The organism is Thermopolyspora sp. NPDC052614 (genome assembly GCF_040678635.1).
Lineage (GTDB): Bacteria > Actinomycetota > Actinomycetes > Streptosporangiales > Streptosporangiaceae > Thermopolyspora.
The window spans coordinates 1,653-59,323 of sequence record NZ_JBFATZ010000007.1; the positions used below are offsets into that span (position 1 = coordinate 1,653).

Consider the following 57,671-nt stretch of genomic DNA (forward strand, 5'->3'; position numbering starts at 1 on the left):
AGGGCGGTTTCGGGTACCGGGATCGGGCTGCCGGGCGTGGTCCTGGGGGCGGGGATCGTCCCTGGCGTGATCGTGGTGATCGTCCGCAGCGGTCGTTTGGGGATCGTGAGGGCGGTCGCCGTGAGTTCGGGCGTGGTCGGGACGATCGCGGGTTCCGCTCGGAGGACCGTGGTTTCCGGGACCGTGAGGGGTTCCGGGGGCGGGATGACCGGCGTGATGATCGTGGTCGTCCGGGGTCGGGTGATCGGCAGGGCGGTTTCGGGTACCGGGATCGGGCTGCCGGGCGTGGTCCTGGGGGCGGGGATCGTCCCTGGCGTGATCGTGGTGATCGTCCGCAGCGGTCGTTCGGGGATCGTGAGGGCGGTCGCCGGGAGTTCGGGCCTGGCCGGGACGATCGCGGGTTCCGCTCGGAGGACCGTGGTCCCCGAGAGCGTGGTCGGCCCTTCAGCCGGGAGGGCTTCCAGGAGCGGGAGGAGGCGCGTGGCCTCCGTGCGCGGTTCGGTCGTGGTGAGCGTGAGGACTCCGCTGCGCCGTCCCCCCGGGAGCAGCTGCCGCCGGTTCCCCCGGACGTCACGCCCGACGAGCTCGACAAGGAGACCCGGGAAAACCTCCTGTCGATGCCGAGGGATCTCGCCGACCTGATCGCCGTGCACCTCGTCGCGGCCGAGCGGGCGTTGAGCGAGGACGATCCGGACCGTGCGTACGAGCACGCGAAGGTGGCGCGTCGCTTCGGCAGCAGGGTGGGGGTTGTCCGGGAGGCCGCGGGGATCGCCGCCTATCGAGCCGGGCACTTCGCCGAGGCGCTCAACGATCTGCGCGCGGCGCGGCGGCTGCTGGGGGCGGACGACCTGCTCCCCATGCTGGCGGACTGCGAGCGAGGGCTGGGGCGTCCGGAACGGGCACTCGATCTGGTGCGTTCCCCGGAGGCCGAACGGGCCGGGCGGGCCGTACAGATCGAGCTCGCGATCGTAGAGTCGGGGGCGCGCAGGGACCTCGGGCAGAAGGACGCGGCGATCGTCACCCTGCAGCGTCTGCCGGAGCTGCGGGACAGCCGTCCGCGTCCGTGGTCGGCGAGGCTGGCCTTCGCCTACGCGGACGCCCTCGCCGATGCCGGGCACGACGAGGCGGCGGCGGATTGGTTCTCGCGTGCGATGGCGTTCGACGAGGACGGCGAGACGGACGCGGCGGAGCGGTATGCCCAGCTCACCGGCATGGACATCGAGGACATCCAGGATATTGAGGAGGATGTCGAGCAGTTCGACGGTGACGTCGAGGACCGCGACGAATCCGGCTTCGAGGAGACCGACGAGGCGCGGGACGATGCGCTCGATGAGGAGGACGTGCCGGAGGAGACGGCGGAGGACGACTCTGAACGGGACGCGGACGTAGCGTCGGTTTCCGACGCGCGTGGCGGATCCGGCGACGAGCGGGCGGACAATGTGTCCGCGGCCGACGGTGGAGGGGCCGAGGACGCGTCGGGCGTCGGCTCCGACGACGAAGCCGCAGCGCCCGAGGCCGCCGCCGATGCCGCCGAGTCGGCTCCGGCCGACGTCTCCGCCGACCTCGATCTCGATGAGGAGGTACGGGCGAAGCTGGACGACGACGCCGATGACAGTGCCGAGACCGGCGACGCCGATGACGCCCACGACGACGCGGATGACGTGGACGACGTGGTGGACGACGTGGATGCCTCGGACGACGCGGGGGACGGGGAAGCGGTGAGTCCGGCGACCGGCCAGGATGAGGCTGGGCGGGGCGTATCGGCTGCACCGGCCGGGTCCGGCGCGGACGCGGCATCCAATGCCGCAGGCGGCATCGGGCTGGGCCCCGCGTTCATCGAACCGGACTTCGGTGACGATGACACGCGCGACTCTGCGGCGGTGGCGAAGCGCGAGGGGTGAGTTCCCCTGGTCGTGGTGGTGAGCGGCAGGCGCCGCCCCTTCGGGAGGCTGCGCCTGCCGCTCACCACGCTCGAAGGCCGCCGGGCGGGCTCAATCGCCGGTCGAAGGGCTGATCTTGTTGAGCCAGTGGAGGATGCCGGCGACGTTCGACGGGGCTCCGCTGAGCAGTTCGAAGCGTTCGGCGGTGTCGGCGTCGGCGGCGTCGTCGAGCGCCGCGTAGCGTTCCCGGGTGCGGGCGCTCACCATCGCCACCGCGTGGTCGAGGTCGAGCCCCTCGGAGTGGGCCTGTCTGGTGAGGTCCACCCAGACGCGTAGCTCCTCGGCGGATCTCCCCAGCGTCTCCTTCACGTCGCCGACCGGTCCGTAGTGGCTGAACAGCAGGCGCTGCGGGCCCAGCGCCTCGAACAGCGCGATCGAGTCGAGCGCGGTTCGCAGGTCGAAGTCCGGCGGGGGCGTGGCGGGGCGCAGGTCCCCGGTCTCGGGCAGGTAGACCCCGGCGGCGTCGCCGACGTACAGGTCTCCGGTGCCGGAGTCCAGCAGGCCCACGTGATGCTTCGCGTGACCGGGGGAGTAGTGGCTGTCGAGCCGCCTGCCGCCGCCGAGGTCCACCGAGCCGGTGTCGCCGAGCGATCGGATGCGGGCGGCGTCGGTCGGGGCGAGCGTGCCGAACAGCACGTCGAGCTTGTCGCCCCAGACCATGCGGGCGCTGGCCATCAGGCGGCTGGGGTCGGCGAGGTGCCGTGCGCCCTTCTCGTGTACGACGATCTCGGCGGAGGGATAGTGGGCGGCGAGGTCGCCCACTCCGCCGGCGTGGTCGAGGTGGATGTGGGTCACCACGATGGTGGCCAGGTCCTCGGGGCCGACGCCGAGCGACGCGAGCGCGTCGATGACGACCGGCGCGGAGGTTGAGGTTCCGGTCTCGACCAGGCATGGTCGCTCTCCGAGGATCAGGTATCCGGCGGTGATGCCGGAGAACCCGGCCATTCGCGTGTCGATCTCGTAGACGTCGCCGCCGAGCGGTGTGACGTTGTCCACAGCGCACCCCTGGGTGAGAACCGTCATCCACAGAATGACGTTCAGATCTTTGCGCCACCAGCCTACAGACGCAGACTGTCCCGACAGCGCGGCGGGAGAGACCGTGCGGGCCGGAGAAAGGGGCGGTCAGTGGTCAGGAGTTCCTCAGTCGGTGAAGAACGTGCGCAGGACGAGACCTGTGCGTGGCTTTGGCCCGAAGGAGGTGGATTTGCGGGGTACTTTCTCGCCCTGCGCGGCGACGGCCAGGACGTCCTCCGCGGGCAGCGGCCTGAGCAGGATGGCGGTGCCGGAGGTGTCGCGGGCCAGGCGCACGGCCTCCGCGGCGTCGTGGTGCACGATCAGCACCGACCGCTCGTCGTCCGTCACGCCCCAGACCTTCGGCAGCAGGAACTCGGTGAGCACCGAGGTGCCCAGGGACCTCCAGCGCGGGGAGCGCCCGGGGGGCATCGCGCGCTCGACCTGGACGGGGTCGGGGTCGGTGAGCAGGTGCGCGTGTCCCTCGCCGGCGAGCACGAACGCCGGCCCGGGCGCGGTGGCGAGCCCCGCGAGGGCGTCCTCGAGCTCGGTGAACTCCTGGACGCGGCAGGCGCCCTTGGCCCGGTTGACGGCCTCCGGCAGCGGGAGGCCGGGCACGACCCGGTGGATGGCCTTGACCTCCGGCGGGTAGGCGGTGGAGTCGACGAGCAGGGCGAGCCCGAAGTCCCAGGGCCCGTTCGACGCGCCGGCGGCGTGCCGTTCCTGCTGAAGGAGCCGGTAGGTCGCGTAGCGGTGGTGACCGTCGGCGATCAGCGCCTGCCGTTCGCGCATGTCGGCCGCCGCCGCCTCGATCTCGTCCGGGTCCGTGACGGCCCACAGGCGATGGCGGGCGCCGTCGGAGGTGCGCACGTCGATCAGCGGCATACGCGTGGTCGCCACGTCGTCGACGAGACGGGAGGTCGTCCCGCCGCCTTCGTACAGCAGAAAGATCGGCTCAAGGTTCGCCTCGGTGGTGCGCATCAGCCCGAGGCGGTCGGCGACGAGGCCGGGCACGGTCTCCTCATGGGGCAAAATGATCTTCTCTTCGGGGTCGGACAACCCGACGTTGCCGATCAGACCGCGCTGCAGGAAGCCGGGCCCGCTCTGCTCGTAGACGTACAGCGCAGGCAGGTCGTCGACGACCAGCACCCCCTCGGCCAGCCACGCGCGCAGCGTGTCCCGGGCCTCGCCGTAGCGGTGCCGGTCGAAGCCAGGAAGGATCAGGCGCACCACGTTGTTGGGATGGACGTCGAGAAGGTTCCGCACCTCATGCGGTGAGATCAGGTCATACGGAGGAGTGGTGGCCGCCGCCAGGTCGTCCACCGCGTAACGCACTCCCCGCAACGGACGTAGCAGCAGTCCGTCCGGTAACGGCAGTTCGGTACTCCGCATAACGGGCATGCTCCCATAAAGGCCTGGATCATTCTGGGACTGCCCCGACGATGTAGCGGTGCCCGGTTTGTCAGGGAATCGGGAAGATCTACCGTCTGAAGGAGGCCTCACGTAATGATGCAAGGACGAAACAACGCGTCTGATTCCCCCGGTCACGGCTCTGGGGCGCCCGGCGGCGACGTCTACGACTGGTTTCAGCGTGGCGTGAAGCTTCTGGAAGAGGGCAGTCCCGCGGCGGCGGCGGCCCTGCTGGAGCGGGCGGCCGACGCCGAGCCGGAGTCGCGCAGCATCCGCGAGGCGCTGGCGCGCGCCCAGTTCAACTCGCGGCGGTACGCCGACGCCGTGGACAGCTTCCGCTGGATCGTGTCTGCCAACCCCACTGAGGACTATGCCTACTTCGGCCTTGGGCTCTCCCTTTGGCGTACCGGCGACATGGAGGGCGCGCAGGAGCCGCTGGCGATCGCCGTCGCCATGCGCCCCGACATACGGCACTACGCCTCGGCCCTGAAACAGGTCCGCGCCACCCTAGAGGCAAGGCGCGCGTGACCCATGACCCGAACCTCCCGCCCCCTGCCCGCCCATCCGCCTCTACCCTGTCCCCCGTGACCGATTTGTCTCCTGGTTTCCCTCCGGGCGCCGCCGATAAGGCCCTGGTCGACTTCTACGACGCGTTACTGCTGGATCTTGACGGGGTCGTGTACCTGGGGCGGCGGGCCGTGGCGAAGGCGCCGGAGTCCTTGACGAAGGCGGCGGAGCTGGGCGTGCGCCTGGCCTACGTCACCAACAACGCCTCACGTACACCGGGGGCGATCGCCGAGCACCTGGCCTCCCTCGACGTGCCTGCCGCGCCGGAGGACGTCGTCACCTCGGCCCAGGCCGCCGCCCGCCTCATCGCCGAACGGGTGCCGCCGGGGTCGCCGGTGCTGGTGGTGGGCGGGATGGGACTGCGTCAGGCGCTCCGGGCACATGGCCTGCGTCCGGTCTCCACCGCCGCCGACGCCCCGGTGGCGGTGGTCCAGGGCATCGCCCCCGACCTCTCCTACGGCCTGCTGTCGGAGGGGGTGCTCGCCGTACGGCGGGGAGCCTGGTTCGTGGCGGCCAACGGCGACACCACCATGCCGACGGGGCGGGGCGAACTGCCGGGGAACGGGTCCATGAGCCGGGTCATCGCGACCGCCGCAGGCGTGGAACCCGTCGTGGCGGGAAAGCCGGAGCCTCCGCTGCACCGCGAATCGATCCTGCGCACCGGCGCGCGGCGTCCGTTGATCGTCGGGGACCGGCTCGACACCGACATCGCCGGCGCCAACCGGGCCGGTGCCGACAGCCTGCTCGTGCTCACCGGCGTGACCACCCCTCTCGACGTGCTCACCGCCATCCCGCCTCACCGTCCAACCCACCTCGCCGCCGATCTGGAGGCTCTGCATCGACCCCGCCCCGTGGTCGCCCCCGGGACCACAGGGTGGACATGCGGGGGCTGGACCGCCCGGTGGAACGACGGACGCTTGAGCCTCGACCGCCCCAACCCGGTCCGCGACCCGGCCGCCGACCCGGTGGACGGCCTCCGCGCCGCCTGCGCGGCGACCTGGGCGGCCGTCGGAGACGGACACGCCGAAGACGACGAGGTCAAGGCCGCCTTGGCGATCCTGGGCCTGTGACGCATGAGCATTCCGATCGGCGTCTCCGATCGGCGTCCTCCGGCGGACGGCGACGGATGGGGGCACCCCACATCGTCCCCCGCATGGCGCCGCACCCACATCCGCGCCCCGCCACGCTGCCGCCCCGCACACTGCCGGGCAGTGCGGAGTCGGCCCTTGGAAACGCCGTCGCGGCGGCGATCGCCGCGCCGATCTTGCCGCCGCTGGCGTCTCCTGCTCCGGTGTGCGTGCCTCACCGGAGCGGGCCCTCCGGGAGGGGGTGCTCAGCCCCGCGGGCGGGCCCGGCGATCGCCGCGCCGATCTTGCCGCCGCTGGCGTCTCCTGCTCCGGTGTGCGTGCCTCACCGGAGCGGGCCCTCCGGGAGGGGATGCTCAGCCCGGTGGGTGGCCGGTTTGACCGAGGTGCCGTTGGGCGCCTCCACCGGCCCTCGGTGCCGGTCCCGTTCGCCGGTGCCCGGGCGGCGTCTGGCGAGCCGGGGTGGGGGCGGGACGGTTGGGATCAGAGGAGTCGGCGTAGGCGGAGAAGGTCGCCGAGGCTGGCGTCGATCTTCACACGGCCGCCGAGTAGGGCGCGGGCCATGTCGAGTTCCCCGTTGATCAGCCGGATGAGATCATCGCTGGTGATCGTGAGTCGGATCTCGGCTTGGCGGCCGTCCGGGAACGGCGTTTCGGTGAAGGGGCCGAGGCCGTCGTGGTGGATCCGGCCGTAGAAGGTGACGTCGAGATCCGATAGACGGCAGCTTAGGGTGCGTTCTACGACATGTTTGGAACGGGTCTCCTCGTCCACCTCGTCGAACTGCTCGACGAGCTTGTCCAGCGCCGCCCGGCAGTCCTCGACGCTCGCCATCAGTGGTACCCCTCTTCCTGTGACCGGTCGAAACCGTATCTACCTACGGACCGTAGCGGTTCCCGGTGATGTCGCGCGCGACCTGATGGGCGGACATTCGAACATCAGCATCTCGACGTGGATCACAGTTTTCAACTATCCGCGTCGGCGAACCTGACACCCGCCCCAGGATCACGTGTTGGCGACGGCCGTGCACCGGGGTTTTTCGGTCCCGGCACTCTTTTCATAGCGGGTCGAGTGACGTGGGCGACGAGTGGGATGGAGGTCGCGGGGAGCAGGGGCAGGCGCCTGAACCAGATGATCGCTGCGCTCGTATTCGCGAAGAGATCGGGAGATGCGGAACGGACGCGTGGAGGGGGGCGCGGGAGAGGTGTGGAACCGGCGCCTTCGGCGCGCCCGCCGCGTCGGTTCGCATATGCGGCCTTCGCGGGCTCGATCACGATGCCCCCGGTCACCGCGCCACGTTATCCACAGGATGGCGATCGGCGGCGCCCGGCGGACCTGGGGACGGCTAGGGTCGGGGCAGGCACGATGGACGTGTCGCCGAGGTCCGCCGCGAACGCGCGGATCGGAACGACGGCGAGGGTGAGGAGAAGCATGATCGAGAGCGGCGGCGATGGCGCGGAGCGATCGCACGCCTCCGCGTTCCCGCTGGCCCCGGCCGTTGGGATCGAGCCGGCCGTTGGGATCGAGCCGGCCGTTGGGATCGAGCCGGCCGTTGGGATCGAGTCGGGCGATGCCGGAGGCGGCATGCGCGGCGTCGGCTCCGTCGGGGACCCGGGCGACGGGCTGGGTGACGGGCTGGGCGACAGGCTGGGCGACGGACCGGGGGACGGCGAGGAGGCACGAGTGCGCTCGTGTCTCGCACCGCTGGACCGACTGGCGGCCTTGCCGGTTCGCGAGCACGTCGCCGTGTTCGAGCAGGTGTTCAGCGGCCTGGAGTCCACGCTGGCCACGGTGGCCGGGGAGGGCCGGGCCGAGGCCGCCGCGGCGAGTGCCGTCCGTGCCGCGGGAGGATCGGTCGTCGATGGCGGCGAGGCGGGCACGATCGTCGGCCGCGGTGCGGTCGGCGTGGCCGGTGGATTCGTCGGGTCATCCGGTGGAGCCGTCAGATCGTGAAGCGCATTCGGCTCGACAGCGAGCTGGTTCGGCGAGGGCTCGCGCGTTCCCGCGAGCACGCGGCGCGTCTCATCGAGGACGGACGGGTCACGGTGGGCGGCCGGGCCGCCGCCAAGCCGGCCACCCAGGTCGATCCGGCGGCCGCCATCGTGGTCGCCGAGGCGGATGAGGGGCCGGACTACGTCTCGCGGGGCGCCCACAAGCTCGCCGGGGCGCTGGAGGCGTTCGGGCCGCTCGGGCTCACGGTGCGAGGGCGGCGCTGCCTCGACGCCGGGGCCTCCACCGGCGGCTTCACCGACGTCCTGCTCAGGAACGGGGCCGCGCACGTGGTCGCGGTGGACGTCGGGTACGGACAACTCGCCTGGTCGCTGCGGACGGACGAACGCGTCACCGTGATGGAGCGGGTCAACGTCCGGGATCTGACTCCGCAGCTCGTCGGCGAGCCCCCCGATCTCGTGGTGGGCGATCTGTCGTTCATCTCGTTGCGGCTGGTGTTGCCGCCGCTGTACGCGTGCGCGGCGCCTCGGGCGGACTTCGTGCTGCTCGTCAAACCCCAATTCGAGGTGGGCAAGGGGCGTGTGGGCCCGGGCGGCGTGGTCCGCGATCCGCGGTTGCGCGCCGAGGCGGTGCTCGACGTGGCCGGGGCCGCCGAGGGGATCGGCCTGTCCGTGCGAGGCGTGACGGCGAGTCCGCTGCCCGGTCCCTCGGGCAACGTGGAATATCTCCTCTGGCTGGGAAAGGGCCCTGGTGCCGACCCGGTCCACGACGTCCGGGCGGCGGTGGAGCGGGCGGTCGCGGAAGGGCCGCGATAGGCGATGGTGGAAGAGCCTCAGCAGTGGTTGGTCGGTTCGGGAGCCACCGGGTCGCCCCGGAGGCGAAAGCCCGCTGAACGGTTGGAGCCAACATGAATGCCAAACGGTCGGTCTTGCTGAACGTGCACACGGGACGCGAGGCTGCTGTCGAGAGCGCGCGCCTGGTCGTCGAACGGTTCGTCCAGGCGGGCATGACCGTGCGCGTGCTGAGCGACGAGGCCGACCAGATCGCCTGCGCCGGTGCGGAGATCGTGCCGCGCGGCCCGCAGGCGGTGGCCGACGCCGAGATGCTGATCGTGCTCGGCGGCGACGGCACGCTGCTGCGGGCGGCCGAGCTGGCCCGACCCTCGAAGACGCCGGTGCTCGGTGTGAACCTCGGGCACGTGGGCTTCCTGGCCGAAGCCGAGGTGGAGGACCTCACCTCGGTGGTGGACGCCGTCGTCAACGGCGACTACCAGGTGGAGGAGCGCATGGCCATCGACGTCACCGTGCGCAGCAACGGCAACGTCCTGGCCTCCACCTGGGCGCTCAACGAGGTCACCGTGGAGAAGAGCGAGCGCATGCTGGAGGTCGTCGCCGAGATCGACGGCCGGCCGCTGTCCCGCTGGGGCTGCGACGGCGTGATCTGCGCGACCCCGACCGGCTCCACGGCCTACGCGTTCTCGGCGGGCGGGCCGGTGGTGTGGCCGGAGGTGGAGGCGCTGCTGCTGGTGCCGATCAGCGCCCACGCCCTGTTCGCCCGCCCGATGGTCGTCTCGCCGCGATCCATCATCGCGATCGAGGTCCTCCCCGGCTGCCCGCCGGGCGTCCTGTGGGCCGACGGTCGCCGCAGGATCGACCTGCAGCCGGGTGTCCGGGTCGAGGTCTGCCGCTCCAACACCACGGTACGGCTCGCCCGCCTGCACGGTATCGAGCACAGCGGCGCCCTGTTCACCGACCGCCTGGTCGCCAAATTCGGCCTCCCCGTCCAGGGCTGGCGCGGGCGCGTGCGCCACTAGTGCGATGTCCGGGAACGTTCGGCGACGAGTGTCGCGGCGGACGGCGGCCGGGGTGCTCGCAGGCCCCGGTCGCCCGCCCGATCCGGAGATCGCCGCGTGTCCTCGGCCGACACGCGGTCATCGAAAATCTTGGCGATTAGCGCGTAGGATCGATCCCGCACGAGCTGAGATCGTGGCGGAACGGGAGGGGACCAGTGCGGCCCAGGGTCGAGGAGGTCCGAATCCAGGGACTCGGTGTCATCGACGAGGCCGTCCTGGAGCTGTCGCCGGGGTTCACCGTCGTGACGGGGGAGACCGGCGCGGGCAAGACCATGGTGGTCACCGGGCTTGGCCTGCTGTTCGGCGGTCGCGCCGACCCCGCGCGGGTGCGCCCCGGGGCGGACAAGGCCGTCGTCGAGGGCACGCTCGTCGTCACCCCCGGCGGGAGGGCGGCCCGGTATGTCGAGGACGCCGGCGGCGAGATCGAGGACGGCCGTCTCATCATCTCGCGCACGGTGTCGGCGGAGGGCCGCTCACGGGCCTGGCTCGGCGGCCGCACCGTCCCGGTGGGCACGCTGACCTACCTCGCCGACGAACTGGTCGCCGTGCACGGCCAGATGGACCAGCAGCGCCTGCTGCAGCCCGGCAGGCAGCGCGCCGCCCTAGACAGGTACGCGGGCGAGGAACTGACCAAGGCGCTCGCCGCGTACACCCAGGCGTATAAGAGGCACAAAGAGGTCACGGAGCTGCTCGACGAGCTCACCACCAAGGCGAAGGAGCGGTCGCAGGAGGCGGCCATGCTCCGCTTCGGCCTGGAGGAGATCGAAAAGGTCGACCCCAAACCGGGCGAGGACGTGGCGCTGCGCGAGGAGGAGGAGCGGCTCTCCCACGCCGACGCGCTCAGGAACGCCGCCGAGACGGCCCACATGGCCCTGCTCGGCGACCCGATGGCGACCGCACAGGCGGCGCAGGACGCCGCGACGCTGCTCGGGCAGGCCCGCTCGGCGATCGAGGGCGTGCTCGACTTCGACGCGACGCTGGGACCCATCGCCGACCGGCTCGCCGAGGCCGGCTACCTGATCTCCGATGTCGCCACCGACCTCGCCGCCTACTCCGAGTCGGTCGACGCCGACCCGGCGCGGCTCGCCATCGTGCAGGAGCGCAGGGCCATGCTCACCGGGCTCACCCGCAAGTACGGCGGGGACGTGGCGGCCGTGCTCGCCTGGGCGCGGGACGCGGCGGCCCGCCTCGGCGACCTGGAGGGCGACGACGAGCGCATCGAGGTACTGCTGCGCGAGCAGGACGACCTGACCGATCGGCTCACCGAGCTGGCGGGCGCGCTCACCGCCATCCGTCAGGCGGCGGCCGAGCGGTTCGGCGAGGCCGTCACCGCCGAGCTGTCCGCGCTGGCGATGCCGCATGCCCGGGTCGTGGTGGCGATCTCACGCAGCGAGGAGTTCGGCCCCTACGGGGTGGACGAGGTGGAGCTGCGGCTGTCCGCCCACCCCGGCGCCCCGGCGCTGCCGCTGGGCAAGGGTGCCTCCGGGGGCGAGCTGAGCAGGGTGATGCTGGCGATCGAGGTGGTGTTCGCCGGAGCCGACCCGGTGCCCACGTTCGTGTTCGACGAGGTGGACGCCGGGGTGGGCGGCAAGGCGGCGGTGGAGATCGGGCGGCGCCTGGCCCGCCTGGCGCGCACCGCCCAGGTGATCGTCGTGACCCACCTGCCGCAGGTCGCCGCGTTCGCCGACCAGCACCTGGTGGTGGAGAAGGCCGGTGACGGCAGCGTCGTCCGCAGCGGCGTGGTCGCGCTGGACAAGGAGGCGCGTGCCCGGGAGCTGTCCCGGATGCTCGCCGGCCTGGAGGACTCCGAACTGGGGCGCGCCCACGCCGAGGAACTCCTGGCGATAGCCGCCGCGGACAAGACCGCCGCCTCCGGGACCCCGGTGGGATAGCGTCCGTCGCCGTGAGACGCCCGCGCACCTTCTTCCCGGCGAGGCGAGGCCCGTCCACGCCCGGGGCGGTCCCGCTATACGACCCGCCAAATGCCCCGCCAATGACCGCTAATGACCCGCAAATGACTCGGCGGTGACACCTTCAGGGCCCGGCCGCCGCGCCGTACGTGGGGGCGGGACTCGGCGGGCGTCGGCGCGCGGGTGACATGGGCCGAGACGCGTGGCCTTACGGCCAGGAAACAGGATGAGAGATAGTCTTTTCCGCGACCTGGCCGGGGTGGTCCGGTAAAGCACTTGCCCGGTATGGGCAACTGTGGTGGTTTGGTGGGCGGGGACACGATTGATGGTTGATCACGGGGGTAGTCGCCAGGCATCGGCCCCAAGGCCGCAGTACGGGGAAATCGCCCGTTGACGGTGATGAACTGGCACGCTGACAGTGACAAACGTGACACGCCGCGTACGACGAGGTATCACGGCGTGTTCGCTCTGGCAGGATGGTCTTGATGAAGGTGCCGACCTTTAGGGTTCCGGGCCTCCGCCGCTGGAGGGGCGATGACCTTCCCGGGGTGACGGCAGTGGCGAGGATCGATCGACGGACCAAGAGACTGACCAAGCGTCTCAAAGCCGGGGAAATCGCGATCATCGACCATGTCGACATCGACCGGGTGAGCGCGGAGGCGCTGGTGGCATGCGGTGCGGCGGCCGTGGTCAACGTGGCCTCCAGCATCAGCGGCCGGTACCCGAACCTCGGCCCCAAGATCCTGCTGGAGGCGGGCATCCCGCTGATCGACAACGCCACCCCGGAGCTGTTCGACCGGGTGCGCGACGGCGACACGCTGCGCGTGCACGAGGGTCAGGTGTACGCCGGGGACGAGATCATCGGCAAGGGCGAGCCGCTCACCCCGGAGAGCGTCGAGTCCGCGATGACCGAGGCGCGCGCCGGGCTCTCACTGCAGATCGAGGCGTTCACCGCCAACACGATGGAGTTCATCCGCCGCGAGCGGGAACTGCTCATCGACGGCATCGGCGTACCCGAGATCCGCACCCCCATGGAGGGCAGGCACGTCCTGGTCGTGGTCCGCGGCTACCACTACAAGGAGGACCTGGCCACCCTCCGGCCGTACATCCGCGAGTATCGGCCCGTGCTCGTCGGAGTGGACGGCGGCGCCGACGCGCTGCTGGAGTCGGGCTATCAGCCCGACATCATCATCGGCGACTTCGACTCGGTCTCCGCGAAGGCGATCACCTGCGGCGCGGAACTGATCGTGCACGCCTACCGCGACGGCCGAGCCCCGGGGCTGGAGCAGGTGCGCCAGCTCGGGCAGGAGGCGGTGGTGTTCCCGGCGGCCGGCACGAGCGAGGACGTGGCCCTGCTCATGTGCGACGCCAAGGGCGCCAGTCTCATCGTGACCGTGGGCACCCACTGGACGCTTGAGGAGTTCCTCGACAAGGGCCGCTCGGGCATGTCGAGCACCTTCCTCACCCGGCTGCGGGTCGGCAGCAAGGTGATCGAGGCCAAGGGCGTCAGCAGGCTCTACCGCAGCCGCATCTCCACCGGGTCGCTGCTGCTGCTCGTCGCGACCGCCCTGATCACCATCGCCGTCGTGCTGTGGACCGCACCCGTCGGCAAGGTGTGGCTGAACGGGCTGCGTGACTCCTGGAATGGTTTCATCTTCTGGCTGGTCGGACTGTTCTCGTGATCGATTTCCGATATCACCTCGTCTCCATCGTCGCGATCTTTCTCGCGCTCACCGTCGGCATCGTGCTCGGCAGCACGGTGCTCCAGGAGCCGCTGATCAGGTCGACCGAGGAACTGACCGCGCAACTGCAGCAGAGCAATGACGATTTCCGGAAACAGAACACCGGCCTGTTACGGCGGGAGGCGGGGTACGACGCGTTCGTCACCGCCGTCGCCCCGCAACTGCTGCGCGGGCTCCTCACCGGCGAGCGCGTGGTGATCGTCGAGGCGCCGGGCTCCGACGCGGAGATGATCGAGCCGGTCACCGAGGCGCTCGTCGCCGCCGGGGCCTCGGTCACCGGGCGGGTGACGCTCACCGACAAATACCTCGCCCCCGACCAGTCGGGCCTGATCGACCAGCTGGCGGCCACCGTCAAGCCCGCCGAGGTCACCTTCCCCGAGCAGGCCACCCCGTACGACAAGGCGGCCACCGTGCTGGCGGGCGCCGTCGTCACCGGCTCATCGACCGAATCCGGCAAGAAGGACGCCTCCTCCTCCGCCGTGCTCGGCGCGTTCGAGGACGCCGGGCTGATCAGCATCGACGAGGACCCGGCCCAGCGCGCCGGCATGGCCGTCGTGATCGCCCCGACGGCCGTCTACGAGGGGCAGAACGCCGAGACCGAGACGGGCGCCATGGTGGCGTTGGCGTCGGCGCTCGACTCCGCCGGGAAGGGCACCGTGGTCGCCGGGACGACGGCGGCGGCCGGCTCCGGCGGCGTCCTGACCGCGATCCGCGACACCGGAGAGGTCGCCACGAACGTCTCCACCCTCGACACCCTCGACATGGCCGCCGGTCGCGCCGTGCTCGTCTACGCGCTGCGCGAGCAGCTCGACGGCGGATCCGGCCAGTACGGCCTCGGCCCCGCGGCCGGCTCCTTCCTCCCCACCGCCTCGCCGACGCCGTCGCCGACGGCCGGTTCCGGGGGCTGACGGGGCGGTTCCGGGGGCCGATGGGGGCGGGTCGTGCAACGTTTCGGCCGCGCCGTTCGCGCTGTCGCGTTCGCGGTGGCAGGGTGAGCATCGCGGTGCGTTGCCCGACCCGGTCTCCGGCAGGCCCGGTCCGGTCACCCGCCCGCGCGGGCCGCCTGCCGGCCCGAACCGCAAGAGCGTGAGAAGAACTGGAGAAGGGACCTTCCGTGGCGCGTTTACTCTCCCGCGCGTTCCTCGGCGCCGTGGCGGGCGCCGCCCTGGGCGCGGTCGCGGCCCGCGCGGCGTACTCGGCGTTCGGGCGCAGGCCGCCGATCGGCGACGAGAAGACCTGGACGCGGACCAACCACCGCGGCGAGCCCATCACCCTGCTGGAGGGTCCCGCCTTCGTCGCCGGGGCGGGCGCCGCGGCCGCCCTCGCGCCCGGTCTGTCGCTCCGGCAGAAGGCCGCCGCCGCGCTCGCCGGGCTGGGCGGGGGCGCGCTCGGGGCCTACGACGATCTGTACGGCACGACGTCGTCCAAGGGCTTCAAAGGACACCTGACCGCTCTGGCCAAGGGCGAGGTGACCAGCGGATCGGTGAAGATCCTCGGCATCGGCGCGACCGGTCTCGCCGCGGCCGCCCTGGTCTCCCGCGGCCCGGCCGACACGCTCGTCAACGGCGCCTTGATCGCCGGCAGCGCCAATCTGGCCAACCTGTTCGACCTGCGTCCCGGGCGCGCCATCAAGGTGGGGCTGCTCGCCGGAACGCCGCTGCTGGCCGCGTCGCTGGCGAAGGCGGCGCGCGGCGACGCGGGCGCGGCGTCCGCGGCGGCGCTGACCGCGATCCCGCTGGGCGCGGCCGTCGTGCTGCTGCCCGAGGACCTGGGCGAGCGCGCCATGCTCGGTGACGCGGGCGCCAACGCCCTCGGGGCGCTGCTGGGCCTGGCCGCCGCGGCACGGCTTGGCCGTACCGGCCGCTGGACGGCGCTCGGCACCGTCGTCGCGCTCACCGCCGCCTCGGAGAAGGTGAGCTTCACCAAGGTCATCGCGGGCAACCGGATCCTCAACAAAATCGACATGCTGGGCCGCCGGCCCGCACCCGCACCGCTCCCGTCCACGGCGGGGGCGCTCACCCCCTGAGCACCACCTTGATCGAGAACGGCCGCATGACGCCTCGGGCGGCGAGGAGGCTGGGGCAGGGGATCGCCGGGGCGGCGGTTCTGATCGCGGTCATCACGATCGCGGCACGGGTGACCGGGTTCGGCAAGCAACTCGTCCTCGCCCGCACGGTGGGGACGAACTGTCTGTCGAGCGCCTACTTCACCGCCAATCAGGTGCCCAACCTCGTCTTCGAACTGGTCGTCGGCGGGGCCTTGGCGGGCATGGTGGTGCCCGTCCTGGCCGGCGCGGCGGCGCGCGGCGCGGACGCCGAGGCGGGCGAGGAGGCGCGAGCCGCCGCGCGGGCCGACGTCGGGCGCATCACCTCGGCGTTGCTGACCTGGGTGCTCGTGGTGCTGGTCCCGCTGAGCGTGCTCACGGCCGTCGCGGCCGAGCCGGTGATCACACTGTTCACCGGCGATCATGTGAGCGGCTGCGACACGCAGGGGATGGTCGAGGTGGCCGCGCGCATGCTGGTGGTCTTCGCCCCGCAGATCCCGCTGTACGGCGTGGCCGTCGTGCTGTACGGCGTCCTGCAGGCCCACCGGCGTTTCGGCCCTCCCGCCCTGGCCCCGCTGGTGTCGAGCCTCGTCGTCATCGTCGCCTATCTGGCGTTCCCGCCGCTGAGCATGGGCGTCATCGAGCCCGGATCGCTGCCCCTCGCGGCCGAACTGGCGCTGTCGGTCGGCACCACGCTCGGCGTCGTCGCCCTCGTGGCCACCGTCATCGGCCCCGTCCGGCGACTCGGCCTCCCCCTGCGTCCCACGTTGCGCTTCCCCGGCGGCGTGGCCGTCCGCGTGCGTCGCCTCGCCGTGGCCGGTCTCAGCGCCCTGGTCGCCCAGCAGGTGGCGATGGCCTTGGTCATCCTCCTGGCCAACCGTGAGGTCGGCGGGGGCGCCCTGGCCGCGTACAACTTCGCGTGGGCCATCTACCAGGTCCCGTACGCCGTTCTGGCGGTCCCCATCGCCACCAGCGCCTTCCCCGCCTTGTCCGCGCAGGCGGAGGGCCCGGAACCGCAGGCCGCGGGGGAGACGGCGGGCGACGCCGCCGCCTCTGGCGACGCGGGGGCGTTGAGCGGCGTCCGGGTGGGCGAACCGAAGGGCGCAGATTCCCCGGCGGGGGGCGAAGCGGACGGGTTCGCGATCCTGGCGGCGCAGACCACCCGGGCGGTGGTGCTGGTGTCCGGGCTGGCGGCGGGAGTCCTGGCGGCGGTGGCGATGCCGCTGGCGGACGTCTTCATCGACGGTATGCGCGGCGCGGTTCCCGCCTCCTGGTTCGCCCGGTCCATCGCCCTGTTCGCACCGGGATTGATCGGTTACGGCCTGATCGCCCACTTGAGTCGGGTGCTGTATGCCTGTGGCAAGGGCAGGGCCGCCGCGACCGGGACGGTGGCGGGCTGGGCGGTCGTGATGGCCGCGCAGGCCGCGCTCGCCGTGGTCCTTCCGCAGGACTGGAAGCTCGGCGGCCTCGCCGCGGGCAGCGCGGCCGGAATGACCGCCGGGGCCGTCCTGCTGCTCATCTCGGTGATCCGTGCTCGGGGCGCCGGGGCGGTGGCCGGGCTTACGCGGGCGGCGCTCGCCGCCGTGCTCGGCGGCGTCGCCGGGTATCTCGCCGGTACGGCGGTCGTCACCATCGTCGGCGACACCGGCGTCTGGGGGAGCGTGATCGTCACCGCCCTGGCCGCCTGCGTGGCGGTCCTCGCCGGAGCGGGTGTCGCCGGGGTCGTGGACCTTCCTGATGTTCGTGCCGCTGTCACCCGCGTGTTGTCCCGCGGGTCCCGTACGGCGTCCGGGCGCGCCGCGGACAAGCCCGCGACCCATGCGGGCGGGGGCAAGCGGTGAAGCGCCGGCCTCGGCTTCGGGGCGGCGATGAGGGACGGGTTAGTGGGGTGGGGCGATGAGTGAGGGCGTTGCGGCGGGCGGGCGGCCGATGCGGATCGTGCTCGGGCTTGGTACGAGCGCGGGCGGCGTCGGGCGGCACGTGCGGATGCTGTGTGAAGGGTTGAGCGGGCGGGGGCACCAGGTGGTGGTGGCAGGGCCACGCGCCACCGAGGAGACCTTCGGGTTCGCCGGAGCCGGGGCGCGGTTCGTCGAGGTTCCCGTCAGCGACCGTCCGCATCCGGCGAGGGACGTGCGCGCCATCGCCCGGCTGCGGAGGGTGGCCGCGAAGGCCGACGTGGTCCACGCGCACGGCCTGCGGGCCGCGGCGCTGGCGGCGCTCGCGCTGGCGGCTAGCCGTACGCGGCTGGTCGTCACGCTGCACAACGCGCCGACCTCGGGCGGGATGATCGGAGGCGTCTTCGCGGGTCTGGAGTGGATCGTCGCGCGACGGGCGGACCGGGTTCTCGTGGTCTCGGCTGACCTGGGCGAGCGCATGCGCGATCGGGGCGCGGGCGACGTGGCGCCCGCGGTGGTGCCGGCCCCCGCCCTGCGTCCGGCGTCGCGGTCGCCGCAGGAGGTGAGGGGCGAGCTTGACGCGGGGCTGCGGCCGATCCTGCTGACCGTCGCCCGGCTGGCCCGGCAGAAGGGGCTGGAGACGCTGCTGGACGCGGCGGCGGGGCCGTACGACGAGGATCCGCTGTTCGTCATCGCGGGCGGGGGACCGCTGGAGCAGGACCTTCGGGCGAGGATCGACCGGGAGAAGCTCCCCGTTCGGCTGCTCGGCCACCGCGACGACGTGCCGGACCTGCTCCAGGCGGCGGACGCCCTGGTCGTGTCCAGTCGCTGGGAGGGGCAGCCGCTGATCGTTCAGGAGGCCCTCCGGGCGGGACGTCCCATCATCGCCGCCGCCGTCGGCGGGATCCCGGAGATGGTCGGCGACGCGGCCCTGCTGGTGCCCGCGGAGGACGCGGCGGCGCTGCGGGACGGCGTCCGCCGGCTGCTCGCCGATTCCGCCCTGGCCGCGCGTCTGGCGCAGGCGTCGGCCCGACGCGGCGGGGCCCTCCCGGGGGAGAACGAGGCCGTGGAGGCGGCCCTCCGCGCCTATGCCTTGCCCGGTTGAGTCGTTCATGTCCGGAATATGGGGACAGCCAGGGGTGTTGTACGGCGCGCACACCCACCGGGCGGTGCGCTGACCAGCCGATTAGGTGGGGTGGCACCCGGAATCTATACTGGCCGGGTTGGAGGGGAGTATCCCTTCGCGGCAGTTCCGTCATCACGGTTGCCTTTTGGGATGAGGCACCCGGGGCTGTCGGTCCGCGACGACGCGGGCGGGAGAGACCTTCGGTCGTTTCGCCATGCGTACCGGAGGTTCCCGTGGATGTTCCCGTATGGTTGTGGGCCGCCGTCATCGGCGGCCTTCTCGTTGTCCTCGCCTTCGACCTGTGGATCGTCGACCGAGGTGAGCCACGCGAGTTCTCGATGCGTCAGGCCGGCTTCTGGGTCGGTTTCTATGTGGCTCTTGCGCTCCTGTTCGGCATAGGGTTGGCCGTCTTCTATGGGGGCGACGCGGCGGGAGAGTTCGCCGCCGGATATCTCACCGAGTACAGCCTGAGCGTTGACAACCTGTTCGTCTTCTACATCATCATGGCGCGCTTCGCCGTACCCCGGATATACCAGCACAAGGTGCTGCTCGTCGGGATCGTGCTCGCGCTGGTGATGCGGGGCCTCTTCATCGCGGTCGGCGCCGCGGCGCTGCAGCGGTTCTCCTGGCTGTTCTACATCTTCGGCGCGTTCCTGCTCTACACCGCGATCAACATGCTGCGCGGGCACGACGACGAGGAGGAGTTCAAGGAGAACATCATGCTGCGCTGGGCGCGGCGCGTGTTCCCCACCACCCCGGCCTTCGTCGGCTCCAAGATCACCGTGCGCATCGACGGCAGGCGCATGGTCACCCCGATGCTCATCGTGATGATCGCCATCGGCACCACCGACCTGCTGTTCGCGGTGGACTCGATCCCGGCCATCTTCGGACTGACGCAGGAGGCGTTCATCGTGTTCACGGCGAACGCGTTCGCGCTGATGGGCCTGCGGCAGCTCTACTTCCTGCTGGGCGGCCTGATGCAGCGCCTGATCTACATCAGCTACGGCCTCGCCGTCATCCTCGCCTTCATCGGCGTGAAGCTGGTCCTAGAGGCCCTGCACGGAGACGGCGTGCACTGGGCCCCGGAGATTCCCATCTGGCTCTCGCTGGCGGTCATCGGCGTGACCATGGTCATCACGACCATCGCCAGCCTCATCAAAGCGGGAGTGGACAAGCGGCGCGGCGCCGCTCAGGCTGCGACGCAATCCGCTCTGGAGCCCGAGGCGTCCACGGACCCCCCTCAAGTGTCCCCCTCAGCGTCCCCCTCAGTGTCCCCCTCAGTGTCCCCCCAGGTGTCCCCGCAAGTGCCCCCGCAGGCTCCCCCGCAGGAGCCCGCGCAGGATTCCCCTCAGCGGTCTCCGCAGGGCTGAGGACCGCCTACCCTGAAGCGGTACGCCCCTGAATCCGTACGAGCCTGTGCGGTCTTCGCGTCCCGGGTGGCCGAGGCCGTACGGGCCGAACGGGTGGAGCCGGTCGCGGTTACGTGCGGGTGAGGTGCACGTCTCCTCCGGACAGTCAGATCTGACCCCTCGGGCAGATCGAGGGGTCAGGCCGCCCGTGGACGCCGTCGCAGGCAGGCGAAGAGGTCTGCGGGGAGGTCTGAGGGAAGGTCTGCGATGAGGTCTCCGCCCGGCGGCGAGATGATTCCACAGGGGTAGCGAATTGGGCGACGAGGTTGTTTGCTTGTCTCGTTGTGCCGTAAAAGGGGTGGAGGATCGGTAACATCCAGCGTTGGAGCTCAAACCGACCCTTCAGTAAAAATTAACTACAAAGGTTGCAAGTGTCCAACGATGCAGATAGTTGGGGGACGTCACGCCGCCTGCGTCTGGCGCGTGGTGTCTCCCCTTGGCTCATCCCGACCGCGGCCGCGGCGGCCGTCAGCGCCGCGCTCACCCGCCGCTCGTCGCGATGGGCCATCGCGGCGGCCCCGCTGACCGCCCTCACCGGCGCGATGCTGTGGTTCTTCCGCGACCCGGACCGCCGTCCCGGGACCGGTCGCGTCCTGGCGCCCGCCGACGGCGTGGTTCAAAGCGTCGACCCCTGGCCGGACGGCCGCACCCGCGTGGCCATCTTCATGAGCCCGTTGAACGTACACGTCAACCGGGCGCCCGTGGCCGGCACGGTCACCTCGGTCGAGCATGTGCCGGGCGGGTTCGTGCCCGCCTTCAACAAGGACAGCGACAAGAACGAGCGCGTGGTGTGGCATTTCGACACCGCGCTCGGCGACGTCGAGCTTGTGCAGATCGCGGGGGCGGTCGCACGCCGGATCGTGCCGTACGTCGCCGCCGGAGCCAAGGTGGCGCAGGCCGAGCGGATCGGCCTGATCAGGTTCGGCTCGCGGGTGGACGTCTACCTTCCCGAGAACGTCGCATCCGCCGTGACCGTCGGGCAGAAGACCAAGGCAGGGGTGACACGCATTGACCGCGGCTGAAGCAAGCTGGCCCGCCGAGGGCCTGGACGAAGAACCTCAAGGACCGGTCGGAAAGGCCTTCCGGCTGTCGGCGGCCGACTCGCTGTCCCTGGGCAACGCCGCCTGCGGCTTCCTGAGCGTGTGCGTGCTCGCCTGGTCGGCGGTCACCCAACTGCAGAGCGACCTGCCGTTCCGCCCCGACCAGCGGTTCTTCGCCACCGCCGTGGTGCTCCTGCTGCTCGGCGCCACCTGTGACCTGTTCGACGGGCTCGTCGCCCGCAGGTTCCGGGCCTCGGCGATGGGCGCCGAACTCGACAACCTCGCCGATGTGATCAGCTTCGGCTTCGCCCCCGCCTTCATGGTGGTGGCCTGGGCCGGTTTCTCCCACCGCATCCCCTTGCCGTTGGTGCTGCTCGCGGCCGGCTCGGTCCTCATCGCCGGAGTCGTACGGCTCGCCCGGTTCGCCTGCGTCAAGACCAAGAGCGGCGACTTCATGGGCCTGCCCATCCCGATGGGCGCGATGACCGTGGTGTCGATCGTGCTGCTCTTCGAGCCCTCGTACCTGGCGATCGCCGGCATCTTCGTGGTGGCCTGGCTCATGGTCAGCCGCATCGAGTACCCCAAGCCCAAGGGCAACCTGGCCGCGGTCGTGTTCGCCTGGATCATGATCAACGTCGCGTGCCTCACCATCTGGGCGGCCGAGCTGCCCGGCGGCGACGAGCTGATCAAGGTGGGCGCCAGCATGCAGATCGCCCTGGTCGCCGCGATCCCGCTGCGCGTCCTGATGTTCAAGCACGAGCAGCGCAAGGAACGCCGCGAGGCCGAGCGCCTCGGCTGAGACCTTCGCTCCCCGTCGGCGTGTCCCCAAGCCATGCCGACGGGGAATCGCGCGGCACGGACGAGCCCCGGCTGGATCCCCCGGGCGGGTGATGCCCCCAGAATGGGTGTCATGGCTGCTACGTCACGCGAGCACACCCGGACCTACTTCCTGGGGAAGCTGGCCAGGGAGCTGGAGGCGAGAGGGCTTGAGGCGATTCTCCGCACGGATCCGCCGTCGCTGAGGATCATCGACCCGGACACCGCGATGTTCAGCGAGACGATCGACTGCGTCGCCCTCTCCGATGGCTGGTTCTACCGCTGGTCCTGGGGGGACGTGGTCGAGAGCACCGACAACCCGTCCGCCGCCGCCGATCGCATCCGGCACGTCCTCGCCACGGACTCACCTCGCCGCGATGCCTGAGCCACGGGCCGCGTCACCGCGTCCCTCCACACGGCAGGCGCCGGGACACCGGCCTACGCCGTACCCCACCCGCCCCTGACCTGGACGTGCCCTCAGGACAGAGGCCGGAACCCGCACGGCGTGGGACTCCCGGGAAACGCCCCGGGAGCCCCGCCCGATTTCACCAGCCGCGGGCCTTCCATTCGGGCAGCGCGGGACGTTCCGCGCCGAGCGTGGTGTCCTTGCCGTGCCCCGGGTAGACCCAGGTCTCGTCGGGGAAGCGGTCGAACAGGCGCTCCACGACGTCGGTGTAGAGCTGCTCGAACCGCGCCGGGTCCTTCTGGGTGTTGCCGACGCCGCCGGGGAACAGCGAGTCGCCGGTGAACAGGTGCTTGTTCGGCCCGCCCCCGTCGTAGAGCAGCGTGATCGAGCCCGGAGTGTGCCCGCGCAGGTGGATGACCTCAAGGCTGACCACGCCCAGCGCGATGCGGTCCCCGTGCTCGACCGTTTGGGTGACCGGAACCGGCAGGTGCGGCGCGTCGAGCGGGTGGGCGATGGTCTGGGCGCCGGTGGCCTTCGCGACCTCCTCCAGCGCCATCCAGTGATCCTGATGCCGATGGGTGGTGACGATCTTGCTGATCGGCGTGTCCCCGATCAGCTCGATCAGCCGGTCCGCCTCGGCGGCGGCGTCGATGAGCAGCCCGTCGCCGGTCTCGCGGCACCGCAGCAGGTAGGCGTTGTTGCCGAAGTCCCCCACCTCGATCTTCGTGATCGTCACGTCCGTGAGTTCACGCACATCCGGCGGCCCGCCCTGGGTGACGTTCCCGGTATAGCTCACTGGTCTCTCCCTTCCACGTTCCACAGTCCATCATGGAGGGCCATCCCGGAGGGCCATCATGGACGCCATCCTGGAGGCCATCATGGGGGTCACAGTCGGGACCCATCATGTCCGGAGACGCGGACAGAAGCCGCGATTTCGTACGCGTGTTCGCTCGGGATTGGCGTAAGCGACCCTGAACAGGGGCCGGAGCGCATACCCTAGGTGGACGGGGCCCGGGTTCGGGCGCCGGCCGGGCTCGGCCTCCGCCCGGTCACCCCCCGAAAAATGTCAGACCCTCTGGCTACCATGCGCGGGCAACGCCTATTGCCTACACAACCGCCTCTACAGACCTCACCGGATCCGACTTCGATAACGGGACGACCGTGGCTGACCGCCTTATCGTGCGTGGCGCACGTGAACACAACCTCAAGGACGTCTCGCTGGACCTGCCGCGAGACGCTCTGATCGTATTCACCGGCCTGTCCGGCTCGGGCAAGTCCAGCCTGGCCTTCGACACCATCTTCGCCGAGGGCCAGCGGCGGTACGTCGAGTCCTTGTCGGCCTATGCCCGGCAGTTCCTCGGCCAGATGGACAAACCCGACGTCGACTTCATCGAGGGCCTGTCCCCGGCGGTCTCCATCGACCAGAAGTCGACCAGCCGCAACCCGCGCTCCACCGTCGGCACCATCACCGAGGTGTACGACTACCTCCGCCTGCTGTGGGCGCGCATCGGCAAGCCGCACTGCCCGAAGTGCCGCCGCCCGATCGCGCGGCAGACCCCGCAGCAGATCGTCGACCGCGTGCTTGAGCTGGAGGAGGGCACCCGCTTCCAGGTGCTCGCCCCGGTCATCCGCGGCCGCAAGGGCGAGTACGCCGAGCTCTTCCGCGAGCTGCAGACCAAGGGCTTCGCGCGGGCCCGCGTCGACGGCGCCATGGTCCGTCTGGAGGAGCCGCCGACGCTGAAGAAGTACGAGAAGCACGACATCGAGGTGATCGTCGACCGGCTGGCGGTGAAGGAGTCCGCGCGCCGCCGGCTCACCGACTCGGTGGAGACCGCGCTGCACCTGTCCGGCGGCACGATCACCCTGGAGTTCGTCGACCTCCCCGAGGGCGACCCGGGCCGCGAGCGCTTCTACTCCGAGCACCTGTACTGCCCCTACGACGACCTGTCGTTCGAGGAGCTGGAGCCGCGCTCGTTCTCCTTCAACTCGCCGTACGGCGCCTGCCCGGACTGCACCGGCCTCGGCACCCGCATGGAGGTCGACCCCGAGCTGGTCGTGCCCGACCCCGAGCGCACCCTGGGCGACGGCGCGATCTCGCCCTGGTCCAACGGCCACACCAGCGACTACTTCACCCGCCTGATCGAGGCCCTCGGCCACGCGCTCGGCTTCGACCTCGACACCCCGTGGGAGCGCCTCACCAAGCAGCAGCGCAAGGCCCTGCTGTACGGCCACGACGAGCAGGTGCACGTCCGCTACCACAACCGGTACGGCAGGCAGCGCTCGTACTACACCGACTTCGAGGGCGTGGTGCCCTGGGTGCAGCGGCGGCACGCCGAGGCCGAGAGCGACGCCGGCCGGGAGCGCTTCGAGGGCTTCATGCGGGAGATCCCCTGCCCGTCCTGCCGGGGCGCGCGGCTCAAGCCGGTGTCGCTGGCCGTCACCGTGGCGGGCAAGTCGATCGCCGAGGTGTCGTCGATGTCGATCGGCGACTGCGCCAGGTTCCTGGCGGAGCTGTCGCTGTCCGACCGCGACCGGCAGATCGCCGAGCGCGTGGTCAAGGAGATCAACGCCCGGCTCGGCTTCCTGCTCGACGTCGGCCTCGACTACCTGACCATGGACCGCGCGGCCGGGACGCTCGCCGGCGGCGAGGCGCAGCGCATCCGGCTGGCCACCCAGATCGGCTCCGGCCTGGTCGGCGTGCTGTACGTGCTGGACGAGCCGTCCATCGGCCTGCACCAGCGGGACAACCAGCGGCTGCTGGAGACCCTGCTGCGGCTGCGCGACATGGGCAACACGCTGATCGTCGTCGAGCACGACGAGGACACGATCGCCGCCGCCGACTGGGTGGTGGACATCGGCCCCGGCGCCGGCGAGCACGGCGGCCAGGTCGTCGTCTCCGGCACCGTTCAGGAGCTGCTGGCGAGCGAGCACTCGATCACCGGCGCGTACCTGTCCGGCCGCCGCAGCATCGAGGTCCCGGCCATCCGCCGCCCCCGGGACAAGAAGCGGCAGCTCGTGGTGAAGGGCGCCCGCGAGCACAACCTCAAGGGCGTGGACGTCGAGTTCCCGCTCGGCGTGTTCACCGCGATCACCGGCGTGTCCGGGTCGGGCAAGTCCACCCTGGTCAACGACATCCTCTACAACGCCCTCGCCAAGGAGCTGAACGGGGCCAAGACGGTGCCCGGGCGGCACTCCCGGGTGACCGGCACCGACCTGGTGGACAAGGTCGTGCACGTCGACCAGAGCCCCATCGGGCGCACCCCGCGCTCCAACCCGGCGACCTACACCGGCGTGTTCGACCACGTGCGCAAGCTGTTCGCGCAGACCACCGAGGCGAAGATCCGCGGCTACCAGCCGGGGCGGTTCAGCTTCAACGTCAAGGGCGGGCGCTGCGAGGCGTGCGCGGGCGACGGCACCATCAAGATCGAGATGAACTTCCTGCCGGACGTCTACGTGCCCTGCGAGGTCTGCCACGGCGCCCGCTACAACCGGGAGACGCTGGAGGTCCACTACAAGGGCAAGACGATCGCCGAGGTCCTCGACATGCCGATCGAGGAGGCCCTGGAGTTCTTCGACGCGATTCCGGCGATCAAGCGGCATCTGCAGACGCTGAACGACGTCGGCCTCGGCTACGTCCGGCTCGGGCAGCCCGCCACCACGCTGTCGGGCGGCGAGGCCCAGCGCGTCAAGCTCGCCTCCGAGCTGCAGCGCCGCTCCACCGGCCGTACCGTCTACGTCCTGGACGAGCCCACCACCGGCCTGCACTTCGAGGACATCCGCCGTCTCCTCGGCGTGCTCGGCCGCCTCGTCGACGGCGGCAACACCGTCATCGTCATCGAGCACAACCTGGACGTGATCAAGACCGCCGACTGGATCATCGACATGGGTCCCGAGGGCGGCTCCCGCGGCGGGACCGTGATCGCGACCGGCACCCCCGAGGAGATCGCCGAGGTCGAGGCCAGCCACACCGGCCGCTTCCTCCGCAAGATCCTCGGCTCCTGACCGGTCCGAGCCTCGGGGTTCCCCCATCCCCGGTGTCTCCCCGGCGTCGTTCCGCGACGCCGGGGCTCCGCCGTGCCGTCGGCCGTACCCGCCGAACGTGTAATTCTCCCTACTCCGCCGGTGGGAGGCGCGCCATGCTGAACCGCGTGAGCCGGGTGCTCCGTACCTCAGCACGAGAAACGGCTGAGGCCAGTCCCACGAGAAGGGCGAACATGACGGAGACAACGCGCCGGGCGATGGTGGTCGGGGCCGGGGGTGCGGGGCTCGCCGCCGCGCTCGCCGCCTGCAGCGGATACAGCATCGGAACCCCCGAGGCCGTACCGGAGGCCAAACCGGCCGAAGAACTCGTCGGCGGAGTCGGCGACTCCGGTTCCGGCGGGGGTTCCGGTGGAGGCTCGGGTGGAGGTTCCGGCGGCGGGAGCGGCAACGCGGGCTCGGGTGCGTTCGCCAAGACGGCGTCCATACCCGAGGGCGGCGGGCGCATCTACAAGTCGCAGAAGGTCGTCGTGACCCAGCCCACGGCCGGGCAGTTCAAGGCGTTCTCGGTCACCTGCCCGCATCAGGGATGCGCCGTCACCACCGTGTCCAACGGCACCATCAACTGCCCCTGCCACGGCAGCAAGTTCGACGTCAAGGACGGCTCCGTGGTCCAAGGCCCCGCGGCCGAAGGGCTCAAGGAGCGGAACATCACCGTGGCCAACGGCAAGATCTCCTTCGCCTGACGGACGCCCGGGGCCCGCTCGCGAGTTCGCGACGCCGGGGCGCCCGGCGTGATCGTACGGGCGGCGGAGCGGCGCGAACGGGTGAACGGCCCTGGGCGGACATGCACCACGCCGGACCGGGCGAAGGGCTCGCCACGGCCCCCTCACGTGGGCCCTCAGGTGGGCCCTCACATGGGCCCTCACGTAGGCTCTGACCTGCGACGAGCGGGATTCTTAAGCTTTTCTAAGGAAATGTCGCGCAGCTGAAGCCCAGCCGTAGGGTTCACTGGGGCCATGAGCGAGAGCACGAGCGCGACACGGCGCAAGGTGATAGTCGGAGCCGGCATGACCGGCCTGGCGGCGGTGGTCGCGGCCTGCGGCGGGGGGTCGGAGACGACGGCGAGCGCCCCGCAGGAGGCCGGTGGCGCGGGCGGCGGCTCGGGTAGTGGGAGCGGTTCGGGCGGCGGCAGCGGCTCCGGGGGCGGTTCCGGAGCGCTGGCGAAGACCGCCGACATTCCGGTCGGCGGGGGCAAGGTGTTCAAGGACCAGAAGGTCGTGGTGACCCAGCCCACCGAGGGGACCTTCAAGGCGTTCGACGCGATGTGCACCCACCAGGGCTGCCCGGTGGGGAGCGTGGCCGACGGCACGATCGTCTGCCCGTGCCACGGCAGCAGGTTCAGCGCCGCCGACGGCTCGGTGCAGCAGGGGCCGGCGCCGAAGCCGCTGGCCGAGAAGCAGATCACCGTGACCGGCGACGAGATCACACTATCTTGATATTTGCCCATTCCCGTGCGGTGTTTGGTCTTGTGGGGACTCCGTACCGGCAAATCCCTTTTCAGGGGTGTGGTGCCAACACGCACGGGGGGACGTCGTGGCGACAGCGCCGTACGGGTCGATTTTCGGTGAGGAACCCTTCCGCGATTTCGACCTGCTGACCGGCAGGTTGCTCGGCGGTCAGGACATCTGGCCGCCGAGCCGTCCCGGCGTCCATCGGGTGGACATCGGACGTCTGTTCAGCGAGGCGGCGCGGGAGATGCTGCACCGCGCCGCCGAGTTCGCCACCGAGCGCGGCGCGCCCGACCTGGACGTGCTGGACCTACTCGTGGCCGCGATCGAGGGCGAGCCCACCCGCGCGTTCCTGCGTGAGGCCGGAATCGACCGCGAGGAGCTGGCCGAGCGCATCGCCGCGGCCCTGCCCGCCGGAGACGGGGAGCGCAGGGCGCCGGCGACGCTCAGCCCCGCCGCCAAACGGGTGTTCCTGGACGCCCAGCGCATCGCGCGCACGCTGCGCGCCTCCTACATCGGCCCGGAGCACCTGCTGCTGGCCCTGGCCGCCAACCCCGGCTCGGCGGCGGCCCGGGTGCTGACCGCCGCCGGCGTCGGTCCCGACCGGCTGAGGGAGACGGTGCTCGCCGGCGGGCTGGAGCCCGGCCCGGCCTTCCGCCCGGAGACCGGCACGCCGACGCTGGACGAGTACGGCCGCGACCTGACCGAGGAGGCCAGGGAGGGCAGGCTCGACCCGGTGGTGGGCCGCGAGGACGAGATCGAGCAGGTCATCGAGGTGCTCTCGCGCCGCAGGAGGAATCACCCGGTGCTCGTCGGCGAGCCCGGCGTGGGCAAGCGGGCGATCGTGGAGGGCATCGCGCAGCGCATCGTCAACGGCGGCGTGCCCGAACCGCTGCGCGGCGGCCGGATCGTCGCCCTCGACGTGCCTGCCATGCTCGGCGAGACCTCCTTCCGGGGCGAGGCCGAGGAACGCGTCAAGAAGATGATCGACGAGATCCGGATGTGCGGAGACCGTCTGGTGATCTTCATCGACGATCTGCACACGGTGCTCGGGCCGGGCGCGGACGGCCCGCTGAAGAACGCCCTGACCTGCGTCGACCTGAACCTGATCGCCGCCGCCACCGTCGACGGCCACCGCGACCTGCTCGCCGGGGATCCCGCCGCCGAGCGGCGCTTCCAGCCGATCGCCGTCCGGGAGCCGAGCGTCGTGGACACCGTCCACATCCTGTCCTGCCTGCGCGACCGGTATGAGGCCCACCACCAGGTGCGCGTCACCGAGGACGCGCTCGACGCCGCCGCGCTGCTCGCCGACCGCCACATCTGCGACCGGTTCCTGCCGGACAAGGCGATCGACCTGATGGACCAGGCCTGCGCGCGGGTGCGCCTGCGCTCGCTCACGCCCACCGGCGAGATCCTCCGGCTGGAGGACCTGCTCGACGCGCTGCGCCGGGAGCGGGACCAGGCCGTGGTCGGCGAGGACTACGAGCGCGCCCAGGAGCTGCGCCAGCGCATCGACCGGCTGTGGGCGGAACTGCAGGAGGCCCGGCACGGCCTCGGGCCGGTGCCCCAGGTGACCGCGCGGGACGTGGCTCAGATCGTCGCCCGCCAGACCGGTATCCCGCTCGCGCGACTGGTGGAGGGGGAGCGGGAGCGCCTGCTGCGCATGGAGGAGTGCCTGCACGAGCGCGTGATCGGTCAGGACGAGGCGGTCCGGGCGGTCGCCGAGTCGCTGCGGCGGGCCCGCGCGGGCCTGGGCGACCCGGATCGGCCGATCGGCGCGTTCCTGTTCCTCGGGCCCGCGGGGGTGGGCAAGGCCGAGCTGGCGCGGGCGCTCGCCGTGGGACTGTTCGGAGGGGAGGACCACCTAATCCACGTCGACATGGGCGAATATCAGGAAAAATCCAGCGTCGCCCGGCTTTTCGGTACGCGGTACGGCGCTCCGGCGGGCGACGACACCGGCCGCCTCATCGACGCCGTACGGCGCCGCCCCCACGCGGTGCTGCTCCTCGACGAGATCGAGAAGGCCCACCCCGACGTGCTCGGCGTGCTGCTCGACATCCTGCGCCACGGACGCCTCGGCGTGGACTTCACCCACACGATCGTCATCATGACCACCGCCGTCGGCGCCCGCATGATCGGCGACCACGCGGGCGACGTCGCCGAGCTGCGCCGGCCGCTCACCGACCTGCTCCGCCGTACGCTCCGGCCCGACCTGGTCGACCGGATGGACGTCATCGACGACATCGTGATCTTCCGCCGCCTGGAGCGCGACCAGGTCCTGCGGATCACCGCGCTGCTGCTTGAGCGCACCCGTCGCCGCCTGCGCGCGCAGAACATCATGCTGGAGACGTCCGACTCCGTCGCGGAATGGCTCGCCGACCGCGGCCACACGCCCGAGCACGGGGCCAGGCCGCTGCGCCGCGTCGTACGGCGGGAACTGGAGGACCGGATCGCCGGGCTGCTGCTGGCCGGGCAGATCGGCCCCGGCGACACCGTGGTCGTGGGCACCGAGGACGGCGAACTGGACATCCAGGTCCGCATGCCGCTGCCCCGGCGCGACGGCGGCGCCCTTCCGCCGCGCGGCCAGGAACGACGAGGAGGGGAGCAGGAGCCCCTCGTGGCGGGGCCCTGACCACCCGGCCCTGACCATCCGGCCTTGACCGGACCCGCCACCCCGCGCAGGATGATCTTGCTGCTCGCCGGGCGACCGGCCGGTAGGCTTGGTCACGTGGCGAACGCGGGAGTTTCCAGGGCATCCGGCACTACAAAGGGCCCGGCGTCGTACCGGCCCGCCCCCGGCTCGATCCCCGAGTCACCCGGCGTCTACCGCTTCCGCGACGAGCACGGCCGGGTCATCTACGTCGGCAAGGCCAAGAGCCTGCGCCAGCGGCTCAACTCCTACTTCGCCGACTTCGCCGGGCTGCACCCGCGTACCCAGACCATGCTCACCACCGCCACGGCCGTCGACTGGACGGTCGTCAACACCGAGGTCGAGGCGCTGCAGCTGGAGTACTCCTGGATCAAGGAGTTCGACCCCCGCTTCAACGTCAAGTACCGCGACGACAAGTCCTACCCCTACCTCGCCGTCACCATGGGCGAGGAGTTCCCCCGGGTGCAGGTGCTGCGCGGCGCCAAGCAGAAGGGCACCCGCTACTTCGGCCCGTACTCGCACGCCTGGGCGATCCGCGAGACCGTGGACCTGCTGCTGCGCGTCTTCCCGGTGCGCACCTGCTCGGCCGGGGTGTTCCGGCGCGCCGCCCGCATCGGGCGGCCCTGCCTGCTCGGCGACATCGGCAAGTGCTCGGCCCCCTGCGTGAACCGGGTCACCCCCGACGAGCACCGCGCGATCGCCGAGGACTTCTGCGACTTCATGTCCGGCGCCACCGCCCGCTTCATCAAACGGCTGGAGCGCGAGATGCGCGAGGCCGCCGCGGTGGAGGAGTACGAGCGCGCCGCCCGGCTCCGCGACGACATCCAGGCGCTGCAGCGCGCGCTGGAGAAACAGGCCGTCGTGCTCGGCGACGCCACCGACTGCGACGTCATCGCCCTCGCCGAGGACGCGCTCGAAGCCGCCGCGCAGGTCTTCTACGTGCGCGGCGGCCGCATCCGGGGCCAGCGCGGCTGGGTGGTGGAGAAGGTCGAGGAGGCCGGCACCGGCGAGCTCGTGGCGCGCTTCCTGCTGCAGATGTACGGCGAGGCCGCCGCCGACGCCGTGCCCCGCGAGGTGCTCGTGCCCGCCGAGCCGCCCGACGCCGAGGCGCTGGCCGAGCTGCTCACCGAGCGGCGCGGGAGCAGGGTCGAGATCCGCGTGCCCCGGCGCGGCGACAAGAAGACCCTGCTGGAGACCGTCGAGCGCAACGCCAAGGAGGCGCTCACCCAGCACAAGCTGCGCCGCGCGAGCGACCTCACCGCGCGCAGCCGCGCCCTGGAGGAGATCGCCGAGGCCCTCGACCTCGACCAGGCGCCGCTGCGCATCGAGTGCTACGACGTCTCCCACATCCAGGGCGACGACGTGGTCGCCTCGATGGTCGTCTTCGAGGACGGCCTGGCCCGCAAGTCCGAGTACCGCCGCTTCGCGATCCGCGGCCTGGCGGGGCAGGGCGACGTCGCCTCCATCTACGAGGTGATCACCCGGCGCTTCCGCCGCTACCTGGAGGAACGCTCGGCCACCGGGGAACTGGACGGCAACCCGCTGAACGCCCCCGTCGGCGAGCCCATCGACCCCGAGACCGGCAAACCGCGCAAGTTCGCCTACGCGCCCAACCTGGTCGTCGTGGACGGCGGGCCCGCCCAGGCCGCCGCCGCCCAGCGCGCCCTCGACGAGCTCGGCGTGGACGACGTCTCGGTGTGCGGCCTCGCCAAGCGGCTGGAGGAGGTCTGGCTGCCCGGCGACGACCAGCCGGTGATCCTCCCCCGCTCGAGCGAGGGCCTTTACCTGCTGCAACGGGTACGCGACGAGGCCCACCGCTTCGCCATCACCTACCATCGGGCCAAGCGGTCGAAAAGTATGACCGAGAGCGCGCTGGACGGGGTCGCCGGCCTCGGACCCGCGCGCAAGCGGGCGCTTCTGCAGCATTTCGGCTCGGTCAAGCGGCTCAAGGCCGCCACCGCCGAGCAGATCCGCGAGGTGCCCGGGATCGGACCGGCAGTGGCCGAGGCCATCGTGGCGGCGCTCGGAAAGAGCACGAAGGGGGACGACACGTGACTTCGCCGAGGCAAGGCAGGGAAGAGACGGGCCGCGAGGAACCGGGCAACCAAGCCGACGCCAGGGACACCGGCCCGCCCGCGGAGCAGGGGGCGGAGAGCGGCGCGCACCAGGGCGCCGGCCACTCGCTGGTCGTGGTCACCGGCATGTCCGGCGCCGGGCGCAGCACCGCGGCCAAGGCGCTGGAGGACCTCGGCTGGTTCGTGATCGACAACCTGCCGCCGGGGCTGCTGTTCGCCATGGCCGAGGAGGCCGGCCGGGTCGACCTCGCCGCCGACCGGGTCGCGGCCGTCGTCGACGTGCGCAGCCTCGCCTTCACCACCGACCTGCACACCGCCATCGGCGAGCTGCAGCAGCGCGGCGTGGACGTGCAGGTGGTGTTCCTGGAGGCCAGCGACGACGAACTGGTGCGCCGCTTCGAGGCCGTGCGCCGACCGCACCCGCTGCAGGGGGAGGGCCGCCTGGTGGACGGCATCGCCAGGGAGCGCGGCATCCTGCGCGAGGTCCGCGCCAACGCCGACCTGGTCATCGACACCTCCTCGCTCAACGTGCACGAGCTGCGCGCCAAGATCGTCTCGTTCTTCGGCGGCGAGAGCCGTCCCGGGCTGCGGGTCAACGTCGTCTCCTTCGGCTTCAAGTACGGCCTGCCGGTCGACGCCGACCTGATGGTGGACTGCCGCTTCCTGCCCAATCCGCACTGGGTGCCCGAGCTGCGCCCGATGACCGGCCTGGACGCGCCGGTCCGCGACTACGTGCTCGGCCAGCCGGGCGCCAAGGAGTTCCTCGACGCGTACGAGGAGGTGCTCGGCGTGGTGGCCGCCGGATACGTGCGCGAGGGCAAGAGCTACGCCATGCTCGCCGTCGGCTGCACCGGCGGCAAGCACCGCAGCGTCGCGATGGCCGAGCAACTCGCCGCCCGGCTGCGCGACCGCGGGATGGAGGTGCAGGTGAGCCACCGGGACGTGGGCCGCGAGTAGCCCCGGTTCCGGCCCCGGGCCGGGGCGATGCCAGGAGTGTGAGCATGCCGAAAGGCGGGGCCGGTCGCGACGGGGCGATCGGTCTGGGGGCGTGGGCGAGGGCCGGCGATGGCGCGCGGGACGGCGTCGGCGGCGGCCCGGGCGAGAGAGGTGCCGAGGTCGTGAGCAAGCCTGCGGTGGACGGGCCTGAAGAAGGCGGCGGAGCCGGTGCGAGCGGGTCAACGGTGAGCCGGTCGCGAGCGGACGGGCCGGTGCCGCACGGGTCCGAGAGACCCGCGTCGGACACGGGCGGGTCCACGGCGGACGGTCCGCGAGCGGACGGCTCGAAACCGTGCGACTTACCGAACGACCCACCGAGCGGCACGGCCGGGCCTCAGGACGGCGGGCCCGAAACGGCCCCCGAAACAGGCCCCGAAACAGGCCCCGAAACGGAACCCGAAACGGACACGGCCCACGCGGACGGGTTCACGCCGCGGGATCCGCGATCGCGCGAATCGGCGGCGGGCACGTCCGGCGGCGTACGGGACCGGGGCGACGGTCCCCGCGTCGTCGTGCTGGGCGGCGGGCACGGCCTGTTCGCCGCCCTGTCGGCGCTGCGCCGGGTGACGTCGGACCTGACGGCCGTGGTGACCGTCGCCGACGACGGCGGCTCCAGCGGCAGGCTGCGCCGCGAGCTCGGGGTGCTCCCGCCGGGCGACCTGCGCATGGCGCTCGCCGCGCTCTGCGGCGACGACGAATGGGGGCAGACCTGGAGCAAGGTGGTGCAGCACCGGTTCCGCAGCGAAGGCGAGCTGCACGGGCACGCGGTGGGCAACCTGCTCATCGTCGCGCTGTGGGAGCTGCTCGGCGACCCGGTCGCCGGGCTCGACTGGGTGGGCCGCCTGCTCGGCGCGCACGGCCGGGTGCTGCCGATGGCGTCGGTGCCGCTGGACATCGAGGCCGTGGTCGAGCTCGGCGGCGAGATCACGACCGTGCGCGGCCAGGTCGCCTGCGCGCTCACCCCCGGCCGCGTCCAGGCGATCTCGCTGGTCCCGGCCGACCCCCCGGCCTGCCCGGAGGCGGTGCGGGCCGTACAGGCGGCGGACTGGGTGGTGTTCGGCCCCGGATCGTGGTTCACCAGCGTGCTGCCGCACCTGATGGTGCCCGAGCTCGCCGAGGCCCTGCACACCACCCCGGCCCGGCGGCTGGTCAATCTCAACCTCGCCCCGCAGCCGGGCGAGACCGACGGCTTCTCCCCGCAAAAGCACCTGGAGGTGCTTCAGCAGCACGCCCCCGACCTGCGCGTGGACGTGGTGCTCGCCGACCGGTCGGTGGTGGAGGAGCAGGCGCTGCTGGAGAAGGCCGCGGCGGCCCTCGGCGGACGGCTGATCCTGGCCGACGTCGCCGACGCGGGCGGGGCCCCGAGGCACGACGCACGACGTCTTGCCCCGGTGCTGGCCGAGATTTTCCATGAGAACCGTTGAACCTGGTCAGCGCGGCGGCGGCGTGCGAGACACTGAACAGAGCCCATTGGGGCCTATTGGGGGAGGTCGAAGAGCGAGATGGCCATGACGGGCGTGGTGAAGGACGAGCTGAGCCGCCTGCCGGTGCTCAAGCCGTGCTGCCGTAAGGCTGAGGTGTCGACGTTGCTGAGGTTCGCCAGCGGGCTGCACCTGGTGGGCGGGCGCATCGTGATCGAGGCCGAGCTGGACACCAACGCCACGGCCCGGCGCCTGATCAAGGACATCGGCGAGGTGTTCGGGCACCGCGCCGAGGTGCTGGTGCTCCAGCCGGCCGGGCTGCGCAAGGGCGCCCGGTACGTGGTGCGCGTGCACCGCGACGGCGAGGCGCTGGCCCGGCAGACGGGCCTGATCGACAACCACGGCAGGCCCGTGCGCGGCCTGCCCCGCCAGGTCGTCTCCGGCGCGACCTGCGACGCCGAGGCCGCCTGGCGCGGCGCGTTCCTGGCGCACGGCTCGCTCACCGAGCCGGGCCGGTCGATGTCCCTGGAGGTCACCTGCCCCGGCCCGGAGGCCGCCCTGGCCCTGGTCGGGTCGGCGCGCCGGTTGAAGATCCACGCCAAGGCGCGCGAGGTGCGCGGCGTCGACCGGGTGGTGGTCCGCGACGGCGACGCCATCGGCGCGCTGCTCACCCGCCTGGGCGCGCACGACAGCGTGCTCGCCTGGGAGGAGCGGCGGATGCGCCGCGAGGTCCGCGCCACCGCCAACCGCCTGGCCAACTTCGACGACGCCAACCTGCGCCGCTCGGCCCGCGCCGCGGTCGCCGCGGGGGCGCGGGTGCAGCGCGCCCTGGAGATCCTCGGCGACGACGCGCCCGAGCACCTGGTGATCGCCGGAAGACTGCGCGTGGAGCACAAGCAGGCGTCCCTGGAGGAACTGGGTCAGATCGCCGACCCGCCGCTCACCAAGGACGCGATCGCGGGCCGGATCCGGCGTCTGCTCGCCATGGCGGACAAGCGCGCCGCGGACCTCGGAATCGCCAGCACCGAGGCGAGTCTCACCGCCGACATGCTGGCGCAGTAAGCCCTGTTCCCGCGGTCCTCCGGGACCTTCCGGAGGACTCCGGGGAGCCTTCGGGGGGTCGGTGGTCTACACCAATAGGGACCGGATAGGGTTCGTAACTGAGAAGCAATCAAGGAATCTCCGGACCCAACCGGTCCACTTACGCATGAGGAGATCGTGCCGTGAGCATCCGCGTAGGCGTCAACGGCTTTGGCCGCATCGGCCGCAACTTCTGGCGTGCCGTAGCGGCGAGCGGCAAGGACATCGAGGTCGTCGCGGTCAACGACCTGACCGACAACGCGACCCTGGCCCACCTGCTCAAGTACGACAGCATCCTGGGCCGCCTGCCGTACGAGGTGAAGGCCACCGCCGACGAGATCACCGTGGACGGCAAGTCCATCAAGGTGTTCGCCGAGCGGGACCCGGGCAAGCTGCCCTGGGGCGAGCTGGGCGTGGACGTCGTGATCGAGTCCACCGGCCTGTTCACCGACGCGGCCAAGGCGAAGGTGCACGCCGAGAACGGCGCCAAGAAGGTGATCATCTCCGCGCCGGCCAAGAACGAGGACGTCACGCTCGTCATGGGCGTCAACGACGACATCTACGACCCGGCCAAGCACACGATCATCTCCAACGCGTCCTGCACCACCAACTGCCTGGCGCCGCTGGCCAAGGTCCTCAACGACTCCTTCGGGATCGAGAAGGGCCTGATGACCACGATCCACGCCTACACGCAGGACCAGAACCTGCAGGACGGCCCGCACAAGGACCTGCGCCGCGCCCGCGCCGCCGCGCTGAACATCGTGCCGACCTCCACCGGCGCGGCCAAGGCGATCGGCCTGGTGCTGCCCGAGCTGAAGGGCAAGCTCGACGGGTACGCGCTGCGCGTGCCGATCCCGACCGGCTCGGCCACCGACCTGACCGTCACGGTCAGCCGCGAGGTCACCGTCGAGGAGGTCGACGCCGCCTACAAGGCCGCCGCCGAGGGCCCGCTCGCCGGCATCCTCACCTACGCCGACGACCCGATCGTCTCCGCCGACATCGTCACCGACCCGGCCTCGTGCATCTACGACTCCGGCCTCACCAAGGTGATCGGCAACCAGGTCAAGGTCGTCGGCTGGTACGACAACGAGTGGGGCTACTCCAACCGCCTGGCCGACCTTGTCGTGAAGGTGGGTTCCAGCCTCTGATGAAGACCATCGACTCGCTCGACGTCAAGGGCCGGCGCGTCCTGCTGCGCGCCGACCTCAACGTGCCGCTCGACGGTGAGACGATCACCGACGACCGGCGCATCACGGCGTCGCTGCCGACGATCCGGGCGCTGGCCGAGCGCGGCGCCCGCGTCGTCGTCTGCGCCCACCTGGGGCGTCCCAAGGGCAAGGTCGCGCCCGAGTTCTCGCTCGCCCCGGTCGCCAAGCGGCTGGGCGAGCTGCTCGGCGCCGAGGTGCGGTTCGCCTCCGACGTCGTCGGCGACTCGGCCCGCGCCACGGCCGAGTCCCTCGGCGACGGCGAGGTCGCCCTGCTGGAGAACCTGCGCTTCGAGCCGGGCGAGACCAGCAAGGACGACGCCGAGCGCGGCGCGTTCGCCGACAAGCTCGCCGCCCTCGCCGAGCTGTACGTCGGCGACGGCTTCGGCGCCGTGCACCGCAAGCACGCCAGCGTCTACGACGTGCCGAAGCGGCTGCCGCACGCCGCCGGCTCGCTGATCGCGGCCGAGGTCGAGGTGCTGCGCAGGCTCACCGACGAGCTCGCGCGGCCGTACGTGGTGGTGCTGGGCGGCGCGAAGGTCTCCGACAAGCTCGGCGTGATCGCGAACCTGCTCACCAAGGTGGACCGGCTGCTCATCGGCGGCGGCATGGCCTACACGTTCCTCGCCGCGCAGGGCCACGAGGTGGGCAGGTCCCTGCTGCAGGCCGACCAGATCGACCAGGTGCGCGGGTTCCTCGACGAGGCCGCCCGGCGCGACGTCGAGCTGGTGCTGCCGGTGGACGTGGTCGCCGCCACCCACTTCGCCGCGGACGCGCCGCACGAGGTGGTCGAGGCGACCGCGATCCCGGCCGACCGGGAGGGCCTCGACATCGGCCCGAAGACCCGCGAGCTGTTCGCCGCGAAGCTGGCCGACGCCGCCACCGTCTTCTGGAACGGCCCGATGGGCGTGTTCGAGTTCGACGCGTTCGCCGGCGGCACCCGCGCGGTCGCCGAGGCGCTCGTCGCGTCCAAGGCGTTCACCGTGGTCGGCGGCGGCGACTCCGCGGCGGCGGTGCGTCGGCTCGGGCTGCCCGAGGACGGCTTCTCGCACATCTCCACCGGCGGCGGGGCGAGCCTGGAATACCTCGAGGGCAAGACCCTGCCCGGACTCTCGGCGTTGGAGGACTGACCGGTGAGCGCTCCCGCCCGCAAACCGCTCGTCGCGGGCAACTGGAAGATGAACCTCAACCACCTTGAGGCGATCGCGCACGTGCAGAAACTGGCGTTCGCGCTCACCGACAAGGACCACGACAAGGTCGAGGTCGCGGTGCTGCCGCCGTTCACCGACCTGCGCGGCGTGCAGACCCTGGTCGTCGCCGACAAGCTGCGCATCGTGTACGGCGCGCAGGACCTGTCGACGAAGGACTCGGGCGCGTACACCGGGGAGATCTCCGGCGCCATGCTCGCCAAGCTCGGCTGCACCTACGTGCTCGCCGGCCACTCCGAGCGGCGCCAGTACCACGCCGAGGACGACGCGCTGGTCAACGGCAAGATCCAGGCCGCGTTCCGGCACTCGCTGACGCCGATCCTGTGCGTGGGCGAGGGCCTGCCGGTCCGCCGCGAGGGCAACCACGTCGCGTACACGCTCGCCCAGGTCGACGGGGCGCTGAAGGGCGTCACCGCCGAGCAGGCCGCCACGCTCGTCGTCGCGTACGAGCCGGTGTGGGCCATCGGCACCGGCGAGGTCGCCACGCCCAAGGACGCGCAGGAGGTCTGCGGGGCGATCCGGGAACGACTCGCCGAGCTCTACGACGCCGAGGTGGCGGAGAAAGTACGTATCCTTTATGGAGGATCGGTCAAGGCGGACAACATGGCCGGGATCATCGCTCAGCCCGACGTCGACGGCGCTCTCGTCGGCGGGGCGAGCCTCGATCCGGCGGAGTTCGTCAAGATCTGTCGCTTGGGCGAGACCGCCGACTAGAAAACACGGTTCTAGCTGGGCGGTTTTGGGGGTGTGGCTTGACAGTAAGTCGTACCCTCATAGAACAGGTTTGAATCGTCACGCCGACGATGACGCAGACGGACGGACGCGCTTCGGCGCATGAATTGGGAACAGGTCAACGGTGACACTCGGAATCTCCATCGCCCTCATCCTGTCGAGCCTCTTGATGGTCTTGCTCGTCTTGCTCCACAAGGGCAAGGGTGGGGGTCTTTCCGACATGTTCGGCGGCGGCTTCAGCTCGTCGTTCGGGAGTTCCTCCGTGGTGGAGCGCAACCTTGACCGGCTCACCATCATCACCGGGACCGTCTGGTTCGTCTGCATCATCGCTCTCGGCCTGCTTCTGCGGCCGTAGGGGGCGGCGTCCAGCCGGGCCCGGCCCGCGAGGCCCCGCCCGGCCGGGCTTGGCCGGACAACGCGTGACAAAGATTCTTCTCCCCGTGTCCGCGGGGCGACCAAGCGAGGAGTACATCCGTGGGTAGTGGCAACGCGATCCGTGGCAGCCGTGTCGGTGCCGGTCCAATGGGGGAGGCCGAGCGAGGCGAGGCGGCGCCACGAGTACGGGTCTCGTTCTGGTGCGCCAACCTGCACGAGACGCGCCCGAGTTTCGCCAGCGACGCGGCCATCCCCGAGCTGTGGGATTGCCCCCGTTGCGGCCTTCCCGCCGGCCAGGACCGTGCGAATCCGCCCGCGCCGCCACGCAACGAGCCGTACAAGACTCACCTGGCCTATGTGAAGGAACGGCGTAGCGACAAGGACGGCGCCGCCATCCTCGCCGAGGCCCTGGACCGCCTGCGGGCCTCCCGCTCCCCCTGGCAGTAGACCGACTACTCACCCAGGGGGCCGTCCTGCCGCGCCCGCGCGAAACCGGCCACGTGCGAAGATCCCCCGGTCATCCTTTCTAGGAATGGCCGGGGGATTTCGTTGCTCTACCGGGCCGCCTTCGAGGGCTGCGCCATCCCGGCCGGTCGGCTGCCCGGCCTGGACCGGTCTGGAACGGTACGGTCGGCGGCGCTCTGCGGCGGTCGACGAGAAGGCGCGCCGGCGGACGGGCGGGGCCGTCGTGACGCCGTACCCCGCGTGCTAGAGATAATCGCCATGCGAGAGCGTGGAAGAAGGGAGGGCAAGGGACGTGCCGCCCAAAGCGGAACTTCACGTGCACATCGAGGGCACGCTCGAACCGGAACTCGTGGTCGAACTCGCCCAGAGGAACGGGATCGCGCTGCCCGTGCCCGACGTCGAAGGGCTGCGTGCCCGCTACCGGTTCAGCGGCCTGCAGAGTTTCCTCGACATCCTCAACGAGAACATGGCCGTGCTCCGCACCGAGCGCGACTTCTACGACCTGGCCCTCGCCTACCTGCGCCGCGCCAGGGACAACGGGGTGCGCCGGGCCGAGATCTTCTTCGACCTGCAGTCGCATCTGGCCCGGGGCGTTCCGATGGAGGCGGTCTTCGACGGGCTCACGGCGGCGATCGCCGTCGGCGAGCAAAGCCTTGGCGTGTCGGCGGCGCTGCTGCTGTGCATCGTGCGCGACAGGGGGCCCGAGGAGGCCGAGCAGGTGCTCCGCGCGGCCGTGCGGCGGCACCGCGAGCGTTTCATCGGCATCGGCCTCGCCTCCGCCGAGGTCGGCCACTCGCCGTCGCTGTTCCGCCGGGTGTACGACATCGCCGCCGCCGAGGGGCTGCGCCGTACCGTCCACGCCGGAGAGGAGGGGCCGCCCGCCTACATCCGGGAAGCCCTCGACCTCCTCGGCGCCGAGCGAATCGACCACGGCATCCGCGCGGTGGAGGATACGGCCCTGGTCGCCCGCCTACGCGACGAGCGCATCCCTTTGACCGTCTGCCCGCTGTCCAACGTACGGCTCGGCATCGTCCCCTCGCTGCGGGATCACCCCCTGCCGACGATGCTCCGCGAGAACCTCATGGTGACAATCAACTCCGACAACCCGGCCTACGTGGGCGGGTACGCCGACGACAACTACCGCGCCCTCCACGACGAACTCGGCCTCGACGCCACCGCTCTGACGACCCTCGCCGCCAACTCCTTCGACGCGGCCTTCATCGACGCCGCGACCCGCGACCGTTATCGCAGCGGCTTGGACGCTTCGGAAGGCGTCTGACCTCGGCATGGTGATGCCCTCGATCGACCCGGTGAGTAGCGCCCGGAGGTGGCGGCGGTCGCGAAGGATGACGTCGCGAAGCACGAGCAACGACCACCGTTCTCCGAGCATCTCGACGTCGGCGTTGATCGGACAGCCGGACCGCGGTTCCCCGATCCCTCTCGGACGCGCAGCGGGCCCTACCGGACCGGGGCGCTTCGCCGAGTTCGGCGGTCCCGAGCGGCGAGAGCAGGCGGAACGCCCGCTCGACCTCATGCCGGACGGCCTGCAGGTCGGCACGATCACCACCCCTCGGTGACCTTCGGCTGGCTCTTCGGGCGTCGGCCGGGTCAGGCTGAGGCCGGGATGCCGATGCCCAGGGAGCGGAGTTCCTCATCGAGGTCGCGCACGTGTTTGTTCCCCGACCAGGGGTTGAGGAGACTACGCACCTTGCGTACCGAATCGGGAATCCTGGCCGAGGTGTGCTGAGCGGTGAGGTGCGCCGCATCTTTGATCATCGAAGTGGCGGCTGGAATCTCGCGCTTCTGGATCAGGGCATTGGCGCAGAGCAGCAGCGTCTGGCCATGCAGGAGCGTACGGTCTATGGACTTGGCGAGTGTCTGCTGGGCGGCGTCGATCGCCGAGTCCGGGCGGCCCCAACGCAGCATGCAGTCGGTCGCGACGGTGTGTATCTCGTAGGGCAGCCACCAGTAGACGTAGCCGGGGTCGGCTTCGGATCTCGGGTGTTCGGCCTGCTGGAAGGAGGCGGCGACGGCCCGCTCGCTGTCCGGCACTCGCCCGTTCGCCGCCAGTGCGTGGGCGAGGTTCATTGAGTGGAGTGAGCGCATGAGCGTGCTCGCGCTTCGACGCGCCCACCCGTCCCCGGCGAAGGCGTGATCAAGCGCTTCGCCATACCGCTTCTGGTAGACGCACATGCTGCTCATGCTGGTGTGAAGGTACGTGAGAAAAGTGGCGTCACCGATCTCGTGGGCTGCTTCGAGCGCCTGCCCGTAACGCTGCCGGGCCGTCGTGTGATCCACGGAATCGTAGTGCAGGTAGCCGGCGAACTGGGTGAGGTGAGCGTAGGACACCAGGAGTCGCTGCCGCAGGTTGGGGAGCAGACTCCGCTGATGGAGAAGATCGGCGACGAGGACCCGTTGCCGCTCCACAACGGGAAGCACCTTGCCAGGACCGTGAACGTCGTCCAGGCGCCGGCATCTCTCGGTGATCTTCTCGATCGCGGCCACGGCCTCCTCGTCCACACGCCCTGCGGAGTGAAGCACGCCCCCCAGGCGCTCCAACTCGGCGGGAGACAGGTGACGGAGCAGGGTGAGGGCGGGGGTACCGCCAAGGGCAAGGGCGAGTTCGAACAGCAGTTGACGACGCTTCACGTCCGCCTCCTCGGCGTCCAGGACGCGAAGCAGCACGGCGCAGTCCCGGGGCGTGAGCGTCCTCGATGCCGTGCCATCCGCGCTGGTTGCATCTGCGTCCATGCTGACACCTTCCGGCCGTGCTGGTGTACGACACGGGCGGAGGGGATGTTCCCCGCCTGCCCCGGCCCGGGGAGCCGGTCCTGTTCGGCGAGGGCGGCCGTGGGCTGTTCATGGTCGCGGCTGTGGCCGACGAGGTGGGCCGCGAGGGCGGTCCGGCCGTCGGGCACGTGGTGTGGGCGTCCCTGTCCCTGGACGAACCGGGGAGGGGCGTCGAGTGATCGGCGCGTGCGTCGCCCGCCCGCCGAGTTCGCGATCCGTCCGTACCGCAGACCGGCGACGGCACCGATGGGGGACGGCGGGTGGGCGGGCGACGCCGAGTGAGGGCGTTGGTGCGTTACCCGGCGGGACGGAGCCCCGGCCTTCGCGGAGGCCAGGACGATTCGCTAGGCCGGCTCCTCCTCTTCCAGCACGCGTACCGAGACGCGGACGGCCCCCGCGTTGTCGCCCAGGCAGTTGTCGGCGTCGTTGATGCGCAGGCGGATGACGCCGCTGCGGGTGGCGAAGAAGCGCTTGCCCTTGCCCACGACGAAGATGTTGCCGTGCCTGCCGATGGTGCCGAGCAGGGTGCCGTACGTGCGGTCGTCGCGGACCTTGCAGCCCTGGAAGATCTTCTCGTCGGTGCGCCAGGAGTAACCCCACGGGCCGACCCAGGGGAAGCTGCGGCTGTCCACCGTCCACCTGCCGCTGCGGTACCGGATGGAGAATCGTTCGCCTCGCTCGACGTAGACGCCGGTGCTCACCCAGCCGCTGCGCGCGCCGACCAGTACGGGCCTGGAGCTCGCTGCCCCGGTCCGGGACGTGGCGTCGGCGGCCTGTGGCGCTGCGTTGGCGGCGGTGGGGACGAGTGTGAGCGTGGTGGCGGTCGCCGTGCCCAGCACGGCGAGCCCGAGCCGTACGCGCATGAGAGGACCTCGTTTCGAGTCTGCCAGCTCGATTCAGAGTCTAGATCGCGAAAAGCGTCGGTCAACGAGCGCAAGTGGTAGGGCTGATTTCCCGATACGGGCAGGCGGCCGTGATCGTGATTGATCCCGCCGCCGTCTCGGCACTCGGCGGAACGCCGCGCCTGTCGGCCGCGGGCGCCGGTCACTGGTACACGCGTTCGCCGTTGACGAAGGTCATCACGGTCGGGCGGAGGGGCGTTTGCCGCCGTCGGGGAAGCTCTCGTATTCGTACAGGCGGGCCTCGCGTAGGCCGGCCGTCCCGCCGGCCACGACGCGGGCTGCCCGCATCGTGGCCGGTCGGTCCTGCCGCCGGTCTGACCCGCTGCGTCGGGGACCTCGTATCGTCCTGCTGAGCGGGAGGCTTGAGGGTGAATTCGGCACTCGGAATTCCCGGGTAATTCGCTCTGTTCTACCTCTACTATTGGCCCGTGACCGGCCGACGCGGCTGGGTGTCCGTGCAGTGCGAATACCGTTTCGGGACGGCTGTGCGGGAGCACTGGTCATTGGGATTCCCCTCGTTGTCCTCCGGTCGGTGATGGTGGCGGCGGTGCATCGGCGTACTTGGTGGTGATAAACCGGCGGCCCATCCCGTGGTTCAGGCCAACCGGTCGGGCAGGGTTGAAAGTTGTGGTGAATGAAATACGAGGGGATGGGGAAGGGCGTGCATCGCATCGTTGTCGGCATTGGGGTTGTGGTCACCGCGCTGATGCTCCACGCGTGCGGCTCCGCGGAACCGTCCACCACGGCAGGAACCACGGCGGGAACCTCCCGGAATACGGCACGGACTCCCCAGGAGATGCTGCGGCTGATTGCACAGCGTGTGGAAACGGCCGGGAGTTACGTCGTGGTGGCGGATTTGGTCGTCGAACGGGGGCGCGAGCGGCGCCGGGTTACCGGGCGTGTGGTTTATCAGGACGGTCCGCCGCGCGCCGCGAATGTCGCGGTCAAGACGGAGAACTGGCCGGGGCTTAGTGGCGACCGGGTGATTATGATCGGCGACACCGTCTATGTGCACTCCAGTTCACTGCAAGGGCCGGTCAAGTCGCGCAAGCCATGGATCAGGGCGGGCATTCTCGATCTCGACACTTGCGCCAATACCCAGCCGATCGAGGTGGAGGGCTGGGCGAAGCAGTTCGATCTGGTGACGACGGTGCGCGCGATCAGCCGGTCGAAGGACGCGCGGGCCGTCGGCGGCGACCGCGTCGACGGAGTGGCGACTACCCGGTACACCGGCACGTTCGCCTTTGACCGGGACACCGACGGGTTGGAGGAGACCAAGGTCGACCTGTCCGGAATGGAGATGACCTTCGACCTGTGGGCCGACGTCGACCAGATCATTCGCAAGATCGTGGCGACAGCCGTGGCCGACGGCGTCACGGTCACGTACACCGTGCGCGTCACCGATGTCGGGACGGCACGGGTCGCCGCTCCACCGGCGGACCAGGTGGGTGAGCTGGCCGAGGGCGAAACCCTTTACGGGCCCCGCGAGTCGTCCGTCAGCACGATGCGGGTACGGCCGGCGGGTTGGAACGCGAATGGCCGGGCGGGCATGGGCTGCGGCGCCCCGGGGCGCCGGTCGTTCTCCGGCTCGCCGTGAAGGGTGATCTCGATGCGTGTCGGCGGCCCCCTGGATCGGTCGGCTTGCGGGCGGAGAGGGTTTACTCGTGCACGCATTCGCCTCCTACGAAGGTCATCATCGTCTTCGTGGTCCAGATGTCGGCCGGGTCGAGGCGGAACGGGTCGCGGTCGAGGACGGCCAGGTCGGCGGGGCGGCCTTCGGCGATGACTCCTGCGGGGGAGCGGTTGAGCCAGGCCGAGCCCGCCGTGTACGCCGTCAGGATCGTGGCCAGGTCGAGGGCCTGGCCGGGCAGGAACGGGGTCATGGCGGTGGGGTAGGCGGCGTCGACCGGGTCGTCGGGGGGTGTGGTGCGGTTGACGGCCACGTGCATGCCCTGGAAGGGGTCGGGGGAGGAGACCGGCCAGTCGCTTCCGGCGGCCAGGCGGGTGCCGTGCCGTACGAGGTCGGCGAAGGGGTACTGCCACCGTGAGCGTTCCTCGCCGAGGAAGGGGATGCACAGCTCGTCCATCTGGGGGCCGTGGCAGGCCCACAGGGGCTGCAGGTTGGCGGTGACGCCGAGGGCGGCGAAGCGGGGTACGTCGGAGGGCTCGATGATCTGCAGGTGGGCGATGTGGTGGCGGTTGGCCGAGGTGGTGTTCTCGAAGGAGTCGAGGGCCTCGCGTACGGCGCGTTCGCCGATGGCGTGGAAGTGCACCTGGAAGCCTTCTCGGTCGAGTTCGGCGACGTGGCCCTTGAGCAGGGCGGGGTCCACGTAGGAGATGCCGCGTTCGCCGCCGCAACCGCAGTACGGCTCGATGACGGCGGCGGTGAAGTTCTCCGGGATGCCGTCCTGCATGATCTTCACGCTTCCTGCGGCGAACGTGGGCAGGCCCTCGGCCCGGGCGCGGCGGTCCTTCAGCTCCTCGATCTGCTCGGCGCCGCGCGTCCTGTCCCACCACAGGGCGCCGGCCACCCGCGCCTTCAGCGCGCCCGAGGACGCGGCGGTGAGGTAGGTGGGCAGTTGGTCGTCCGAGCCCGCGTACGAGCCGACGATCGCGTCCTGCCAGCCGGTGATGCCGAGGGAGAACAGGTGGCGCTGCGCGTCGAGCAGGGCGTCGAGCAGGTCCTGGGCGGTGGGGCGCGGGGTGAGCAGGCCGACCAGGTCCATCGCCCCCTCGTGGAGGACGCCGCTCGGGGTGCCGTCGGGATCGCGTTCGATGCGGCCGTCGGGCGGGTCGGGGGTGTTCCTGTCGATTCCCGCGATCTCCAGGGCCCGCGTGTTCACCCAGGCCGCGTGGTGGTCGCGCTGTACGAGGTAGACGGGGCGATCTACAAAGTCAAGGTGGCGGCGATGCGGCAACCCGTTGGGAAACGCCGACATATGCCAGCCGCCGCCGTCGATCCACTCCCTGCCGGGGTTGGCCGCGGCATAGGCCTTCACCCGCTCGACGTAGGCGGGCAGGCCGTACACCTCGGACAGCTCACACCTGGCGCGCTCCAACCCGGCCTGCACCGGATGCACGTGCGCGTCCACGAACCCGGGCACCAGCAGCCCACCCTTGAGATCCACGGTCTCGGTACGGCCCGCGCCCGCCTCCCTGGCCCGCCGCACGACATCATCCTCGGCTCCGACGGCGACGATCCGCCCGTCCCGCACCAGCGCCGCACCGTCGAACGGCCCGGACGCGGCGGCGTCCGGCCCGGACGCGGTGAACACGCGGCCGCCGCGAAAGAGCACATCCGACATGTCTGCCTCCATCTTCTCCACGAGGTCAGCCACATCATCTCGAAGGCGTACGCGGGGTGCGACGACCGGGCCCGGCGCCCTATCGCCCGGTGGGCGCCCTCCTCAGGCATTCGCCGATGTGCTCACCCGCCTGGCGTAGGGGCAACGATCTGGCGGCATAGGTCAGTGAGGCGGGCGCGTCCTCCTGGCCGAGCACCTCGGAGTTCGGCCGGACCCTCTCGCCTATGCGCACCAGCGTGAGGCAGGAAGCGTCATGGTCGACGATGCTCTCGTGGAAGCGGTTCGCCGCGATGCGATACCACGTGCCGGCCCGCCAGTCCTGGGCGCCAAGATCGTCGAGGGCGACTCTCCGGTCGGTTCGCCGCAGGATCGACAGTCGGGCATCGGCGGACTCGGCGATGTAGAGCGGCCCATCGGCCTCCGATCCGACGTCCTCCGCCGCGCTGTACTGCCGGTCTCGCAGTTCCCCGGCAAGGATCATGCTCTCCAGGTCCCACAGATGGCGGTGGATGAGCCACGCCGGATCCTGCGTCGATCTCTCATGCTCCGGCCAGCAATGGATGGAGTAGCGCCGTCCTTCCCTGTCCTTGGCGAGATGGACGACGAAGAACCCGAGCGGATGCCATCGAGGGGAAAGGGACCGCCCGCCGCTCTCGTGCAGGATTTCGGTCACTGCCTTCCTGGCCGCTTTGTCATCGCGGGCCGTGAACGAGTCGACGAGTCGGCTCACATATGGATTATCAGAATTCAACATCATGCCGGACATCTCGATGTAAGACATTAACCTGCAGGGTGTCCGATGGGAAGGTCCATGAGGGAAGGTCCTCTTTGGGGTGGCCGTATTTATCGATTGTGTCGATGGAATTGGACGGAGAGGGGTGGGGGCGTGAGGATTCGCGGCCCGCCTCGCCCGCGAGCGGGGTGTCGGAGGCGCCGGTTGCCGGACCCGGCGGCCGGTGAACCTCCGCGACGCGCGGGCGGAGCCGGGGAAACATCCGTGGGGCGGACCATTATGCCGGGCCGAATCGCGGCGCCGCCGAATCGGGGCATTGAGCTGCGGTGCCGGGCGTGCTATATGTGCGGGTGCGGTAAACCCTTGTCAACCTCAAGCTTGCCGGTAAGGACAGGTATGTGCGGCCTTGGCCATCGCATCCCAGGCCGGCCCACAGTGCGGGGTGGCCGTGTTCCGGCCAACGTCAGGCGGGCCCAGTCCGACCTTTCTGGCCAGGTTGAGAAGGGTTCAGTCTTCGATGATTCTCGCTGAATAGCCATCCGAGGTGTTCGCCCTGGCCGGAGACCGCCATTCCGACTACGCGCACGCGGCGGGCCTGGTCGCGCTCGGCCAATTGACCGCGACCAAGCGGCGGGCCGCGGAGACGATTGCCGAGATGGCCGGTACGAGCCGCCTGGACACCGTGATCGATGTCGGATCCGGGGACGGGGAGCTGGCGTACCGGCTCTGCCGTCGGCTGCCTGACATCGAGCGTTGGGTCCTGGTCGACCTCGATCGCGGACTGCTGACCCGCTCGCGACGGCGGCTGCGGCGGGTGTGCGGCGACGTGACCGCCATCGCCGCCGACATGGATGAGCACCCGTTCGGATCCTTGCCGTCCGGCACGGCGGTCGTGCTGGCGCACGTCCTGTACTACAGCGCGGATTGGCGAGTGCTTCTGGGAAGGTGGTTGGCCAGTCGAGCGGCTTTCCTGGCGATAGTGGTGAGATCCGCCGGTTCGTGTTCCTTTCTTCTCCGCAGTGCCGTTCGCCGGACGCCGGAAGGGGTGCGAACCGGACTGGTCGCAGAAAAGGTAGAAAGTGCTCTTTCTGAAAACGGAGCGAAGTTCACGATCGCCAGGCTGGTGTCCACCTATCGGCCAGGCCTCGATCGTGACGACTTGGAGTGCCGACCCGATCGTCTGCGGTCTCTTCTTGTGAGCAGAGCGGACTGTGCGCGACTATTGTCTTTGTGGTGTCATTCGCATCCTGCGGATCTTGACGACGGCCAGTTGCTCGCCCTTCGGGCGTGCATGCTTAAGATGATCCAGAGTGGCGAGGTGGTTTTCACGGTAGAAGACATGGTCATCGGTTGCCACTCTGATCACGAAAGGATTTACGACCTTGCCCCATCTTGATGTGAAATATCGGACAGACAGGTTCGCCGAGGAGGACCTCGCGGGTGCGGTGGACAGCCTGATCGAGATCATCGCCAAGCATTACTCCGAAAACCCTGATTATGTTTCCTTGGAGATCGTTCCGCAGAACGCGGTCACCCGGAACAGGAAGGACGTCGATCTCGAACTGGACTCGGCTCCTGACTCCGAGGGGCATCGGGCCCGGGTCGCCCCGCGGATCGCCGCGGATCTGGCGGCGGCCGTCATCGAGCATCTGGAGCGCCGGGGCCACCACGACTTCGAGGTCAGCGCGTGGATCAGAATCTTCGCGGACGCCCCCTACCACTATCAGAGGACGTAAGGACCGGGTGGACCTCCCGGCCGTCTGGGAATGGGTGATCGACGAGGCATGGGCATCGTACGCCGCGGGGGGATGGGGCGTCGGCGCGGTCGCCATGCGCACGGATGGAACGGTGCTGGCGGCGGCGGGCAATCGCTCCCGCGGGCTTCCCGATGACGTGTTCGCTCATGCGGAACTGCTCACCTTGGCGAAGCTGCCCGTGATCGCCCGATCAGGGTGTGTGATCGTCACATCGCTCGAACCCTGTGTCCTCTGCCTGGGGGCGTTGGCCTATCTCCGCGTGCCCTCGGTGCGTTTCGGCGCACGAGATCTTTCCTTCAGCGCCGCGCGCCAGGCGCTCGCCAAGGCTCCCATCCTCCGCTCCAGGGTGCCGGCGTACGCCGGACCCCGGTTGGACGCGATCGGCCTGCTGTGCCGTCTCATCCCCCTGGTGGCACAACTGGAGACCGGTCTTGGCAGCGGACCCCTTGGCTTGGAGAGATACGTCACGCCACGTCTGCTCGCCTACGCACAAGAAGCCGTCCAAACCGGGCTGCTCCACACGCATCGTGACAAGCCTCGCGGCTGGGCGGTTCCGCTACGGGATATCGAGGAGAACGGCCGGCGGTTGACGGATGAGATCATCGCGGCCGAGGCACGGCTCCATCGACTCGGCCTGAGCTGAGTCAGGTGTGGCGAAGCCCTCCGTCGGCGACCAGTTCGGTTCCGTTGAGGAAGGCCGCGCCGCACAGGAAGAGCACCGCCTCGGCGATCTCCCGGGGGGTTCCCAGGCGCTTGACGGGCGTCCTCTGCTCGATTTGCGAGACGTAATCGCTTCCGGCCCGCCGGGTCATCTCGGTGTCGACGTTCCCCGGTGCCACGGAGTTCACCGTCACTCCGCAAGCGCCGCAATCCACGGCCAGCGCCCTCGTGATCGCGTCCATCCCCGCCTTGGACAGCGAGTACGAGAGCACATACGGCGAGGACTTTTCGCCATAAATGCTGGATATGTTGATGATGCGGCCCCAGCGCGCGTCCATCATGCCCTCGATCACGGCCTGGGAACAGAACAGAGAACCCATGACGTTCGTGGTGTACGCCGCGAGCAGAGTGTCCGCCGTCTCGGTGCGCCAACCGGTATTGTTCGGAATGACTCCCGCGTTGTTGACGAGGATCTGCACTGGTTTGCCGAAGGCCGCCCGGATGGTCTCCACCATCTCGCTCACCTCCCTCGCCGAGCCGACATCGGCACGTACCGCGATGGCGCGGCCACCCTCGCGCTCTATGCCGGTAACGGTGCTTTCGGCACCGGCACGGTCCACCAGATAGTTGACCACCGTCAGCGCCCCCTCGGCGGCGAGACGGGAAGCGATCGCCCGTCCGATCCCCCGGCTCGCCCCGGTCACCAACGCGACCTTCCCCTTCACGTCCTGCGTCATGTGGACCTCCACTCGGTGAATTCCCTGGTCGCCATCGGGGGGCCGAGCCGCGGATCCCCCTCCGCACGGCGTCGTCGTCGGTCCGCGTCGAGTATCTCGGGGTGGGAAAAAAGCGTTTCTTTGAGTTCGGCGGCGGTCGTCCTGCGCCGATCCTCCGGATACGGCGACATCGCCGCCTGATATCGCGCGAACATGTCGTCGGCGAGATACGGGCTGAACCGGCACGCCGCGAGAATGCTCCGGGCCATCTCCGCCCCGACCAGGGCGGCGGGGTCCCAGCGGAGCGCTTCGAGGGCCCATTGCATCCGGGCCACCGACTCGAGATCGTGGAATCCGGATTCATGAGCCAGCGCGCCGCACCGGTGAAATGTCTCCCGCGCGTCGACGGTGGGATCGAGGTCCCGTCCGAGCATCGCGGACCAGAGCATGCCCACCAGCTGTCCGTGGGCGTTGTGGCAGGCGCCGAGGTTGGCGGAGGCCCGTTCCAGCGTGGGCGCGGAACGCGGGTCGGATACGGCGATGTACGCCTCGGCCAGGTTCAGCAGGCAGAGTCCCAGCGAGTACGCTTCACCAACGGACTCCTCCAGCTCCAGCGCGCTTTCCAGCAGGGGGACGGCCAGGTCGGGACGGCCACGGTCGAGTTGGGCCCGGCCCAGCCGGTAGGTGGCGATCGCCTGGTAGAGGCGGCTCTCGCCGCCGGAAAGGTGCTTGATGGCCTCTTGACTCCATGAAATCGATTCATCCAGATCTTTCTTGTGCCGATGAAGTTCAGCCAGATTGAGAGCGGCGAGGCCGCGATGATGGTCGTCCCCGGTCTCCACGAAATAGTCATATGCCAGCGTGGAATATTCAATGCCCTGCGCGATTCGCCCCACCAGCCAGCCATGCCAGCCCAGGCTGCTGTGGGCGAGCGCGACGCCGAACTCGTGTCCCGCCGCGGTCCAGTTGGCCAGGCAGTTCTCCAGATCCCCGCGTCCCTGGGCGAAGTCGCCGAGAAAGAGCATCGTGTGGGCCAGCAGAAGCGACACGTGTCCCGCCATCAGCGGCTCGGAGACCCGAGACAGATGCGTCCGGGCGATCGACGAGTACGCCAGTACCTTCGGGCGGCTGCCGGCCACGCCGTACATCTCCGCGGCCTTGGCGGCGAAGAGCGCGGCGTAGTCCTCGAAGCCTTCGCGGACCGCGAGATCGAGCGCGCTGAGGGCGTTCTCGATGGCCGCCTGGACGCTTCCCCGCCGGTGATCCAGATCTATGATCCCGCTGTACGCGCTGAGGCGCAGGCCCGGTGAGCCGCCCCGCGCCCGGATGACGGCGCTCAACGTGCGATGGGCGGTGGCGAGGTCGTTGGCGGCGTACGCGAGCTGGCCGCGATACAGCTTCACGCGGGGATCGTCGGCCGTCCGCGGGGCCGCCTCGATCACCTCGAAGGTCGCGCCGCAGTGCGCGGCCCACACCCGGACGGGGAACGGCCGTACCGTCTCCTCGAAGAGGTCCAACGCCCGCGGCGGATCCACCGCTGCGGTGTGCACGAGCCACTCGTGGAAGGGCCGCCGCCATTCCAGGCTCATCGGCTCCAGGTCCATGCACCGTCGCCGGTAGTACTCCGCCGCCCTGGCCCGGGCCTCGGCCCAGCGCCGGCCGCTCCTGCGGCGGAACTCTTCCTCGATCACCTCCCGGACCATGTCCTTCAGCGCCGGCTTCTGGTCGTCGTGGAAGGCGAGGAAGCTGTACCGAGACAATTCCTCCAGATGGCCGCGGACATCCGAGCCGACGAGGTGCCGGAGGATGTCCTCGTCAAAGGACGAGAGCAGGGACGCGACCTCAACGATCTCCCGCAACAAGGCGTCCTTGTCGTCGAGCTCACGGAGGAAACGCTGTGCGACCCGGCTTCGGACGTACGCGAGCCCGCCGATGTCCTTGATGGGGGCGTGCTCCCCGGCTTGCAGGGCGGCGGCCTCCACCGTGAGTTCGAGAGCCCAGGGATGCCCTCCCGTGAAGGTCGCCAGCGCGTGCCGTACCTGCCGGTCAAGAACGCCGACCCGGTCGAGGTAGTGTCCGATCTCTCGCGGGGACAGCGGCTGCAGTTCCCACTGGCCGATGACGCGAGCGTAATCCGACCACAGCGCGTCGACGGCGTGCAACGGCTCGCGCCCTGCGGTGATCAGCACGGTGGTGGTGGGCATGCGCTCCACCAGTGCTTCGCGTATCCACCGATCGCTCTCGGACGTGATCACCTCGTAGAAGTCGATGAACAGGAATATCCGCTGGATTCTTCCGGCTCGGGCCAGCCCGTCCAAGAACTCGTCGGTGATGACGCGGGGCCCGTGGAGGAACGCGGTCGCCTCCTTGCCGCTGAGAACCTGGGACAGGAAATTGCGCAGGCGCTCCTCACCGATGGCGCCGCTGACGAAGGCGCCCAGCGGTCCGGTCGCCGCCTCCGCGGCTTTGAGGGTGCCTCGGAGCAGCGGGGCCGCGACGGGCCGAACCCGCGCGGCGATCTCGTCGTAGCTGCGGAGATGCGCGTCAAGCCTGCGGAAGGGCTTGGCGGGAAGGTGCGCGCGCCACGCGCGGATGAGGTCGATGGGCGAGGTGACCCGATCCGCGACCGCCATGCCGACCACCCCCTGGCGGGCCCGCGCGATCGCGGCGAGTTCGTCCAGCAAGGAGGACTTTCCGATGCCGCCGACCCCGTAGTAGTGGAGTACGTGGCGACGGGGTTCCGCGGCGAGTACCGCCTCGTTCAGGAAGGCGGATTTTTCGGCGTCTCGGCCTACAAACGTACTTTGGCGTGCACGGCGAAGCCGGTCCCCGACCGTCTCCTCGTGCCCGTCTTGCCGATCGGTCACGTTCGCCCCTTATGCGTGGCGATGAGGCCATGATCTATGAGAACGCAGAGAAGTGTCGCTTGATGTCGATAATACTAAATAGCATGATTTGGCGGTGGCAGTCATCTTCTCTGATCATTCATTATAGCGCTCGGGGTCGGCACGATCGTGCCTCGCCGTAACCATGGCAATTCTGTGGAAGACCGAAGTCGATTGCCCGCATGTCGCCGCAACCCGGCTATTTCCCGTTAAGCGCGGGGCGATGTAGGCCGCAATTGAGGTTTTGGGGAGGCCGATGTGTTTTCGGGTGTCGGCGGTACGGAGGAGGCGAGACTTGTGCACCTCTGCCTCTACGGCTCTAGGTTCGGGCCCGGCGGTTCGCAGGTGGCAGTCGCAGTACGGTTCATCTCCCGGTGAGTCTGTCGGCGAGGCGGGCCAGGGCCGAGGTGCGGGACAGGCCGGCGCGCTCGCGGGCGTCGGCGACCCGGTAGAGGCGGTACATGGCGTGGACGCCGAGCCAGCGCAGCGGCTCGGGTTCCCAGGGGCGGACCCGGCGGTTGACCCAGGGCAGGACGGTCAGGTCGGTGTCGTGGCCGAGGATGAGGTCGCGGAGGGTACGGCCCGCGAGGTTGGCGGTGGCGACGCCGTGGCCGGTGTAGCCGCCGGCCCAGCCGAGGCCGGTGGCCGGGTCGAGGCCGACGGTGGCGCACCAGTCGCGGGGGACGGCCAGGACGCCTGACCAGGCGTGGGCGACCCTGGCGCCGGAGGCGGCGGGGAACATGGCGATCAGCAGGTTCCACAGGGCCTCGACGGTCCAGGCGTGGGTGTGGCCGCGGCGGTCGATGCGCGAGCCGTACAGGTAGGGCTTGCCGCGGCCGCCGAAGGCGATGCGGCCGTCGGCGGTGCGCTGGGCGTACATGTAGTAGTGGGCCATGTCGCCGAGGAGCTCGTTGCCGGACCAGCCGATGGCGTCCCAGACGTCCGGCGGGAGGGGCTCGGTGACGATGAGGGAGCTGTTCATCGGAAGCCACTGGCGGTGGGTGGCGGGGAAGGTCGCGGTGAAGCCCTCGGTGGCGCGGACGACGTGGGCGGCGCGCACGATGCCCCGGGGGGTGCGGGCCTCGCCGGGGGCGATCTCGGTGACGGGGGTGCGCTCGTAGAGGTCGACGCCGAGGCGGCGGACGGCGGCGGCGAGGCCGCGGGCGAGCCTGGCCGGCTGGACGCGGGCGCAGTGCGGGGTCCAGGCGGCTCCGGTGGCGCCGGCGACGCGCAGGCGGGGGGTGAACTCGTCGAGGGGGAGCGGGCGCAGGTCCTCCTCGTGCCAGCCCCAGGCGCGGTCGTCGTCGATCATCCCGCGCAGGCGGGCCTGCTGGGCGGCGTTGCGGGCGACGTGGAACATGCCGCCCTTGACGATGTCGGCGTCGATGCCCTCGTCCTTCGCGGCCGCGATGACCTCGTCGACCGTGTCGAACATGGCCCGCTGGAGGCGTACGGCGGCGTCGTGGCCGTGGGTGGCGGCGTACCGTTCGCGGGAGCCGGCGAGCTCGGCGGTGACCCAGCCGCCGTTGCGGCCGGAGGCGCCGAAACCGGCGAACTCCCTCTCCAGGACGACGACGCGCAGGCCGGGGTCCGCCTTCTTCAGGTAGTAGGCGGTCCACAGGCCGGTGTAGCCGCCGCCGACGATCGCCACGTCCGCGTCGCGGTCGCCGTCGAGAGGGTCGCCGGGGGCGGGCAGGCCGATCGCGCGGTACCAGAACGAGACGTCGCCGTTGACGAAGTCATCGGACAGCGGGACATGCATGGTCATAACGCCAATACTGCTCTATCCGTGCCTTGATCGGCATCTTGCGACGGAAAGCGTTGCGAAGCTGGCTTTTGGCCAACTTTTCCGGGCGAAACTGCACGATCACTCGTGTGTAGCAATCGCGTAACAGTGGTGGGGCAGTCTTGTCAGCGGACGGAGGGAGTGTTAGACGCCATGGGGTTCCTGAGGATTCGCACGACGGTGGACGAACGACCGGGCCGGCTGGCCTCGCTGGCCGCGGCCATCGCCGCCAAGGGAGGGAACATCCTCGGCCTGAGCGTGCATCCGGACGCCGACGGCACCGTGGACGAGTTCGTCGCCGACATTCCCGCCTCGACCGACAGCGTACGGCTGGCGCTTGAGGAGGCCGGCGGCAGGCGCGTCCAGGTGGTCCCGGCCACCGCCCACGAGCTCACCGACGAGCCGACCCGGGTCCTGCTGCTCGCCGCCCGGCTGCGCGCCGTCCCCTGGCGGCTGCCCGAGGTGCTCGGCGAACTGCTCCGCGCCGACGACGCCCGCTGGGTGTACGGCGCCGAGATGAGCGACCTGCCCGACCCGACGCTGCTCACGGTCCCGGTCGCGCCCCGCCGCGCGGTACGCCTGCGCCGCGCCGGCCTGCCGTTCACGCTCACCGAGGCCGCCCGCGCCGCCGCCCTGGTCCGCCTCGCCCAGCCGCCCGCCGACCACACCACCGGCTCCGAGCGCCCGGTACGGCTCACCGACGGCGTCGAGGTACAGGTGCGCCCGCTGACCATGATGTACCGCGAGGCAGTACGCGACCTGCACGAACGCTGCTCCCCGGAAACCCGCCGCTACCGCTACTTCACCGCCATGCCCGCCCTGCCGCCACGCGCCTTCGAGCGGCTCTGCGACCGCACCCGGGGCCAGACGGTGGTCGCGTGCCACGACGGGCAGGTCGTCGCCATCGCCTCACTGATGTTCACGCCCGAGCCCGGCATCGGCGAGATCGCCCTGCTCGTGGAGGACCGCTGGCAGGGCCGCGGCCTCGGCAAGGCCCTGATGACCATGCTCCTGCAGTCCGCCCGCGACCTGGGCCTCGCCGAGGTCAGGGCCGCCATGCTCTCCGACAACGCCCGCATGCGCCGCCTGCTGGTGTCCCTCGGCGCGACCCTGTCGTACACCGACGACCCCGGCCTGATCGACGCCCGCATCGCGGTCGGCGTGATGCCCGCGCCGCCGCGTACCGGCACCCAATCGGAGGTGGCCGCCCGGGCGAGCTGAACCCCCGGCCTCGGACCCCGGCACGGCGCCCTGTCTCCTGGTGGCATTCCGGTGTTCGAATCGCCGCTGAGGGACGATGCTTGCGGATTCTTCGGCACCTACGCGAAGATCACCTTTCCGGTGTGGAGATCTTTCATGGTGGCGGAGGGGCTATGGCATCCCCAATTGGGGATCTGGTGGTGGATCGTCTGGATGAACGGCCGGTTCGGCAGGGTCAACGCGATTGAGCTGGGTGTGGGTGCCACAGAAGAACACGCCTTCTATACAGCGAACCGTGACCATCTGGATCGGCGGCCCTTGTTCACATTGCGTCCCAAAGCCAATATCGAAGGCGTTCATATTGCCCGCACTGCTTTCGCAGAGTCGTTCCTCTCTTTTTCATCCTGATCGTGGGCCTGCCGAGACCGCCGGCCGCGGCGCCGGTGACAGGTTGACCGTGTAACGGTGCAGGAGGTTCGCTGGGCCCTGCCGTACGCCCGTCCTGGTCATGCAGAGGCGTTCGGTGACGCGCTCGAAGGCGCGGTTCCCGTGGTCGATCTCGGCGTCGTCATGGGAGACAGGGGAACATGGCGGTGCGGTCGGACGTATCTGGGTATTTCCAGCACCGATGGATCTTGACGAGGCCGCGGACCGGCTCTATGGCGTGGCGCCGGCGGAGTTCGTCGCGGTTCGTGAGGAACTCCGGCGGCGGGCGCGGGAGAGCGGCGACGCCGCTCTGGCGCGTGCCATCGCCGGGCTGCGTAAACCGACGGTGGCCGCGTGGGCCGTCAATCAGGTGGCCCGCGACCATCGGGAGGGCCTGGACGAGCTGCTTGAGGTCGGGGAGCGGCTGCGGCGGGCCTGGAGGGACCAGGACGCGGCCACCCTGGCCGAGCTGACCGCACGCCGCTCCACGGTGACCGGGCGCCTGTCGCGGCTGGTCAGGCGTACGGCGGAGGAACGCGGCCAGGCGCTGTCCGGCGCGGCCCTCAACGAGGTGGAGCAGATCCTCGACGCCACGGTGGTCGACGCCGACGCCGC

49 protein-coding genes and 1 pseudogene (1 of these 50 only partly in view) are annotated in these 57,671 nt (G+C 70.5%); 38 read left to right on the top strand and 12 right to left on the bottom strand.

The window, feature by feature from the left end; genetic code table 11:
- Window positions 1-653 (bottom strand): annotated as a pseudogene (locus tag AB0K60_RS16875) (hypothetical protein); the annotation flags it as partial.
- On the opposite strand from AB0K60_RS16875, the gene AB0K60_RS16880 reads away from it, so the two are divergent.
- Window positions 618-1,901, top strand: a complete 1,284-nt coding sequence (locus AB0K60_RS16880) for a hypothetical protein (protein WP_364054890.1) — start codon at window positions 618-620, stop codon at window positions 1,899-1,901. The pseudogene AB0K60_RS16875 and the gene AB0K60_RS16880 sit on opposite strands and share 36 nt — an antisense overlap.
- A 90-nt stretch (window positions 1,902-1,991) precedes the next feature.
- On the opposite strand, the gene AB0K60_RS16885 is transcribed toward AB0K60_RS16880, so the two are convergent.
- Together AB0K60_RS16885 and AB0K60_RS16890 are read right to left on the bottom strand one after the other, a co-directional pair.
- The gene (locus AB0K60_RS16885; protein ID WP_364054893.1) at window positions 1,992-2,963 is read right to left on the bottom strand and encodes an MBL fold metallo-hydrolase; all 972 of its coding nucleotides are present in this window, start codon (window positions 2,961-2,963) and stop codon (window positions 1,992-1,994) included.
- A gap of 117 nt (window positions 2,964-3,080) precedes the next feature.
- Window positions 3,081-4,343, bottom strand: coding sequence for a DUF1015 domain-containing protein (locus AB0K60_RS16890; RefSeq protein ID WP_364054896.1), 1,263 nt, complete (start codon window positions 4,341-4,343; stop codon window positions 3,081-3,083).
- Window positions 4,344-4,547: 204 nt separating this feature from the next.
- Between AB0K60_RS16890 and AB0K60_RS16895 the strand changes: the two genes are divergently transcribed.
- Both AB0K60_RS16895 and AB0K60_RS16900 read left to right on the top strand, forming a co-directional pair.
- Window positions 4,548-4,889 (top strand): tetratricopeptide repeat protein, encoded by a 342-nt coding sequence (locus AB0K60_RS16895; protein ID WP_364054899.1) that lies wholly within the window; start codon window positions 4,548-4,550, stop codon window positions 4,887-4,889.
- Between the two features lie 56 nt (window positions 4,890-4,945).
- Window positions 4,946-5,998: an HAD-IIA family hydrolase gene (locus AB0K60_RS16900; protein ID WP_364054902.1), complete on the top strand. Its 1,053-nt coding sequence runs from the start codon at window positions 4,946-4,948 to the stop codon at window positions 5,996-5,998.
- Between the two features lie 498 nt (window positions 5,999-6,496).
- On the opposite strand, the gene AB0K60_RS16905 is transcribed toward AB0K60_RS16900, so the two are convergent.
- Complete coding sequence (locus AB0K60_RS16905) at window positions 6,497-6,844, bottom strand: SCP2 sterol-binding domain-containing protein (RefSeq protein ID WP_364054905.1); 348 nt, start codon at window positions 6,842-6,844, stop codon at window positions 6,497-6,499.
- Window positions 6,845-7,441: 597 nt separating this feature from the next.
- On the opposite strand from AB0K60_RS16905, the gene AB0K60_RS16910 reads away from it, so the two are divergent.
- From AB0K60_RS16910 to AB0K60_RS16970, 13 genes are all read left to right on the top strand, one after another.
- Window positions 7,442-7,963 carry a hypothetical protein gene (locus AB0K60_RS16910; RefSeq protein ID WP_364055889.1) on the top strand — a complete coding sequence of 174 codons (522 nt, stop codon included), beginning with the start codon at window positions 7,442-7,444 and terminating at the stop codon, window positions 7,961-7,963.
- The gene (locus AB0K60_RS16915; RefSeq protein WP_364055824.1) at window positions 7,957-8,775 is read left to right on the top strand and encodes a TlyA family RNA methyltransferase; all 819 of its coding nucleotides are present in this window, start codon (window positions 7,957-7,959) and stop codon (window positions 8,773-8,775) included. Before AB0K60_RS16910 ends, AB0K60_RS16915 begins: the two co-directional genes overlap by 7 nt.
- Before the next feature lie 92 nt (window positions 8,776-8,867).
- Entirely contained in the window at window positions 8,868-9,773 is a 906-nt protein-coding gene (locus tag AB0K60_RS16920; RefSeq protein ID WP_364054908.1) for an NAD kinase, read from the top strand.
- A 194-nt stretch (window positions 9,774-9,967) separates the two neighbouring features.
- Window positions 9,968-11,704, top strand: coding sequence for a DNA repair protein RecN (gene recN, locus AB0K60_RS16925; RefSeq protein WP_364054911.1), 1,737 nt, complete (start codon window positions 9,968-9,970; stop codon window positions 11,702-11,704).
- 503 nt (window positions 11,705-12,207) lie between these two features.
- Complete coding sequence (gene steA / locus AB0K60_RS16930; protein ID WP_364054914.1) at window positions 12,208-13,404, top strand: putative cytokinetic ring protein SteA; 1,197 nt, start codon at window positions 12,208-12,210, stop codon at window positions 13,402-13,404.
- On the top strand, window positions 13,401-14,372 hold the full coding sequence (locus AB0K60_RS16935; RefSeq protein ID WP_364054917.1) for a copper transporter: 972 nt from the start codon (window positions 13,401-13,403) through the stop codon (window positions 14,370-14,372). Before steA ends, AB0K60_RS16935 begins: the two co-directional genes overlap by 4 nt.
- A gap of 206 nt (window positions 14,373-14,578) precedes the next feature.
- Window positions 14,579-15,490 carry a hypothetical protein gene (locus tag AB0K60_RS16940; protein WP_364054920.1) on the top strand — a complete coding sequence of 304 codons (912 nt, stop codon included), beginning with the start codon at window positions 14,579-14,581 and terminating at the stop codon, window positions 15,488-15,490.
- A gap of 26 nt (window positions 15,491-15,516) precedes the next feature.
- On the top strand, window positions 15,517-17,349 hold the full coding sequence (locus AB0K60_RS16945) for a lipid II flippase MurJ (RefSeq protein WP_364054923.1): 1,833 nt from the start codon (window positions 15,517-15,519) through the stop codon (window positions 17,347-17,349).
- Between the two features lie 55 nt (window positions 17,350-17,404).
- The gene (locus AB0K60_RS16950) at window positions 17,405-18,508 is read left to right on the top strand and encodes a glycosyltransferase family 4 protein (RefSeq protein ID WP_364054926.1); all 1,104 of its coding nucleotides are present in this window, start codon (window positions 17,405-17,407) and stop codon (window positions 18,506-18,508) included.
- A 254-nt stretch (window positions 18,509-18,762) separates the two neighbouring features.
- Window positions 18,763-19,899 carry a TerC family protein gene (locus AB0K60_RS16955; RefSeq protein ID WP_364054929.1) on the top strand — a complete coding sequence of 379 codons (1,137 nt, stop codon included), beginning with the start codon at window positions 18,763-18,765 and terminating at the stop codon, window positions 19,897-19,899.
- A gap of 410 nt (window positions 19,900-20,309) precedes the next feature.
- On the top strand, window positions 20,310-20,960 hold the full coding sequence (locus AB0K60_RS16960; RefSeq protein ID WP_364054932.1) for a phosphatidylserine decarboxylase: 651 nt from the start codon (window positions 20,310-20,312) through the stop codon (window positions 20,958-20,960).
- Window positions 20,947-21,777 (top strand): CDP-diacylglycerol--serine O-phosphatidyltransferase, encoded by an 831-nt coding sequence (pssA, locus tag AB0K60_RS16965; RefSeq protein WP_364054935.1) that lies wholly within the window; start codon window positions 20,947-20,949, stop codon window positions 21,775-21,777. The genes AB0K60_RS16960 and pssA overlap by 14 nt, the downstream gene beginning before the upstream one ends.
- Before the next feature lie 111 nt (window positions 21,778-21,888).
- Window positions 21,889-22,179 (top strand): hypothetical protein, encoded by a 291-nt coding sequence (locus AB0K60_RS16970; protein WP_364054938.1) that lies wholly within the window; start codon window positions 21,889-21,891, stop codon window positions 22,177-22,179.
- A 160-nt stretch (window positions 22,180-22,339) separates the two neighbouring features.
- On the opposite strand, the gene AB0K60_RS16975 is transcribed toward AB0K60_RS16970, so the two are convergent.
- Window positions 22,340-22,996 carry an MBL fold metallo-hydrolase gene (locus tag AB0K60_RS16975; RefSeq protein ID WP_364054941.1) on the bottom strand — a complete coding sequence of 219 codons (657 nt, stop codon included), beginning with the start codon at window positions 22,994-22,996 and terminating at the stop codon, window positions 22,340-22,342.
- A 365-nt stretch (window positions 22,997-23,361) separates the two neighbouring features.
- Between AB0K60_RS16975 and uvrA the strand changes: the two genes are divergently transcribed.
- The 14 genes from uvrA (at window position 23,362) to AB0K60_RS17045 (ending at window position 41,175) form a co-directional block, all read left to right on the top strand.
- Window positions 23,362-26,202, top strand: a complete 2,841-nt coding sequence (uvrA, locus tag AB0K60_RS16980; RefSeq protein WP_364054944.1) for an excinuclease ABC subunit UvrA — start codon at window positions 23,362-23,364, stop codon at window positions 26,200-26,202.
- A 212-nt stretch (window positions 26,203-26,414) separates the two neighbouring features.
- Window positions 26,415-26,924, top strand: coding sequence for a Rieske (2Fe-2S) protein (locus AB0K60_RS16985; protein ID WP_364054947.1), 510 nt, complete (start codon window positions 26,415-26,417; stop codon window positions 26,922-26,924).
- A gap of 273 nt (window positions 26,925-27,197) precedes the next feature.
- Window positions 27,198-27,677 carry a Rieske (2Fe-2S) protein gene (locus tag AB0K60_RS16990; RefSeq protein WP_364054950.1) on the top strand — a complete coding sequence of 160 codons (480 nt, stop codon included), beginning with the start codon at window positions 27,198-27,200 and terminating at the stop codon, window positions 27,675-27,677.
- 97 nt (window positions 27,678-27,774) lie between these two features.
- Window positions 27,775-30,321 carry an ATP-dependent Clp protease ATP-binding subunit gene (locus tag AB0K60_RS16995; RefSeq protein WP_364054953.1) on the top strand — a complete coding sequence of 849 codons (2,547 nt, stop codon included), beginning with the start codon at window positions 27,775-27,777 and terminating at the stop codon, window positions 30,319-30,321.
- 96 nt (window positions 30,322-30,417) lie between these two features.
- The gene (gene uvrC, locus AB0K60_RS17000) at window positions 30,418-32,394 is read left to right on the top strand and encodes an excinuclease ABC subunit UvrC (RefSeq protein ID WP_364054956.1); all 1,977 of its coding nucleotides are present in this window, start codon (window positions 30,418-30,420) and stop codon (window positions 32,392-32,394) included.
- 128 nt (window positions 32,395-32,522) lie between these two features.
- Window positions 32,523-33,371, top strand: coding sequence for an RNase adapter RapZ (rapZ, locus tag AB0K60_RS17005; RefSeq protein ID WP_364055827.1), 849 nt, complete (start codon window positions 32,523-32,525; stop codon window positions 33,369-33,371).
- A gap of 551 nt (window positions 33,372-33,922) precedes the next feature.
- Window positions 33,923-34,834 carry a uridine diphosphate-N-acetylglucosamine-binding protein YvcK gene (gene yvcK / locus AB0K60_RS17010; protein ID WP_364054959.1) on the top strand — a complete coding sequence of 304 codons (912 nt, stop codon included), beginning with the start codon at window positions 33,923-33,925 and terminating at the stop codon, window positions 34,832-34,834.
- A 78-nt stretch (window positions 34,835-34,912) separates the two neighbouring features.
- Window positions 34,913-35,893 (top strand): DNA-binding protein WhiA, encoded by a 981-nt coding sequence (gene whiA, locus AB0K60_RS17015; RefSeq protein ID WP_364054962.1) that lies wholly within the window; start codon window positions 34,913-34,915, stop codon window positions 35,891-35,893.
- Between the two features lie 161 nt (window positions 35,894-36,054).
- A complete protein-coding gene (gap, locus tag AB0K60_RS17020) occupies window positions 36,055-37,059 on the top strand; it encodes a type I glyceraldehyde-3-phosphate dehydrogenase (RefSeq protein ID WP_364054965.1) in 1,005 nt (334 codons plus the stop codon).
- A complete protein-coding gene (locus AB0K60_RS17025) occupies window positions 37,059-38,246 on the top strand; it encodes a phosphoglycerate kinase (RefSeq protein WP_364054968.1) in 1,188 nt (395 codons plus the stop codon). Before gap ends, AB0K60_RS17025 begins: the two co-directional genes overlap by 1 nt.
- A 3-nt stretch (window positions 38,247-38,249) precedes the next feature.
- Window positions 38,250-39,038 carry a triose-phosphate isomerase gene (tpiA, locus tag AB0K60_RS17030; RefSeq protein ID WP_364054971.1) on the top strand — a complete coding sequence of 263 codons (789 nt, stop codon included), beginning with the start codon at window positions 38,250-38,252 and terminating at the stop codon, window positions 39,036-39,038.
- A 142-nt stretch (window positions 39,039-39,180) separates the two neighbouring features.
- Window positions 39,181-39,411: a preprotein translocase subunit SecG gene (gene secG, locus AB0K60_RS17035; protein ID WP_364054974.1), complete on the top strand. Its 231-nt coding sequence runs from the start codon at window positions 39,181-39,183 to the stop codon at window positions 39,409-39,411.
- 119 nt (window positions 39,412-39,530) lie between these two features.
- A complete protein-coding gene (locus AB0K60_RS17040) occupies window positions 39,531-39,878 on the top strand; it encodes an RNA polymerase-binding protein RbpA (RefSeq protein ID WP_364054977.1) in 348 nt (115 codons plus the stop codon).
- Window positions 39,879-40,188: 310 nt separating this feature from the next.
- Window positions 40,189-41,175: an adenosine deaminase gene (locus AB0K60_RS17045; RefSeq protein WP_364054980.1), complete on the top strand. Its 987-nt coding sequence runs from the start codon at window positions 40,189-40,191 to the stop codon at window positions 41,173-41,175.
- A gap of 329 nt (window positions 41,176-41,504) precedes the next feature.
- Here AB0K60_RS17045 and AB0K60_RS17050 read toward each other — a convergent pair whose 3' ends face one another.
- Window positions 41,505-42,647 (bottom strand): hypothetical protein, encoded by a 1,143-nt coding sequence (locus AB0K60_RS17050; protein WP_364054983.1) that lies wholly within the window; start codon window positions 42,645-42,647, stop codon window positions 41,505-41,507.
- A 17-nt stretch (window positions 42,648-42,664) separates the two neighbouring features.
- Here AB0K60_RS17050 and AB0K60_RS17055 point away from each other — a divergent pair, with 17 nt between their 5' ends.
- A complete protein-coding gene (locus AB0K60_RS17055; RefSeq protein WP_364054986.1) occupies window positions 42,665-42,865 on the top strand; it encodes a hypothetical protein in 201 nt (66 codons plus the stop codon).
- A 165-nt stretch (window positions 42,866-43,030) separates the two neighbouring features.
- On the opposite strand, the gene AB0K60_RS17060 is transcribed toward AB0K60_RS17055, so the two are convergent.
- The gene (locus AB0K60_RS17060; protein ID WP_364054989.1) at window positions 43,031-43,549 is read right to left on the bottom strand and encodes a hypothetical protein; all 519 of its coding nucleotides are present in this window, start codon (window positions 43,547-43,549) and stop codon (window positions 43,031-43,033) included.
- Between the two features lie 673 nt (window positions 43,550-44,222).
- Between AB0K60_RS17060 and AB0K60_RS17065 the strand changes: the two genes are divergently transcribed.
- The gene (locus AB0K60_RS17065; protein WP_364054992.1) at window positions 44,223-45,185 is read left to right on the top strand and encodes a hypothetical protein; all 963 of its coding nucleotides are present in this window, start codon (window positions 44,223-44,225) and stop codon (window positions 45,183-45,185) included.
- Window positions 45,186-45,246: 61 nt separating this feature from the next.
- On the opposite strand, the gene AB0K60_RS17070 is transcribed toward AB0K60_RS17065, so the two are convergent.
- Window positions 45,247-46,893, bottom strand: coding sequence for an amidohydrolase (locus AB0K60_RS17070; RefSeq protein ID WP_364054995.1), 1,647 nt, complete (start codon window positions 46,891-46,893; stop codon window positions 45,247-45,249).
- 79 nt (window positions 46,894-46,972) lie between these two features.
- Window positions 46,973-47,659, bottom strand: coding sequence for a hypothetical protein (locus AB0K60_RS17075; RefSeq protein ID WP_364054998.1), 687 nt, complete (start codon window positions 47,657-47,659; stop codon window positions 46,973-46,975).
- Between the two features lie 511 nt (window positions 47,660-48,170).
- Here AB0K60_RS17075 and AB0K60_RS17080 point away from each other — a divergent pair.
- From AB0K60_RS17080 to AB0K60_RS17090, 3 genes are read left to right on the top strand one after another with little or no spacing between them, the layout of a single operon-like run.
- Window positions 48,171-49,022 carry a class I SAM-dependent methyltransferase gene (locus AB0K60_RS17080; RefSeq protein WP_364055001.1) on the top strand — a complete coding sequence of 284 codons (852 nt, stop codon included), beginning with the start codon at window positions 48,171-48,173 and terminating at the stop codon, window positions 49,020-49,022.
- A gap of 1 nt (window position 49,023) precedes the next feature.
- A complete protein-coding gene (locus AB0K60_RS17085) occupies window positions 49,024-49,362 on the top strand; it encodes a hypothetical protein (protein WP_364055004.1) in 339 nt (112 codons plus the stop codon).
- Window positions 49,363-49,369: 7 nt separating this feature from the next.
- Complete coding sequence (locus AB0K60_RS17090) at window positions 49,370-50,026, top strand: nucleoside deaminase (RefSeq protein WP_364055007.1); 657 nt, start codon at window positions 49,370-49,372, stop codon at window positions 50,024-50,026.
- A gap of 1 nt (window position 50,027) precedes the next feature.
- Here AB0K60_RS17090 and AB0K60_RS17095 read toward each other — a convergent pair whose 3' ends face one another.
- From AB0K60_RS17095 to AB0K60_RS17105, 3 genes are all read right to left on the bottom strand, one after another.
- On the bottom strand, window positions 50,028-50,780 hold the full coding sequence (locus AB0K60_RS17095) for an SDR family oxidoreductase (protein ID WP_364055010.1): 753 nt from the start codon (window positions 50,778-50,780) through the stop codon (window positions 50,028-50,030).
- Window positions 50,777-53,626, bottom strand: a complete 2,850-nt coding sequence (locus AB0K60_RS17100) for an ATP-binding protein (RefSeq protein ID WP_364055013.1) — start codon at window positions 53,624-53,626, stop codon at window positions 50,777-50,779. Before AB0K60_RS17100 ends, AB0K60_RS17095 begins: the two co-directional genes overlap by 4 nt.
- A 382-nt stretch (window positions 53,627-54,008) precedes the next feature.
- Complete coding sequence (locus tag AB0K60_RS17105; RefSeq protein ID WP_364055016.1) at window positions 54,009-55,412, bottom strand: FAD-binding oxidoreductase; 1,404 nt, start codon at window positions 55,410-55,412, stop codon at window positions 54,009-54,011.
- Window positions 55,413-55,610: 198 nt separating this feature from the next.
- Between AB0K60_RS17105 and AB0K60_RS17110 the strand changes: the two genes are divergently transcribed.
- The 3 genes from AB0K60_RS17110 to AB0K60_RS17120 form a co-directional block, all read left to right on the top strand.
- Window positions 55,611-56,651 (top strand): GNAT family N-acetyltransferase, encoded by a 1,041-nt coding sequence (locus tag AB0K60_RS17110; RefSeq protein WP_364055019.1) that lies wholly within the window; start codon window positions 55,611-55,613, stop codon window positions 56,649-56,651.
- Window positions 56,652-56,702: 51 nt separating this feature from the next.
- Entirely contained in the window at window positions 56,703-57,038 is a 336-nt protein-coding gene (locus AB0K60_RS17115) for a hypothetical protein (protein WP_364055022.1), read from the top strand.
- Between the two features lie 220 nt (window positions 57,039-57,258).
- A protein-coding gene (locus tag AB0K60_RS17120) for a hypothetical protein (RefSeq protein WP_364055025.1) crosses the window boundary here: on the top strand, window positions 57,259-57,671 show its 5' end (the start). 433 nt of this gene lie beyond the right edge of the window; only the first 413 of its 846 coding nucleotides appear in the window; it begins with the start codon at window positions 57,259-57,261; the stop codon falls past the right edge of the window.

What these genes read in the sequence shown, in the direction of transcription:
- steA (WP_364054914.1), top strand. Translation starts at nt 12,208, where the DNA reads ATGAAGGTGCCGACCTTTAGGGTTCCGGGCCTCCGCCGCTGGAGGGGC.
- AB0K60_RS17070 (WP_364054995.1), bottom strand. Translation starts at nt 46,893, where the DNA reads ATGTCGGATGTGCTCTTTCGCGGCGGCCGCGTGTTCACCGCGTCCGGG.
- AB0K60_RS16890 (WP_364054896.1), bottom strand. Translation starts at nt 4,343, where the DNA reads ATGCGGAGTACCGAACTGCCGTTACCGGACGGACTGCTGCTACGTCCG.
- AB0K60_RS17105 (WP_364055016.1), bottom strand. Translation starts at nt 55,412, where the DNA reads ATGACCATGCATGTCCCGCTGTCCGATGACTTCGTCAACGGCGACGTC.
- AB0K60_RS16945 (WP_364054923.1), top strand. Translation starts at nt 15,517, where the DNA reads ATGACGCCTCGGGCGGCGAGGAGGCTGGGGCAGGGGATCGCCGGGGCG.
- AB0K60_RS16905 (WP_364054905.1), bottom strand. Translation starts at nt 6,844, where the DNA reads ATGGCGAGCGTCGAGGACTGCCGGGCGGCGCTGGACAAGCTCGTCGAG.
- AB0K60_RS16950 (WP_364054926.1), top strand. Translation starts at nt 17,405, where the DNA reads ATGAGTGAGGGCGTTGCGGCGGGCGGGCGGCCGATGCGGATCGTGCTC.
- AB0K60_RS17095 (WP_364055010.1), bottom strand. Translation starts at nt 50,780, where the DNA reads ATGACGCAGGACGTGAAGGGGAAGGTCGCGTTGGTGACCGGGGCGAGC.
- AB0K60_RS17025 (WP_364054968.1), top strand. Translation starts at nt 37,059, where the DNA reads ATGAAGACCATCGACTCGCTCGACGTCAAGGGCCGGCGCGTCCTGCTG.
- whiA (WP_364054962.1), top strand. Translation starts at nt 34,913, where the DNA reads ATGGCCATGACGGGCGTGGTGAAGGACGAGCTGAGCCGCCTGCCGGTG.
- AB0K60_RS17050 (WP_364054983.1), bottom strand. Translation starts at nt 42,647, where the DNA reads ATGGACGCAGATGCAACCAGCGCGGATGGCACGGCATCGAGGACGCTC.
- AB0K60_RS17065 (WP_364054992.1), top strand. Translation starts at nt 44,223, where the DNA reads ATGAAATACGAGGGGATGGGGAAGGGCGTGCATCGCATCGTTGTCGGC.
- AB0K60_RS16985 (WP_364054947.1), top strand. Translation starts at nt 26,415, where the DNA reads ATGACGGAGACAACGCGCCGGGCGATGGTGGTCGGGGCCGGGGGTGCG.
- AB0K60_RS16910 (WP_364055889.1), top strand. Translation starts at nt 7,442, where the DNA reads ATGATCGAGAGCGGCGGCGATGGCGCGGAGCGATCGCACGCCTCCGCG.
- AB0K60_RS16880 (WP_364054890.1), top strand. Translation starts at nt 618, where the DNA reads ATGCCGAGGGATCTCGCCGACCTGATCGCCGTGCACCTCGTCGCGGCC.
- AB0K60_RS16920 (WP_364054908.1), top strand. Translation starts at nt 8,868, where the DNA reads ATGAATGCCAAACGGTCGGTCTTGCTGAACGTGCACACGGGACGCGAG.
- AB0K60_RS17060 (WP_364054989.1), bottom strand. Translation starts at nt 43,549, where the DNA reads ATGCGCGTACGGCTCGGGCTCGCCGTGCTGGGCACGGCGACCGCCACC.
- AB0K60_RS16990 (WP_364054950.1), top strand. Translation starts at nt 27,198, where the DNA reads ATGAGCGAGAGCACGAGCGCGACACGGCGCAAGGTGATAGTCGGAGCC.
- AB0K60_RS17075 (WP_364054998.1), bottom strand. Translation starts at nt 47,659, where the DNA reads ATGTCCGGCATGATGTTGAATTCTGATAATCCATATGTGAGCCGACTC.
- AB0K60_RS16970 (WP_364054938.1), top strand. Translation starts at nt 21,889, where the DNA reads ATGGCTGCTACGTCACGCGAGCACACCCGGACCTACTTCCTGGGGAAG.
- AB0K60_RS16885 (WP_364054893.1), bottom strand. Translation starts at nt 2,963, where the DNA reads ATGACGGTTCTCACCCAGGGGTGCGCTGTGGACAACGTCACACCGCTC.